Annotated in this window: 58 protein-coding genes, 1 tRNA gene and 1 pseudogene (2 of these 60 running past the window's edge); 28 read left to right on the forward strand and 32 right to left on the reverse strand. The window is 69.1% G+C overall.

Going from position 1 to position 55,203, the window contains the following annotated elements; genetic code table 11:
* Nucleotides 1-196: the 5' portion of a hypothetical protein gene (locus AC5Y31_RS12600; RefSeq protein WP_499980694.1), read on the reverse strand. It extends 98 nt beyond the left edge of the window; only the first 196 of its 294 coding nucleotides appear in the window; its start codon is at nt 194-196; the stop codon falls past the left edge of the window.
* A gap of 137 nt (nt 197-333) precedes the next feature.
* On the reverse strand, nt 334-1,755 hold the full coding sequence (locus AC5Y31_RS12605) for an ADP-ribosylglycohydrolase family protein (protein ID WP_499980695.1): 1,422 nt from the start codon (nt 1,753-1,755) through the stop codon (nt 334-336).
* Nucleotides 1,756-1,902: 147 nt separating this feature from the next.
* Between AC5Y31_RS12605 and AC5Y31_RS12610 the strand changes: the two genes are divergently transcribed.
* The 4 genes from AC5Y31_RS12610 to AC5Y31_RS12625 all read left to right on the forward strand — a co-directional run bounded on the left by AC5Y31_RS12610 (nt 1,903) and on the right by AC5Y31_RS12625 (nt 7,188).
* Complete coding sequence (locus AC5Y31_RS12610; protein ID WP_499980696.1) at nt 1,903-2,580, forward strand: ankyrin repeat domain-containing protein; 678 nt, start codon at nt 1,903-1,905, stop codon at nt 2,578-2,580.
* A 21-nt stretch (nt 2,581-2,601) separates the two neighbouring features.
* Nucleotides 2,602-3,477 (forward strand): oxidoreductase, encoded by an 876-nt coding sequence (locus tag AC5Y31_RS12615; RefSeq protein WP_499980697.1) that lies wholly within the window; start codon nt 2,602-2,604, stop codon nt 3,475-3,477.
* A gap of 182 nt (nt 3,478-3,659) precedes the next feature.
* Nucleotides 3,660-6,026: a lysylphosphatidylglycerol synthase domain-containing protein gene (locus AC5Y31_RS12620; protein WP_499980699.1), complete on the forward strand. Its 2,367-nt coding sequence runs from the start codon at nt 3,660-3,662 to the stop codon at nt 6,024-6,026.
* 4 nt (nt 6,027-6,030) lie between these two features.
* Nucleotides 6,031-7,188 carry an FAD-binding domain gene (locus AC5Y31_RS12625; RefSeq protein ID WP_499980700.1) on the forward strand — a complete coding sequence of 386 codons (1,158 nt, stop codon included), beginning with the start codon at nt 6,031-6,033 and terminating at the stop codon, nt 7,186-7,188.
* Nucleotides 7,189-7,190: 2 nt separating this feature from the next.
* On the opposite strand, the gene AC5Y31_RS12630 is transcribed toward AC5Y31_RS12625, so the two are convergent.
* The 4 genes from AC5Y31_RS12630 to AC5Y31_RS12645 are packed head-to-tail and all read right to left on the reverse strand — an operon-like array spanning nt 7,191 to nt 10,626.
* Complete coding sequence (locus AC5Y31_RS12630; protein ID WP_499980702.1) at nt 7,191-8,264, reverse strand: galactokinase; 1,074 nt, start codon at nt 8,262-8,264, stop codon at nt 7,191-7,193.
* Nucleotides 8,261-9,343, reverse strand: coding sequence for a galactose-1-phosphate uridylyltransferase (gene galT / locus AC5Y31_RS12635; RefSeq protein ID WP_499980703.1), 1,083 nt, complete (start codon nt 9,341-9,343; stop codon nt 8,261-8,263). Before galT ends, AC5Y31_RS12630 begins: the two co-directional genes overlap by 4 nt.
* Nucleotides 9,340-9,816 (reverse strand): DUF309 domain-containing protein, encoded by a 477-nt coding sequence (locus AC5Y31_RS12640; RefSeq protein ID WP_499980705.1) that lies wholly within the window; start codon nt 9,814-9,816, stop codon nt 9,340-9,342. The genes galT and AC5Y31_RS12640 overlap by 4 nt, the downstream gene beginning before the upstream one ends.
* A 21-nt stretch (nt 9,817-9,837) precedes the next feature.
* A complete protein-coding gene (locus tag AC5Y31_RS12645; RefSeq protein WP_499980706.1) occupies nt 9,838-10,626 on the reverse strand; it encodes a class I SAM-dependent methyltransferase in 789 nt (262 codons plus the stop codon).
* A gap of 117 nt (nt 10,627-10,743) precedes the next feature.
* Here AC5Y31_RS12645 and AC5Y31_RS12650 point away from each other — a divergent pair, with 117 nt between their 5' ends.
* Nucleotides 10,744-11,175, forward strand: coding sequence for a pyridoxamine 5'-phosphate oxidase family protein (locus AC5Y31_RS12650; protein ID WP_499980708.1), 432 nt, complete (start codon nt 10,744-10,746; stop codon nt 11,173-11,175).
* A 34-nt stretch (nt 11,176-11,209) separates the two neighbouring features.
* Here the strand turns inward: AC5Y31_RS12650 and AC5Y31_RS12655 are convergent.
* A tRNA-Tyr gene (locus AC5Y31_RS12655) sits at nt 11,210-11,295 on the reverse strand.
* A 79-nt stretch (nt 11,296-11,374) separates the two neighbouring features.
* Here AC5Y31_RS12655 and AC5Y31_RS12660 point away from each other — a divergent pair.
* The 3 genes from AC5Y31_RS12660 to AC5Y31_RS12670 are packed head-to-tail and all read left to right on the forward strand — an operon-like array spanning nt 11,375 to nt 14,431.
* Nucleotides 11,375-11,866 (forward strand): YajQ family cyclic di-GMP-binding protein, encoded by a 492-nt coding sequence (locus AC5Y31_RS12660; protein ID WP_499980709.1) that lies wholly within the window; start codon nt 11,375-11,377, stop codon nt 11,864-11,866.
* A gap of 44 nt (nt 11,867-11,910) precedes the next feature.
* Nucleotides 11,911-13,386: a flavin-containing monooxygenase gene (locus tag AC5Y31_RS12665; protein ID WP_499980710.1), complete on the forward strand. Its 1,476-nt coding sequence runs from the start codon at nt 11,911-11,913 to the stop codon at nt 13,384-13,386.
* Nucleotides 13,387-13,405: 19 nt separating this feature from the next.
* The gene (locus AC5Y31_RS12670; protein ID WP_499980712.1) at nt 13,406-14,431 is read left to right on the forward strand and encodes an NAD(P)H-dependent glycerol-3-phosphate dehydrogenase; all 1,026 of its coding nucleotides are present in this window, start codon (nt 13,406-13,408) and stop codon (nt 14,429-14,431) included.
* 85 nt (nt 14,432-14,516) lie between these two features.
* Here the strand turns inward: AC5Y31_RS12670 and AC5Y31_RS12675 are convergent, their stop codons facing one another.
* From AC5Y31_RS12675 to grcC1, 3 genes are all read right to left on the reverse strand, one after another.
* Nucleotides 14,517-14,855, reverse strand: a complete 339-nt coding sequence (locus tag AC5Y31_RS12675; protein ID WP_499980713.1) for a type II toxin-antitoxin system HicB family antitoxin — start codon at nt 14,853-14,855, stop codon at nt 14,517-14,519.
* 157 nt (nt 14,856-15,012) lie between these two features.
* A complete protein-coding gene (gene htpX / locus AC5Y31_RS12680; protein ID WP_499980714.1) occupies nt 15,013-15,861 on the reverse strand; it encodes a zinc metalloprotease HtpX in 849 nt (282 codons plus the stop codon).
* 72 nt (nt 15,862-15,933) lie between these two features.
* A complete protein-coding gene (gene grcC1, locus AC5Y31_RS12685; protein WP_499980716.1) occupies nt 15,934-16,950 on the reverse strand; it encodes a nonaprenyl/(2E,6E)-farnesyl/geranylgeranyl diphosphat synthase in 1,017 nt (338 codons plus the stop codon).
* A gap of 21 nt (nt 16,951-16,971) precedes the next feature.
* On the opposite strand from grcC1, the gene menJ reads away from it, so the two are divergent.
* From menJ to AC5Y31_RS12700, 3 genes are all read left to right on the forward strand, one after another.
* Nucleotides 16,972-18,192 carry a menaquinone reductase MenJ gene (gene menJ, locus AC5Y31_RS12690; RefSeq protein ID WP_499980717.1) on the forward strand — a complete coding sequence of 407 codons (1,221 nt, stop codon included), beginning with the start codon at nt 16,972-16,974 and terminating at the stop codon, nt 18,190-18,192.
* A 115-nt stretch (nt 18,193-18,307) separates the two neighbouring features.
* On the forward strand, nt 18,308-18,982 hold the full coding sequence (locus AC5Y31_RS12695) for a class I SAM-dependent methyltransferase (protein ID WP_499980718.1): 675 nt from the start codon (nt 18,308-18,310) through the stop codon (nt 18,980-18,982).
* A gap of 14 nt (nt 18,983-18,996) precedes the next feature.
* Complete coding sequence (locus AC5Y31_RS12700; RefSeq protein WP_499980720.1) at nt 18,997-19,440, forward strand: nitroreductase family deazaflavin-dependent oxidoreductase; 444 nt, start codon at nt 18,997-18,999, stop codon at nt 19,438-19,440.
* Nucleotides 19,441-19,516: 76 nt separating this feature from the next.
* Here the strand turns inward: AC5Y31_RS12700 and AC5Y31_RS12705 are convergent, their stop codons facing one another.
* The gene (locus AC5Y31_RS12705) at nt 19,517-20,203 is read right to left on the reverse strand and encodes a demethylmenaquinone methyltransferase (RefSeq protein WP_499980721.1); all 687 of its coding nucleotides are present in this window, start codon (nt 20,201-20,203) and stop codon (nt 19,517-19,519) included.
* Between the two features lie 37 nt (nt 20,204-20,240).
* On the opposite strand from AC5Y31_RS12705, the gene AC5Y31_RS12710 reads away from it, so the two are divergent.
* A complete protein-coding gene (locus AC5Y31_RS12710) occupies nt 20,241-20,879 on the forward strand; it encodes a DsbA family protein (protein ID WP_499980722.1) in 639 nt (212 codons plus the stop codon).
* On the opposite strand, the gene AC5Y31_RS12715 is transcribed toward AC5Y31_RS12710, so the two are convergent.
* Genes AC5Y31_RS12715 through AC5Y31_RS12725 form a run of 3 tightly spaced genes read right to left on the reverse strand, consistent with a single transcriptional unit; the run spans nt 20,876 to nt 23,872 of the window.
* Nucleotides 20,876-21,352: a DUF3592 domain-containing protein gene (locus tag AC5Y31_RS12715; protein ID WP_499980797.1), complete on the reverse strand. Its 477-nt coding sequence runs from the start codon at nt 21,350-21,352 to the stop codon at nt 20,876-20,878. The two genes, AC5Y31_RS12710 and AC5Y31_RS12715, sit on opposite strands and share 4 nt — an antisense overlap.
* A gap of 29 nt (nt 21,353-21,381) precedes the next feature.
* Nucleotides 21,382-23,031, reverse strand: coding sequence for a 2-succinyl-5-enolpyruvyl-6-hydroxy-3-cyclohexene-1-carboxylic-acid synthase (menD, locus tag AC5Y31_RS12720; RefSeq protein WP_499980724.1), 1,650 nt, complete (start codon nt 23,029-23,031; stop codon nt 21,382-21,384).
* Between the two features lie 10 nt (nt 23,032-23,041).
* Complete coding sequence (locus AC5Y31_RS12725) at nt 23,042-23,872, reverse strand: alpha/beta fold hydrolase (protein ID WP_499980725.1); 831 nt, start codon at nt 23,870-23,872, stop codon at nt 23,042-23,044.
* Between the two features lie 70 nt (nt 23,873-23,942).
* On the opposite strand from AC5Y31_RS12725, the gene AC5Y31_RS12730 reads away from it, so the two are divergent.
* Complete coding sequence (locus tag AC5Y31_RS12730) at nt 23,943-24,632, forward strand: sensor domain-containing protein (RefSeq protein WP_499980726.1); 690 nt, start codon at nt 23,943-23,945, stop codon at nt 24,630-24,632.
* A gap of 3 nt (nt 24,633-24,635) precedes the next feature.
* Here the strand turns inward: AC5Y31_RS12730 and AC5Y31_RS12735 are convergent, their stop codons facing one another.
* From AC5Y31_RS12735 to AC5Y31_RS12755, 5 genes are all read right to left on the reverse strand, one after another.
* Nucleotides 24,636-25,781: an LLM class flavin-dependent oxidoreductase gene (locus AC5Y31_RS12735; RefSeq protein WP_499980727.1), complete on the reverse strand. Its 1,146-nt coding sequence runs from the start codon at nt 25,779-25,781 to the stop codon at nt 24,636-24,638.
* A 45-nt stretch (nt 25,782-25,826) separates the two neighbouring features.
* Nucleotides 25,827-26,774, reverse strand: a complete 948-nt coding sequence (locus AC5Y31_RS12740; RefSeq protein ID WP_499980728.1) for an o-succinylbenzoate synthase — start codon at nt 26,772-26,774, stop codon at nt 25,827-25,829.
* A 78-nt stretch (nt 26,775-26,852) separates the two neighbouring features.
* The gene (locus tag AC5Y31_RS12745; RefSeq protein ID WP_499980730.1) at nt 26,853-28,055 is read right to left on the reverse strand and encodes a DUF7159 family protein; all 1,203 of its coding nucleotides are present in this window, start codon (nt 28,053-28,055) and stop codon (nt 26,853-26,855) included.
* Between the two features lie 184 nt (nt 28,056-28,239).
* Nucleotides 28,240-29,079 carry an amidohydrolase family protein gene (locus tag AC5Y31_RS12750; protein WP_499980731.1) on the reverse strand — a complete coding sequence of 280 codons (840 nt, stop codon included), beginning with the start codon at nt 29,077-29,079 and terminating at the stop codon, nt 28,240-28,242.
* 80 nt (nt 29,080-29,159) lie between these two features.
* Nucleotides 29,160-29,714 carry a TetR/AcrR family transcriptional regulator gene (locus AC5Y31_RS12755; protein WP_499980732.1) on the reverse strand — a complete coding sequence of 185 codons (555 nt, stop codon included), beginning with the start codon at nt 29,712-29,714 and terminating at the stop codon, nt 29,160-29,162.
* A gap of 89 nt (nt 29,715-29,803) precedes the next feature.
* Here AC5Y31_RS12755 and AC5Y31_RS12760 point away from each other — a divergent pair, with 89 nt between their 5' ends.
* From AC5Y31_RS12760 to menE, 8 genes are all read left to right on the forward strand, one after another.
* The gene (locus AC5Y31_RS12760; RefSeq protein ID WP_499980733.1) at nt 29,804-30,751 is read left to right on the forward strand and encodes an aldo/keto reductase; all 948 of its coding nucleotides are present in this window, start codon (nt 29,804-29,806) and stop codon (nt 30,749-30,751) included.
* Between the two features lie 27 nt (nt 30,752-30,778).
* Nucleotides 30,779-31,681, forward strand: coding sequence for a 1,4-dihydroxy-2-naphthoyl-CoA synthase (locus AC5Y31_RS12765; RefSeq protein WP_499980735.1), 903 nt, complete (start codon nt 30,779-30,781; stop codon nt 31,679-31,681).
* A 32-nt stretch (nt 31,682-31,713) separates the two neighbouring features.
* Nucleotides 31,714-32,598: an SDR family oxidoreductase gene (locus AC5Y31_RS12770; protein ID WP_301631666.1), complete on the forward strand. Its 885-nt coding sequence runs from the start codon at nt 31,714-31,716 to the stop codon at nt 32,596-32,598.
* Nucleotides 32,598-33,002: a VOC family protein gene (locus tag AC5Y31_RS12775; RefSeq protein WP_499980736.1), complete on the forward strand. Its 405-nt coding sequence runs from the start codon at nt 32,598-32,600 to the stop codon at nt 33,000-33,002. Before AC5Y31_RS12770 ends, AC5Y31_RS12775 begins: the two co-directional genes overlap by 1 nt.
* Before the next feature lie 106 nt (nt 33,003-33,108).
* Nucleotides 33,109-34,392, forward strand: coding sequence for an inorganic phosphate transporter (locus AC5Y31_RS12780; protein ID WP_065024909.1), 1,284 nt, complete (start codon nt 33,109-33,111; stop codon nt 34,390-34,392).
* Nucleotides 34,389-34,676: a hypothetical protein gene (locus AC5Y31_RS12785; protein WP_065024908.1), complete on the forward strand. Its 288-nt coding sequence runs from the start codon at nt 34,389-34,391 to the stop codon at nt 34,674-34,676. Before AC5Y31_RS12780 ends, AC5Y31_RS12785 begins: the two co-directional genes overlap by 4 nt.
* A gap of 92 nt (nt 34,677-34,768) precedes the next feature.
* The gene (locus AC5Y31_RS12790; RefSeq protein ID WP_065024927.1) at nt 34,769-35,071 is read left to right on the forward strand and encodes a DUF3349 domain-containing protein; all 303 of its coding nucleotides are present in this window, start codon (nt 34,769-34,771) and stop codon (nt 35,069-35,071) included.
* A complete protein-coding gene (gene menE / locus AC5Y31_RS12795) occupies nt 35,029-36,210 on the forward strand; it encodes an o-succinylbenzoate--CoA ligase (protein WP_499980738.1) in 1,182 nt (393 codons plus the stop codon). The genes AC5Y31_RS12790 and menE overlap by 43 nt, the downstream gene beginning before the upstream one ends.
* Before the next feature lie 18 nt (nt 36,211-36,228).
* Here the strand turns inward: menE and AC5Y31_RS12800 are convergent, their stop codons facing one another.
* A complete protein-coding gene (locus AC5Y31_RS12800) occupies nt 36,229-38,037 on the reverse strand; it encodes a DUF7159 family protein (protein ID WP_499980740.1) in 1,809 nt (602 codons plus the stop codon).
* Between the two features lie 121 nt (nt 38,038-38,158).
* Between AC5Y31_RS12800 and AC5Y31_RS12805 the strand changes: the two genes are divergently transcribed.
* Together AC5Y31_RS12805 and AC5Y31_RS12810 are read left to right on the forward strand one after the other, a co-directional pair.
* Nucleotides 38,159-39,640, forward strand: a complete 1,482-nt coding sequence (locus tag AC5Y31_RS12805) for a DUF7937 domain-containing protein (RefSeq protein WP_082966590.1) — start codon at nt 38,159-38,161, stop codon at nt 39,638-39,640.
* A gap of 84 nt (nt 39,641-39,724) precedes the next feature.
* A complete protein-coding gene (locus AC5Y31_RS12810; RefSeq protein ID WP_499980742.1) occupies nt 39,725-40,459 on the forward strand; it encodes a cutinase family protein in 735 nt (244 codons plus the stop codon).
* Between the two features lie 5 nt (nt 40,460-40,464).
* Here AC5Y31_RS12810 and AC5Y31_RS12815 read toward each other — a convergent pair whose 3' ends face one another.
* Nucleotides 40,465-41,241, reverse strand: a complete 777-nt coding sequence (locus AC5Y31_RS12815; RefSeq protein ID WP_065026037.1) for an S-methyl-5'-thioadenosine phosphorylase — start codon at nt 41,239-41,241, stop codon at nt 40,465-40,467.
* A 33-nt stretch (nt 41,242-41,274) separates the two neighbouring features.
* On the opposite strand from AC5Y31_RS12815, the gene AC5Y31_RS12820 reads away from it, so the two are divergent.
* Nucleotides 41,275-42,153, forward strand: coding sequence for a 1,4-dihydroxy-2-naphthoate polyprenyltransferase (locus AC5Y31_RS12820; RefSeq protein WP_065026036.1), 879 nt, complete (start codon nt 41,275-41,277; stop codon nt 42,151-42,153).
* 228 nt (nt 42,154-42,381) lie between these two features.
* Here AC5Y31_RS12820 and AC5Y31_RS12825 read toward each other — a convergent pair whose 3' ends face one another.
* Nucleotides 42,382-42,657, reverse strand: coding sequence for a DUF4229 domain-containing protein (locus AC5Y31_RS12825; protein ID WP_301636031.1), 276 nt, complete (start codon nt 42,655-42,657; stop codon nt 42,382-42,384).
* Between the two features lie 97 nt (nt 42,658-42,754).
* Here AC5Y31_RS12825 and AC5Y31_RS12830 point away from each other — a divergent pair, with 97 nt between their 5' ends.
* Nucleotides 42,755-42,904 (forward strand): hypothetical protein, encoded by a 150-nt coding sequence (locus tag AC5Y31_RS12830; RefSeq protein WP_109470852.1) that lies wholly within the window; start codon nt 42,755-42,757, stop codon nt 42,902-42,904.
* A 19-nt stretch (nt 42,905-42,923) separates the two neighbouring features.
* Here the strand turns inward: AC5Y31_RS12830 and AC5Y31_RS12835 are convergent, their stop codons facing one another.
* From AC5Y31_RS12835 to AC5Y31_RS12875, 9 genes are all read right to left on the reverse strand, one after another.
* On the reverse strand, nt 42,924-44,270 hold the full coding sequence (locus tag AC5Y31_RS12835; RefSeq protein WP_499980798.1) for a MinD/ParA family ATP-binding protein: 1,347 nt from the start codon (nt 44,268-44,270) through the stop codon (nt 42,924-42,926).
* A gap of 87 nt (nt 44,271-44,357) precedes the next feature.
* Nucleotides 44,358-45,335, reverse strand: a complete 978-nt coding sequence (ccsB, locus tag AC5Y31_RS12840; protein WP_499980744.1) for a c-type cytochrome biogenesis protein CcsB — start codon at nt 45,333-45,335, stop codon at nt 44,358-44,360.
* Entirely contained in the window at nt 45,336-46,832 is a 1,497-nt protein-coding gene (locus tag AC5Y31_RS12845) for a cytochrome c biogenesis protein ResB (protein ID WP_499980800.1), read from the reverse strand.
* Between the two features lie 122 nt (nt 46,833-46,954).
* Nucleotides 46,955-47,731, reverse strand: coding sequence for a cytochrome c biogenesis CcdA family protein (locus AC5Y31_RS12850; RefSeq protein WP_499980746.1), 777 nt, complete (start codon nt 47,729-47,731; stop codon nt 46,955-46,957).
* A complete protein-coding gene (locus AC5Y31_RS12855) occupies nt 47,728-48,318 on the reverse strand; it encodes a TlpA disulfide reductase family protein (RefSeq protein ID WP_499980747.1) in 591 nt (196 codons plus the stop codon). The genes AC5Y31_RS12850 and AC5Y31_RS12855 overlap by 4 nt, the downstream gene beginning before the upstream one ends.
* Before the next feature lie 2 nt (nt 48,319-48,320).
* Nucleotides 48,321-48,923: a histidine phosphatase family protein gene (locus AC5Y31_RS12860; RefSeq protein WP_499980749.1), complete on the reverse strand. Its 603-nt coding sequence runs from the start codon at nt 48,921-48,923 to the stop codon at nt 48,321-48,323.
* The gene (gene hemL, locus AC5Y31_RS12865; protein ID WP_499980801.1) at nt 48,923-50,245 is read right to left on the reverse strand and encodes a glutamate-1-semialdehyde 2,1-aminomutase; all 1,323 of its coding nucleotides are present in this window, start codon (nt 50,243-50,245) and stop codon (nt 48,923-48,925) included. The genes AC5Y31_RS12860 and hemL overlap by 1 nt, the downstream gene beginning before the upstream one ends.
* Nucleotides 50,246-50,357: 112 nt before the next feature.
* Nucleotides 50,358-50,756 carry a nuclear transport factor 2 family protein gene (locus AC5Y31_RS12870; RefSeq protein WP_499980750.1) on the reverse strand — a complete coding sequence of 133 codons (399 nt, stop codon included), beginning with the start codon at nt 50,754-50,756 and terminating at the stop codon, nt 50,358-50,360.
* 55 nt (nt 50,757-50,811) lie between these two features.
* Nucleotides 50,812-51,042 carry a hypothetical protein gene (locus AC5Y31_RS12875; protein ID WP_499980752.1) on the reverse strand — a complete coding sequence of 77 codons (231 nt, stop codon included), beginning with the start codon at nt 51,040-51,042 and terminating at the stop codon, nt 50,812-50,814.
* A 20-nt stretch (nt 51,043-51,062) separates the two neighbouring features.
* Between AC5Y31_RS12875 and AC5Y31_RS12880 the strand changes: the two genes are divergently transcribed.
* The 3 genes and pseudogenes from AC5Y31_RS12880 to AC5Y31_RS12890 all read left to right on the forward strand — a co-directional run bounded on the left by AC5Y31_RS12880 (nt 51,063) and on the right by AC5Y31_RS12890 (nt 54,881).
* The gene (locus AC5Y31_RS12880) at nt 51,063-54,008 is read left to right on the forward strand and encodes an ATP-binding protein (RefSeq protein ID WP_499980803.1); all 2,946 of its coding nucleotides are present in this window, start codon (nt 51,063-51,065) and stop codon (nt 54,006-54,008) included.
* 104 nt (nt 54,009-54,112) lie between these two features.
* Nucleotides 54,113-54,496, forward strand: a complete 384-nt coding sequence (locus AC5Y31_RS12885; RefSeq protein WP_499980753.1) for a nitroreductase family deazaflavin-dependent oxidoreductase — start codon at nt 54,113-54,115, stop codon at nt 54,494-54,496.
* 3 nt (nt 54,497-54,499) lie between these two features.
* Nucleotides 54,500-54,881: pseudogene (locus tag AC5Y31_RS12890) on the forward strand (nitroreductase family deazaflavin-dependent oxidoreductase).
* Here the strand turns inward: AC5Y31_RS12890 and AC5Y31_RS12895 are convergent.
* Nucleotides 54,878-55,203: the 3' portion of a PGRS repeat-containing protein gene (locus AC5Y31_RS12895; RefSeq protein ID WP_499980755.1), read on the reverse strand. It continues 1,231 nt past the right edge of the window; the window shows 326 of its 1,557 coding nt (coding positions 1,232-1,557); its start codon lies off the right edge, out of view; it ends in the stop codon at nt 54,878-54,880. The pseudogene AC5Y31_RS12890 and the gene AC5Y31_RS12895 overlap by 4 nt on opposite strands.

Consider the following 55,203-nt stretch of genomic DNA (forward strand, 5'->3'; position numbering starts at 1 on the left):
ACATCCAGCAGCTGCACACGTTCGTTCCGGAGTAGACGAATTCCCAGTAGCAACGGCCGATACGGCCGATCGACCAGCCGGGATCGGGCGCTGGCAGATCGCAGTCGAAACCACCGCAGGCATGTACAGCGCAAACGCGGACTTCACCGCGAGCGAGGCGGACGCGGTAGGGGCTGTGGGCATCGGTACCGGACACAACGGTCTCCTCGGGCGGGGTAGCCCCCACCGAGTCCACGGTCGGTCCGCGGGGTGGGGGCTACGGCATGAGCGGGAGACCGCCGGCCGAGAACAGCGCGTGCATGAGAAGGGATCGTACGAAATGGGGGGCGGCGCTCATCGCTGCTCCGAAACCAACCGCCGCAGCGCCTGCCGAAAATCACCATTGGGCGACGACTCCGGCAGCACCGCAACCACATCGGCCAACGCGTCATCGATGCCGATGCCCTGCCTTCGCACGCCGTAGAGCGTCGCGATGGTGGGGGTACGGCTGGCGGCCTGCACGCAGTGCAGAAAGACGCTGCGTCCCTGGGCGCGCAGCGCCTCTATCGCCCGCACGGTGTCGAGCACAACGAAATCCAGGTTCGGGTTCTCGCCCACCGCATCGATCAGCCGCACGTCGAGGTGTTGCGCGCCGTCGGGCAGATCGTCGTCGGCGACGCGGCACAGCGACACCACCGCGTCGACCTCGGCGGGCAGTTTGCGCAGCGCGGCCACACCGCCGATCCACACCCTGGCGTCATGCGGATGCGCCACGACCGGGCGGGTCTCCGGGTAGCCGCGATAGCTGTAGTCGAACGAGTCGGGTGCGCCCTTGGCCAGGATCCGGTCCACCAGCTGGATCAGGCCGCGCGCTCGCAGCCCCGGCCAGCCGCCGAGCAGCAGCCGCCACTGCGACGGCACCGCCGACGCGCCGTAGACCGCGCCCAACAGCCCGCCGGCGATCGCCGCGACCGTATCGGTGTCGCCGCCGCCGCGCACCGCGGCCTCCAACGCCAGCCGCAGGTGATCGGCACGGAACACCCCGGCCGGTGGATCCTCGTCGGGAACCGCGGTGCCGGCGATCGCCGACCACGCGCCCTGCAGCGCAGCCACCACCCAGCCGTTGTTCGGTGAAAACGCGCTCGGGTCAGTGCTTTCGGCATCCGCCAGACGCTCGGTCCACAGCGCACGACGCTCCGCCGCCAGGTGCCCCAACCTGATCCGCACATCGAGCTGCCCGGTCAACACGGCCTGGCGGATCGCGGTGCACCACAACACGCAGGCATCCCCGGCATCGGGGTCGTAGTGGGTCAGTTCGCTGACCCTGCGGGCGGCGGCAACCAGCCCGGCCGCGTCGTCGAGGTAGGCCAGCGCCACCGGCGCGGTACGCATCAGCGAGCCGTTGCCCGCGCTGCGGCCGGTGTGCTCATGCAGCGCCACGGACTCCTGCCACGCGCTTTGCGCACCGATGCCGCACCGCGCCGCCGCCGAGAGCACCGAGCGGGTCTGCACGCCGACGTCTTTGGCGGTCGTCGACCACTCATGCCAGCGCCGGACCACGGCATCCAGCGCCGCCTCGTCGCGCAAGTCGGCGCCGGTGGCGGCGACCTCGGCGATGGCGATGGCCATCGAGGTGTCATCGGTCCACTCGCCGGGCTTAAACGGGCCGAGCCCGCCGCCGATCATGGCGACCGGTTTGTCGGCAGCGCGCGGCGGGTCGAATTCGTAGCCGGCGCCCAAAGCGTCTCCGGCGCGGTGGCCAGCAGTGCACCGCACGCCCGATCACGTTGTGCGGCAGTAAGCCCCATGGCAACTCACCCTTCGTCCAGAACAGCTGACGTCAGGGTATCGGCGACCACCGACAATCTCTTTCCGTCGAACAGCCGACAGCTTTTGTCGGTACCCGCCGCTACCTTCGCCGCTATGGACGAACCACCCCTAGCTTGGCCCGGCGTGCTGGAACCTTCGTTGCTACCGAAGGATGCCATCACGGCCGGGCACCAACTGGCCGATGCGGCCGAATCCGGCGACTGGCCGGCACTGTTCGATCTGCTGGATGCCACGCCGGCGCTCAGCGTCAACCAGTGCCGGCCCGGAGGCCCCGAGTGGCTCACGCCGCTGCACCAGGCCGCCCGCCATAACGCACCGGCGAAAACCATTGCCGCGTTGTTCGACCGCGGCGCACTGCGCTGTCTACGTGACGTGCGGGGCTTCACCGCGTGCGACATCGCCGACGACGCCGGGCACCCGCCGGCGCTGCTGTCCCTGCTGGCCCCGCCGCCCTCGCCGCTGTCGGCCGAGCGAATCCGCGCGCTCGACGCCAACCTGGAGTGGGCGATCGACGGCGTCCTGCGCACCGCAGGGCTCTTCGACGGCCACAGTGATCACGACCTGCGCACGCTGCTGCGCTATCCCCCGGTGGCCCTGCTGCACGAAGCGCCCGGCCGGTCGGTACACTTCGCGATTCCGGGCCTGACCGGCGGCGTGCGCGTCACCCTGCGGTGCGGCTATCTGGAAGCCATCAGCGGGCGCCGACCCACCGGGCAGATGCGGGTGATCACCCACCGGGGTGTGGTCCTGACCGCCGAAGGCCGCACCTGAGGGTCGCGTAACGTGACGGCCATGGCTTTCCGACTCGCCGACACACCTGACCAGCACGGCCGCACCTTCGTGGTGACCGGCGCCAACGGCGGACTGGGCGAGGTCGTCACCCGCACCCTGGCCGCCAAGGGCGCCACCGTGGTGATGGCCTGCCGCAACACCGCCAAGGCCCAGCAGATCGCCGACAGCATCACCGGTGACGTCACGGTGGCGGCGCTGGACCTGGGCAGCCTGGCCTCGGTGCGGGATTTCGCCGCCCAGCAACGCGGCTTCGACGTACTGGTCAACAACGCCGGGATCATGAACATCCCGATGCGGCGAACCGTCGACGGCTTCGAGATGCAGTTCGGCGTCAACCACCTCGGCCACTTCGCGCTGACCGGCCTGCTGCTGGACCGCATCGCCGACCGGGTGGTGACGGTGTCGAGCATCGCGCACAAGCAGACCCCGAAGTTCTGGATCGACGACCTCAACTACGAGAACCGCTTCTATCAGCGCAACCTGGCCTACGCGCAGTCCAAACTGGCCAACCTGATGTTCGCCCGGGACCTGCAGCGCCGGTTGCGCGCGGCCGGCTCGCCGCTGCGCTCCTACGCCGTACACCCGGGCGTGTCGGACACCGAGCTGTTCGACAACGACAAAACCCTGCCCGGTCTGGTCACCAAGTACGGCTTCGCGGTGTTCGGCCAGCCGCCCGAGCGGGCCGCCGAGTCGATCGTGATGGCCGCAACCGTCCCCGACGTCGACCCGGACACCTACTGGGGGCCAACGAAGCTGAACCAGGCCCGCGGCCCGGTCGGCCCATGCCCGTCGAGCAAGCTGTCGCGCGACCAGCGGCTGTGGCGCCGGCTGTGGGACGAATCGGAGAAGATGACCGGAGTGCACTACCCGCTCTGAGGAGTTGTCGCGCAGAGCCGGGCACACCTCCTACCCCCGCCCCGCCGTGACGCCTGGGGCAGATGAGACTCACCCGCGCCGACGCGCCCCCGATGTCGCCGACAAACTGACATGACGCCCCAGCTCACCGGTTAAGTTGTGGCGAGCCGCAATCTGCGGCACCAGATGGACCGAAAGTGATCATGCGAGTTGAGGGACGCGAGGTTGCCGTCACCGGCAACCTGCTGCAACCGCTGACCCGACGCATCAACGACATTCTGCGTCTGGTGCTGGCGGCAATGTTCCTGGCAACCGTCATCACCAGCTCGCTGGTCACCCGCTATGAATGGGTCTCGCTGGAACGCTCGGTCTCCCAGATCGTCGGGGTGCTCTCCCCCACCCACGCCAACCAGGTCTACCTGGCTTATGGCATCGCCATCGTGGGGCTGCCGTTCGCGATTCTGATCGGCCTGGTGGTCTCCCGGCAATGGAAACTGCTGGGCGCCTACGCGGTGGCCGGGCTGCTCGCGGTGGCGTCGCTGTCCATCCGCAGCAACGGCTTGGCTGCGCCGCGCTGGCACTTCGACCTGTCCGAACGGCTGGCCACCACGTTGGCCCAGTTCCTCGACGACCCGCGGTGGATCGCGATGCTCGCCGCGATGCTCACCGTCTCCGGCCCGTGGCTCCCGGCTCGCTGGCGACGCTGGTGGTGGGCGCTGCTGCTGGCGTTCGTGCCGATCCACCTGGTGGTCAGCGCTATCGTGCCGGCCCGCTCGCTGCTCGGGCTGGCCGTCGGCTGGTTTGTCGGGGCGCTGGTGATCCTGATCGTGGGCACTCCTGCATTGGAAGTGCCGCTGGATGGGACTGTGCGCACCCTGGCCCGCCGCGGCTGCAAGGTCACCGAGCTCACCGTGGTCCGCCCAGCCGGGCGCGGGCCGCTGGTGCTGTCCACCGTCGGCAAGCACCCGGCGATCATCGAGCTGTACGGCCCCAACCAGCGCAGCGGCGGGGCGTTGCGTCAGCTCTGGCGCAAGCTGCGGTTGCGCACCGCCGAGACCGCGCCGCTGCATGCCTCGTTGCACCGGGCCGTCGAGCATCGCGCGCTGATGGCGATCGCCATCGCCGACACCGGGGTGGCCAACACCGACACCGTCGCGGTGGCCTCCCTGGATCGGGGCTGGACGCTGTACGCCCACACCCCGCCGCGCGGTGTGCCGATCGCCGATTGCACCGCCAGCACCCCGGTGGGCACCGCCTGGGCGGCGCTGCGGCGGCTGCATGATCAGCAGATCTCCCACGGGGATCTGCGTGCCAAGGAGATGACGGTCCACGGCGACCGGGTGCTGTTCGGCGGATTCGGCAACGCCGAGTATGGCGCCACCGACAGCCAGCTGCAGTCCGATATCGCCCAGTTGCTGGTGACGACGTCGTCGTTGTACGACGCGTCGTCGGCGGTGGCCGCGGCGATCGAATGCTTCGGCCGGACCGCGGTGCTGGCCGCCTCCCGTCGTCTCACCAAATCGGCTGTGCCATCGCGGCTTCGCAAGGCGGTGCCCGAGGTCGGTGCGGTGATCTCCGCCGCTCGCGAAGAGGTCAAGCGCCAGACCAACACCGACGAGATCCACACCAAGACCATCACCCGGTTCACCCGCAGTCAGCTGATCCAGTTGGTGTTGCTGGTCGGTCTCGTCTATGTCGCCTATCCGTTCATCAGCCAGGTGCCGACGTTCTTTTCCCAACTGCGGCATGCGAACTGGTCGTGGGCGCTGGTGGGGCTGCTGGTGTCGTCGCTGACCTATGTTGGCGCGGCCGGGGCGCTGTGGGCCTGCACCAACGGTGCGGTCAAGTTCCGCAATTTGGCGATCATGCAGGTGGCCAACACCTTTGCCGCCACCACCACCCCGGCCGGTGTGGGCGGGCTGGCGTTGAGCACCCGGTTTTTGGTCAAGGGCGGCCTGAGCACACTGCGGGCCACCGCCGCGGTCGCCTTGCAGCAGTCGGTGCAGGTGATCGTGCACGTGATCCTGCTGATCATCTTCACCACCGCCGCGGGCGCCCGGGCCGACCTGTCGCATTTCGTGCCCAGCGCCACCCTGCTGTATCTGATCGCCGGTGTGGCACTGGGGTTGGCCGGCATCTTTCTGCTGGTGCCCAACCTGCGCCGGTGGTTGACGACGGCACTGCGTCCCCGGCTCACCGAGGTCACCGGCGACCTGATCGAGCTGGCCCGCGAACCCAAACGCCTGGCGTTGATCGTGCTGGGCGCGGCCGGCACCACTCTTGGTGCGGCACTTGCGCTGTGGGCCAGCGTAGAGGCGTTCGGCGGCAACACCTCGTTCGTCACCGTCACGGTGGTCACCATGGTCGGCGGCACCCTGGCCTCGGCCGCCCCGACACCCGGCGGGGTCGGCGCGGTGGAAGCCGCCCTGATCGGTGGGCTGGCCGCCTTCGGTGTCCCGGCCGCGCTGGCGGTTCCGTCAGTATTGCTCTACCGGGTATTGACCTGTTGGCTGCCGGTGTTCGTCGGCTGGCCGGTGATGCGCTGGCTGACAGAGAACGAGATGATCTGAGCCGATGCGGATCGCGATCAGCGGTGCCGGAGTGGCCGGTACGGCACTCGCCTACTGGCTGCACCGCACCGGCCACACCCCGACCGTGATCGAGCAGGCCCCGGCCTTCCGCACCGGGGGCTACATGATCGACTTCTGGGGCGTCGGCTACACCGTGGCGAAGCGGATGGGCCTCGAGTCCCAAATCCTCGACAAGGGCTACCAGATCGAGTCGGTCCGCTCGGTCGGCGCCGACGGGCGGGTGCGTGCGGCGTTGGACGCAGGCGTCTTTGGGCAACTGGTCGGCGACGACTTCACCAGCCTGCCGCGCGGCGACCTGGCCGCCACCATCCACACCGGCATCGCCGAACACGTCGAGATGATCTACGGCGACAGCATCACCGCCGTCGAGCAGCGCGACGACGGGGTCCGGGTGTCTTTCACCCACGCTCGGCCACGCGAGTTCGACCTGGTGATCGGCGCCGACGGACTGCACTCCAACGTGCGCCGGCTGGTATTCGGCCCGGACACCGATTTCGAACACTATCTGGGCTGCAAAGTGGCCGCGGCCGTCGTCGAGGGCTACCGGCCCCGCGACGAACTGGCGTATGTGAGCTACGCGGTGCCCGGTCGGCAGGTGTCCCGGGTCGCGTTGCGTGACGATCGCACCCTGGTGCTGTTCGTGTTCCGCGACGACTCCCCCGACGTGGCGGACCCGAAAGCACAGTTGCACCGCCGATTCGGCGACGCCGGATGGGAATGCCCGCAGCTGCTGGCCGCCGTCACCGAGGACTTGTACTTCGATGTGGTCAGCCAGGTTCGGATGGAACGCTGGTCGCGGGGACGGGTGCTGTTGATCGGCGACGCGGCCGGGTGCATCTCACTGCTCGGCGGCGAGGGCACCGGCCTGGCGATCACCGAGGCCTACGTACTTGCCGGCGAGTTGCAGCGGGCCGGAGGCGACCATCGGCGGGCATTCGCCGCCTACGAGGCCCGGCTGCGTCCGTTCATCGAAACCAAACAAGCCAGCGCCAAACAGTTCCTCGGGTTCTTCGCCACCCGAACACGTTTCGGGCTGTGGTTTCGCAATCTGGCGATCCGGGCGATGGGCCTGCGGCTGTTGACCCGTCTGTTCGCCGGTACCGTGCGCGACGACTTCGACCTGCCCGACTATCGCATGTGACGCTACCCGGCCCCGGCTGCCGCATACACCCGGCTCACCTCCGGCTCGGCGTAATCCGCCTCGGTCACCGCGGTGCGCACCGCATCACCAACCTTGAGGGTGAGCTCGGTGGGCACCAGGGCGATCACGCAGCCCCCGAAGCCGCCGCCGGTCATCCGGGCACCCAGTGCGCCCGCGGCATTCGCGGCATCGACGATCAGGTCGAGATGCTCGGTGGTGATCTCGAAGTCGTCGCGCATCGAGGCATGCGAGGCGGTGAGCAACCGCCCCGCCGCGGCGAAGTCCGACTCGGACAGCGCCGCAACGAAATCCAGCACCCGCTCGTTCTCGGTCAGCACATGGCGTGCCCGGCGCACATCGACCGGATCGCTGATCGCGTCGAGCACCTCGACGCCGCGGTGCTGCACCTCCCGCAGCGATGTCACCCCCAGCTCAGCGGCGGCCCGCTCGCAGGACGTCCGCCGCGCGGCGTACTCGCCGTCGACATGGCCGTGGCGTTGTCCGGAGTCGAACAACAACAGCGTCACCCCGGAGGCGTCCGGGTCGAAGGGCACCGAGTGCACCGCGACATCGCGGAAGTCGATCAACAGCGCCGTCGACACCTCTCCGAACAGTGACGACAGCTGGTCAAGCAATCCCGTTGGGGCGCCGACATAGTCGTTCTCGGCGCGCTGCCCGATGCGGGCCTGCTCGATCCGGTCGAGCCGGACCCCGGAAGTCAGTGCGCCCAGTACCGCACATTCCAGGGCTGCCGAGGACGACAGGCCCGAGCCGATCGGCACGTCGCTGCTAATCGTCATGGTTCCGCCGGGCACCGCAACGCCGCCCTCGCGCAATGCCCAGATCACTCCGGCGATGTAAGCGGCCCAGCCGGTAATTCCGCCGGGGGTGGTGTCCAGCGGGATGCGTACCGAGGCCTCGGCGTGATCGGAACTCACGGTGAGCGTGTCGGTTTCGGCAGGAGTGAAGGTGACGCTGGTGCGCTGCGGCAGCGCGATCGGCAGCGCGAAACCGCCGTTGTAATCAGTGTGCTCACCGATCAGGTTGACCCGGCCCGGCGCGGAGTAGCTGATCACAGCTCACGCAGCCTGGCCGCGACCGACTCCGGGGTGACGTCGGCGATGAAAGCGTCCATCGCCGACTCCGAGGCCGCTAGATATTTCAGCTTCGTGGCGCTGCGCCGGATCGACATTAACTCGGCGTGGAAGTAGCCGTCGGCCTGCACCCCGTCGGCGCGGTATTGGTGCAGGGCGGCCATATACGGCAGCGGGGCGTCATAGATGCGGTCGAAGCGGCCCAACAGATCTCGGTAGATCACCGCGAAGTCGTCGAGCTCCGGTTCGGTCAGCTCGGTCAGATTGTGCACCTGCCGATTCGGATACAGGTGCACCTCGACCGGCCAGCGCGCCGCGAACGGCACGAACGCGGTAAAGCAGTCGCTCTGCGCCACGATCCGGGCGCCGTCGGCCAGCTCGGCGGCCAGCAGGTCGGCCAACAGGTTGGTGCCGTGGGCATTTCGGTAATCACGCGCCTGGGTCAGCATCGTGGCGGTGCGCGGGGTCAGATACGGGTAGCCGTAGATCTGGCCGTGCGGGTGGGCCAGCGTCACCCCGATCTCCTCACCGCGGTTCTCGAAGCAGAACACCTGCTCGATGCCGGGCCGCGCCAGCAGGTCGGCGGTGCGGTGCCGCCAGGCCTGCACCACCAGGGCGGCGTGCGCCGCCGGCAGGTCGGCGAACGAGCCGGTGTGATCGGCCGAGAAGCAGATCACCTCGCAGCGGCCATTTCCCGGTGCGGCAACGAATTCGGCGCCGTCGGGCGGGGCAGTGACCGTCGCCCCGGCGCCAGCCAGGCTGGGGAACCGGTTCTCGAAGACCACCACGTCGTAGTCGGGCGCGGGCACCTCGCTGGTCAGCCCGCTCGGTCCCGGGCACAGTGGACACGCCTCGGCGGGCGGGTGATAGGTGCGGTCCTGGCGTTGCGCGGCGATGATCACCCACTGGCCGGTGGTGCGGTCCAAGCGCAGTTGCGACGGCTCGGGGTCGCGGGGCGGCAGCGGCCGGCGGTCCGGGACCGGCGCCGGGGCGTGGCCGGGCAGGCAGAAGAACAACAGGTCGCGGCCGTCGGCAAGCGTCCAGCGCGTCGGAAGGCTCACGCGACCAACCGGGGATACAACCGCTGCGGGGTGATCGCGACGCCGGCCGCCAGGTCGTCGGCCAGAGCCGCGGCGAAGCGCAACAAGCCGGGAAGGTCGATCCCGTAGGGCGCCGGGGCGGGCACCGCCGCCAGGTGGTCGGCGCCGCGGCGCAGCAGGCTCACCGCGCCGATGACGTTGCCGCGCTGGACGTGAGTGACCCCGACCGCCAGCTGCGCCAGGCCCTGCCACAAACCACGTTCGGCGGCGGGCCGGTGTTTCCACGCGGCTTCCAGCACCTCATGGGCGTTGAACGCCAGACCGTCGTCAAGCAACAGCTGTGCGTAGGCCAGCGTCTGCGCCGGTGGCAGGTCCAGATCGTCAGGAACGCCTTCGACGCCGCCCTTGCTGCCACGGGGCAGCGGCCGGCCCAGCCGATCCCGCGGGCGGGCGTTGCGGGGGCGGCCGGCTTCGTCGCGGTCGCGGGTTGTCACCCGTCCATCATCGCAAGTGGGTCACGCGGCCGGTTTGGCGGCGATCACCTCGATGGCGCCCATGTGGTTGCGGTGCCGGCGGAACGTCGCGCGCATGTTGAGCACCCGCGCCCGCGCATCGGAGTCGCGTAGCACGTTGAACACGAACCGTGCCGCCCCGAACAGGCCCTCGTCGGCAATCAGCCGGTGCGGCTCGAGCAGCGCCATCGGCGCATACGAGATCTTTTCCACGGTAAAGCCGGCCTCGGTGAGCAGCTCAGCCCATTCCGCGGCCGTCAGCGGGCGGGCGTTGACCTTGATCGAGCGGGCCAGCGCGGTGCGCACCTCCTCCTTGACGGCTTCGGGCACGTCGACGGGCTGCAGCACCATCTCGTGGATGGCGTAGCGGCCGCCGGGCCGCAGCACCCGGAAGGCCTCGCGCATGATCTCGAACTTGTGCGCGTTGGTCTGCATGGTCAGCATCGCCTCACCGACGACGACGTCGGCGCTCTCGGCGGCCAGCCCGGTCTCCGACGCCTCGCCGGTGACCACCGTGCCCTTGTCGCCGACCACCGAGCGGACCACGCCGGCGGCGTTGGCGTCGGCCTCGACGCCGGTGTAGGTGCCGGGAGTGTGCGCCAGGATCTCCTTTGCGGTGCGGCCCATGCCGGGCGCCAGTTCGACGACGTCGGCGCCGGACAGCTGCGCATCGGCGAGCATCCGGTGGGTCAGCCCGAGGCCGCCGGGCCGCAGGACACGTTTGCCGAGGCGGGCGAACAGCCAGTGGCCGGGGAGATCAGCGGTCTTGCGGTCGGGCATCGGCAGCGTCATGCAACGAAGGCTAGCCTTACCAAGCCTGCATCCGCTAGGGGACTTTAGACCCCTATTTCTCCTCTAAAATAGGCCCGCCGCTGGAATAGCCCTAGGACCTGCGCTGTTCGTGTCGGCATGCCGAAACCTTTCACCGAAGCCGAACGTCAGCAATTCCTGGCCGACAAGCACGTCGCCGTCCTGTCGGTGGCCGCCGACGACGGCAGGCCTCCAGCGAGTGTGCCGATCTGGTACGACTACACCCCCGGCGGCGACATCCTGGTCAACACCGGCGCCGGCAAGCGCAAGGCCAAGCTCATCGAGCGGGCCGGTGCGGTGACCCTGGTGGTGCAGCGCGAAGAACTGCCCTATCAGTACGTCATCGTCGAGGGCACCGTCATGGGCGCGGCCACCCCGGCGCCGCTGGAGCAACGGGAGGCCATCGCCATCCGCTACCTCGGTGAGGAGGGCGGGCGGGCGTTCGCCGCGAACATGGACGGCAATACCTCGGTGCTGTTCACCATCCGGCCCGACCGCTGGCTGACCGCCGACTTCTCCGGGGAGCTGTAAACGCAATCAGGCCCCTGGTAAAGGGGCCTGACCTTGGTGGCAGGTGCAGGATTCGAACCTGCGTAGGCTTGCGCCGACGGATTTACAGTCCGCTCCCATTGGCCGCTCGGGCAACCTGCCGTATCGCGCCTAGCAGACTACAACGAGGATGTACCCCGAACACAAACGGGCAGCACATCATCAAGAGAGGACAGATCGCGTGGCCGACTCATCGTTCGACATCGTCAGCAAGGTCGACCGTCAGGAGGTCGACAACGCCTTGAACCAGGCCGCCAAGGAGCTGGCCACCCGGTTCGACTTCCGCGGCACCGACACCACCATCGCCTGGAAGGGCGAGGAGAGCATCGAGCTGGTCAGCTCCACCGAGGAGCGCGTCAAGGCCGCCGTCGACGTGTTCAAGGAGAAGCTGATCCGCCGCGACATCTCGATGAAGGCGTTCGACGCCGGCGAACCGCAGGCCTCCGGCAAGACCTACAAGGTCACTGGCGGCCTCAAGCAGGGCATCGACAGCGAGCACGCCAAGAAGATCAACAAGCTGATTCGCGACGAGGGCCCCAAAGACGTCAAGACCCAGGTCCAGGGCGACGAGATCCGGGTGTCGTCGAAGAAGCGCGACGACCTGCAGGCGGTCATCTCGCTGCTGAAGGGCGCCGACCTCGACCTGGCGCTGCAGTTCGTCAACTACCGGTAGACCAAACCTTGGCCCGCCGCCTACCCGATGCCTACGCTGGGGTCGTGAGCACCGAAGATGTCGTCGACGTCGTAATCATCGGAGCGGGCATCTCCGGTATCGGCGCGGCCTACCGCATCACCGAACGCAACCCCGGCGCCCGCTACGTCATCCTCGAGCGCCGCGAGCGCATCGGCGGGACGTGGGACCTGTTCCGCTACCCGGGTGTGCGCTCCGACAGCAGCATCTTCACGCTGTGCCTGCCCTACGAGCCGTGGACGGGCCGCGAGCGGGTGGCCGACGGTGACGAGATCCGCGACTACCTGACCGATGCCGCACGCAGGCGCGGCATCGACTCCCACATCCGGTTTAACAACCACGTCATCGACGCCGACTGGGATTCGGCGACCGACACGTGGACGGTGACGGCCGACGAGGGCGGCACGCAACGGGTGTACCGCGGCCGGTTCGTGTTCTTCGGGTCGGGTTACTACAACTATGACGACGGCTACACCCCCGACTTCCCCGGCGTCGAGACGTTCACCGGCACGGTGGTGCACCCGCAGCACTGGCCCGAGGACCTCGACTATGCGGGCAAGAAGATGGTGGTGATCGGCAGCGGTGCCACGGCGATGTCGCTGGTGCCGGCGCTGGCCGAGCGGGCGGGCCACGTGACCCTGCTGCAGCGCACCCCCACCTACCTGATCTCGGCGTCCAAATACAGTCGTTTCACCGACGCCGTCGCAAAACTGTTGCCGCGCACACTGGCTCACCCGATTATTCGGTTCACCATGGCCCTGTTCGAGGGCCTGGTGTGGTTCCTGGCCCGCAAAACCCCGCCGGTTTTGAAGTGGATGCTGCGCCGCACGGCCGTGCAGAACCTGCCGCCGGGCTACGACGTCGATACTCACTTCAAGCCGCCGTATCAGCCGTGGGACCAGCGACTGTGCCTGATTCCCGACGCCGACCTCTACGGGGAGATCAGCGCCGGGCGCGTGGAGATGGTCACCGACCGGATCGATCACTTCGACGCCACCGGGATCACGCTGCAGTCCGGGACACATTTGGATGCCGACATCGTCGTGACCGCCACCGGGCTGCAGCTGCAAGCACTGGGCGGGGTGCGGATCAGCCTGGACGGCACCGAGGTCAAGCCCACCGATCGCTTCGTCTACAAGGCGCACATGCTCGAGGGCATACCCAACCTGTTCTGGTGCGTCGGCTACACCAACGCGTCCTGGACGCTGCGTGCCGACATGACGGCCCGGGCCACCGCAAAGCTGATGTCGCACATGGCCGCTCGCGGGTACACCCACGCTTACCCGCATCGCGGCGACGAGCCGCTCACCGAGAAGCCGGCCTGGGATATTCAGGCCGGCTACGTGCTGCGGGCACTGCACGCGCTGCCCAAGTCCGGCACGAAGCGGCCCTGGAACGTACGGCAGAACTACTTCGCCGACGCGCTGGACTACCGCTTCGACCGGATCGAGGAGTCGATGGTGTTCGGCCGGGCCGGCGAAAGCGTGCCACTGGCCGGCTAGCCCGGGGTAACTTCGCTGCATGGCAGCTGCTACTCGCACACCCAGAGTTGTCGTGCTCGGTGGCGGATCGTTCGGCACCACGGTGGCGTCGATCTGCTCGCGGCGCGCCCCGACGCTGCAGTGGGTGCGATCGGAATCGACCGCGGCCGACATCAACGACAACCAGCGCAACAGCCGCTATCTGGGCGAGGAGGTGGTGCTGTCCGAGACCCTGCGGGCCACCACCGATTTCGCCGAAGCCGCCCGGGCCGCCGACGTCGTCGTGATGGCCGTGCCCTCACACGGGTTCCGTGGTGTGCTCACCGAGCTCGCCAACGAGCTGCGTCCGTGGGTACCGGTGGTGTCACTGGTCAAGGGCCTGGAGCAGGGCACCAATATGCGGATGTCGCAGATCGTCGACGAGGTGCTGCCCGGGCATCCGGCCGGCATCCTGGCCGGGCCGAACATCGCCCGCGAGGTCGCCGAGGGTTATGCGGCTGCCGCCGTGCTGGCGATGCCCGACCAGCATCTGGCGGCCCAGTTGGCATTGCTTTTTCGCACCAAGCGATTCCGGGTCTACACCAGCGACGACGTGACCGGGGTCGAGATGGCCGGGGCGCTGAAGAACGTCTATGCGATCGCGGTGGGGATGGGCTACTCGCTGGGGATCGGCGAGAACACCCGGGCCATGGTGATGTCGCGCTCGGTGCGGGAGATGTCCAAGCTGGGCGAAGCGATGGGCGGCGCCCGCGACACTTTCGCCGGCCTGGCCGGCATGGGCGATCTGATCGTCACCTGCACCAGCCAGCGCAGCCGCAACCGGTTCGTCGGCGAACAGTTGGGGACGGGCAAGTCGATCGACGAGATCATCGCGTCGATGAACCAGGTCGCCGAGGGCGTGCGGGCCGCCAGCGTGATCATGAAGTTCGCCGCGCAGTACGGGCTGAACATGCCGATCGCCCGCGAGGTCGACGGTGTCATCAATCACGGTTCGACCGTCGAGCAGGCCTACCGCGGGCTGATCGCCGAGGCACCCGGGCATGAGGTGGAGGGCAGCGGGTTCTGAATCTGGGGCGCTGCCGTCACAAGCGTCACTTTGGCACCATCGGAGGAGGGGTGTGATGAGTTCGAATCGGATAGCGCCGGCGATATCACCAGTCCAGCAGGCCGCTCGCCGGGCGGTCGGCGAGCTTCTGGACGATCCAGTGGTTCATCGACACGTTCTGGTCAGCGGCCTCGACGGCAAGCCGGGCATGCAACGACGGTGAGGTCCGGACCAGGAAGGTGCCGCTGAACTTCCGGTCGGTGATCGGAGCGGGTACGTCGTCGCCTTCCCGCTCGGCCAGGTGTTCGTCGACAGCCTCCTCGACCCCGGCGATGGCATCGCGCAGGGTCGGTGCCCAATGCTTCAGGAACGGCAGTTCGAGGCAGCGCCCGACGTACTCGTCGTGCTCGCGCGACCATTCGGCCCGGTAGGTGTAATGGTTCATGGCCGGTAGTAGCGCATGCGCTATCTGATTCGACGCAACATCTATCCCCAGGAGCGGGGACGAAAGTGACGGGTGCGACGGCAGGGGTGATAGGGGCGCGCGAAGCAGGAGGCTGGGGACAACGGACGGGATCGGCGGACCGGCGGTCAGGCCCGATCTATCCCCGGGCCATCTCCTCGAGCCGGCGGATCCGCTCGGCCATCGGCGGATGGGTCGAGAACAGCTGCCCGACCTTCTCCCCGACCCGGAACGGGTTGGCGATCATCAGATGCGACTGGCTGGCCAGCTCCGGCTCGGGCGGCAGCGGGGCGGCCTGCACCCCCTCGGAGATCTTGCGCAGCGCCGACGCCAGCGCCAGCGGGTCACCCGTCAGCACCGCACCGGACTGGTCGGCCTGATACTCCCTCGACCGCGACACCGCCAGTCGCACCACCGACGCCGCCAGCGGCCCCACCAACGCGACCAGCAGCATCGCCAGCGGGTTGCCGTCGCGGCGGTTGCCCATGAACATCGCCATGTTGGCTAACCCGGTGATCACCGACGCCAGCGCACCGGCCACACAGGAGATCAGGATGTCGCGGTTGTAGACGTGCGACAGCTCGTGTCCCAGCACTGCGCGCAGCTCGCGCTCGTTGAGCAGCCGCAGGATTCCGCTGGTGCAGCACACCGCGGCGTGGCGCGGGCTGCGGCCGGTCGCAAACGCGTTGGGGGCGTTGGTATCGCTCACGTACAACCGGGGCATCGGCTGGTGGGCCGAGGTGGCCAGCTCGCGCACGATCCGGTAGATCTCCGGCGCCTGGACCTCGGTGACCGGCTGGGCCCGCATCGCCCGCAGCGCCAGCTTGTCGCTGTTGAAGTAGGTGTAGGCGTTCATCGCCACCGCGAACAGCACCGCGACCCACATCATCCCGGGCCCGAACGCTCGACCGACCAGGACGATCAGCCCCGACATGGCGAGCAACAAGAAAAATGTCTTCGCCGTGTTGCGATGCGGGTGCCAGATCATCGACTTCCTCCTTGGAGAACCGCGGTCTTGCTCATTCAACGCCGCGGGCACAATGGGGGTTCCGCATGGCGATCAGCCGTGGCGGTGGACGGTGTAGTCGACCAGCCCGGCTAGTGCCGCACGGCCGACGCAGTCGGGCAGCGCGGCCAGCTCGGCGCGGGCCTGCGCGGCATAGTCGGCCACCGTCTCCTTCGCCCGCGCCATGCCCGGCGATGCGCGCAGCAGCCCCAACGCCTCGGCCACCGCCGCGTCATCGGTGACCGGGCCGGCTAGGAGCACCCGCAGCCGCTCGGCGTCCGGGCCGCTGTCCTGCAGCGCGTAGAGCACCGGCAAGGTGTGCACCCCTTCGCGCAGATCGGTGCCGGGCAGTTTGCCGGACTCGTCGGGGTCGGAATCGATGTCGATGATGTCGTCGGAGATCTGGAACGCGGTGCCCACGATGCCGCCGAGGCGGGCCAGCCGCTCGATCTGAGCGTCGTCGGCGCCGGAGAACGTCGCACCGAACCGACCGGAGGCCGAGATCAGACAGGCCGTCTTCTCGTAGACCACCTTCAGGTAGTGCTCCACAGAGTCCACCCCGTCGGCGGCGCCGCGGGTCTCGCGCATCTGGCCGGTCACCAGCTGGGCGAAGGTCTCGGCGATGATCCGCACCGCCTCCGGGCCCAGCCGCGACACCAGCCGCGACGCCGTCGCGAAGAGGTAGTCACCGGCCAGGATCGCGATGTTGTTGCCCCACCGCGCGTTGGCGCTGGGCGCTCCGCGGCGGATCTGCGCCTCGTCCATCACGTCGTCGTGATAGAGCGTGGCCAGGTGCACCAGCTCGATCACCGCGCCGGCCACCGTCACCTGCCAGGCGTCGGGCTCCGGGCCGAGCTGTGCCGACAGCACCGTGAACAACGGACGGAAGCGCTTGCCCCCGGCGTCGAACAGGTGGGTGACGGCTTCGGTCATCAGCGCGTCGCCGCCCCGCAACTCGGTGTCCATCAGCTCTTCGATGCGCGCCACCCCGTCGCGGACATTGCCCGCGAACGCCGGGTCGCCCAAGCCCCCGAAATCCAGCCCCGCCACCACACTCGCCGGTGTCCTCACGGCTCCAACATACTGGTCAGTGTGAGTTCGCAGGGTGATGTGGTGGTGGTCGGGGCTGGACCGGCGGGGTCGGCGGCGGCCGCCTGGGCCGCCCGGGCGGGCCGCGACGTGCTGGTGATCGACAGGGCCGCCTTCCCGCGGGACAAACCCTGCGGCGACGGGCTGACCCCGCGCGCCGTCGAGCAGCTCGAGTTGTTGGGGCTCGGCGAGTGGCTCGACAGCCACATCCGGCACCGGGGCCTGCGGATGGCCGGCTTCGGCGGGGAGGTGCAAGTGGACTGGCCCGGCCCGTCGTTCCCGTCGACCGGCAGCGCCGCCCCGCGCACCAAACTCGACGAACGGATCCGCAAGGTCGCCGAGGAGTCCGGGGCCCGGATGCGGTTGGGCGTCAAGGCCGTCGGCGTGCATCACGACTCGTCGGGACGGGTGCGTGCGGTGGTGCTGGCCGACGGCACCGAGATCGCCTGCCGGCACCTGATCGTCGCCGACGGCGCGCGCTCCACGCTGGGCCGGACGCTGGGCCGCCAATGGCATCAGGAGACGGTGTACGGGGTGGCCGCCCGCGGATATCTGGCCTCACCGCGCAGCGACGAACCGTGGCTGACCTCGCACCTGGAGCTGCGCTCGCCCGACGGTGCGGTGCTGCCGGGCTACGGGTGGATCTTCCCGCTGGGCAATGGCGAGGTGAACATCGGCGTCGGCGCGCTGGCCACCGTCAAACGGCCCGCCGACGTGGCGCTGCGGCCCTTGATGTCCTACTACGCCGACCTGCGCCGCGACGAATGGGGCTTCGAGGGCCCGGTGCGGGCTCCGGCCAGCGCGCTGCTGCCGATGGGCGGCGCCGTCTCGGGGGTGGCCGGGCCGAACTGGATGCTGATCGGCGACGCCGCGGCCTGCGTCAACCCGCTCAACGGCGAAGGCATCGACTATGGCCTGGAGACCGGGCTGCTGGCCGCCGAAATGTTGGACTGCGGCGACCTCACCCACGCCTGGCCGGAGCTGCTGGCCGCCCGCTACGCCCGCGGGTTCTCGGTGGCGCGGCGACTGGCGCTGCTGTTGACGTTTCCGAAGTTCCTGCCGGCCACCGGCCCGGTGGCGATGCGCTCGACGATGCTGATGCGAGTGGCGGTGCGGGTGATGGCCAATCTGGTCACCGACGAGGACACCGACCTGGTGGCGCGGGCCTGGCGCGGCGGTGGCCGGCTGTCCCGGCTGATCGACCGTCGCCGCCCGTTTAGCTAGGTCGCCGAGCAGACACCTAAGCCCCCTATTCACCTCCGTTTAGGGGGCGTACGCGTCTGCTCACTGCGGTATCAGGACCGTTGACATGTATCAGCTCGATTGATATACCGGAGTGATGAGTGAATCATTGGATTTCCAGTTCGACGCCGCCTACCGCGGTGAATCCGAGCAAATGGGCGTGGGCTCCAAACCGCCGTGGAGCATCGGGGAGCCCCAGCCCGAGCTGGCCACCCTGATCGCCGAAGGCAAGTTCCACGGCGACGTCCTTGACGTCGGCTGTGGCGAGGCCGCCATCTCGCTGTATCTGGCCGAACGGGGCCACACCACGGTGGGTCTCGACAGCTCACCCACCGCCATCGACTTGGCCCGTGCCGAAGCCGCCAAACGCGGCCTGACCAACGCCACCTTCGAGGTCGCCGACATCAGCGCGTTCACCGGTTATGACGGCCGGTTCGGCACCATCGTCGACAGCACGCTGTTCCACTCCATCCCGGTGGACGCCCGCGAGGGCTACCAGCAGTCGATCGTGCGCGCCGCCGCGCCGGGAGCGTCGTACTTCGTGCTGGTCTTCGACAAGGCCGCGATCCCGGAGGGGCCGCCGTTCGCGGTGACCGAGGATGAACTGCGCGACGTGGTCTCGAAGTACTGGGTGATCGACGAGATCAAGCCGGCCCGGTTGCACGCGGTGTTCCCCGCAGACTTCCCCGGCTTCGGTGGCGTCGGACTGCGCGACGAGGCGAACGGCCGCAAATCGGCTGCGGGCTGGCTGCTCTCGGCGCACCTGGGCTGACCGGGAACACGGCCATGACCACGACGAAGCCGCCGCGCTGGCTCAAACCGGTCAACAAGGTGATGATCGGCCTGCAGAAGCTGGGCATTCCGACCGGTCCGCCGATGGTGCTGACGGTGCCGGGCCGCAAGTCCGGTCAGCCGCGCAGCACCCCGATGACTCCGTTCACCCACGACGGGCAGCTCTACACCGTGGCGGGGTTCCCGAACGCCGACTGGGCGCTCAATGCCCGGGCGGCCGGTTCGGGCACCCTGAGCCACGGCCGCAAGAGGCGGCCGGTGCGCATCGTCGAGCTGTCAGCCGAGGCGGCCCGCCCGGTGCTGCGGGTGTTTCCGGTGCAGGTGCCCGTCGGCGTCCGCTTCCTCAAACAGGCCGGCCTGGTCCGCGAAGGTACGCCCGACGAGGTCGAGGCGCTGGCCGGACGTATCTCGGTCTTCCGGTTCGACCCGGCGACTTAACCCCGCCCAGTGTGTACCTTGTGACTGCCAGATCGGCCGGATCACGCACACAACCGACACAGTCGGTGCAGCGGGGTCAGGCCTTGATCGCCGAATGCAGGGCGACGATCCCGCCGGTGAGGTTGCGCCAGCTCACCTGCGACCAGCCCGCCGCGCCGATCCGCTCGGCCAGCTCGGCCTGATCCGGCCAGGCACGAATCGACTCGGCCAGATAGACGTAGGCCTCCGGATTGGATGACACCGCGCGCGCCACCGCCGGCAGCGCCCGCATCAGGTACTCCTTGTAGGCGGTGGCGAACACCGGAACGGTCGGGGTGGAGAACTCGCAAACCACCAGCCGCCCACCGGGTTTGGTCACCCGGGCCATCTCGCGCAGGCCTGCGGTGTGGTCGACGACGTTGCGCAGCCCGAAGCTGATCGTCACCGCGTCGAACACGCCGTCGCCGAAGGGCAGCTTGGTGGCGTCCCCGGCGACCTTGGGCACGTCGCGTTTGTGACCGGCGGCCAGCATGCCGACCGAGAAGTCCGCCGCCACACACCACGCGCCGGATTTCGCGAGCTCGACGGTGGACACCGCGGTACCGGCGGCCAGGTCCAGCACCTTCTCCCCCGGCCGCAACCCGAGCGCCCTGCGAGTGGCCCGCCGCCAGGCGCGATCGCGGCCCAGCGACATCACTGTGTTGGTGAGGTCATAGCGGCGCGCGACGCCGTCGAACATCGATGCCACCGCGTGGGGGTCTTTGTCCAGGCTCGCGCGGCTCACGGTGTCGACGCTACCCGCCTCCGATAGGGTGGGTGGAATGCGGTCTTGGCTGGGCATATTGGCGGCACTGGTGACGTTCGGCGCGGCGTTGGCGGCTCCGGCAGCAGCCGAACCGCCCGGCACGACGCTGGCACCCGACCACTTCGGGGTGCTGGCCGGCTCGGCCGACGCGCCGGTACAGCTGGAGATCTTCTGCGACCCGCAGTGCTCGGAGTGCGCGAAGTTCGAGGCGGCCTCCGGCTACGCCCTGGGCCGGCACCTGGCCGCCGGGGACGTCGCGGTGACCTACCGCTGGATGACGTTTCTAGATGCCCGCCGCGGCAACGACACCTCTGCCCGCGTCGGCAACGCGTTGATGGCGGCCGCCGATCCGGCCACCCCGGCGTCGACCTACCAGACGTTCGTCAACGAGCTGTACCACAAGGGCGGGACGCCGAATCTCGAGGACATCGCGACCACCGCGCGGGAGACGGGCCTACCCGCCCACGTGGTGGACCGGATCGCCGAGGGACAGCCGGCCGTCGAGCCGACGTCGATGAACGCCTTCAACCGGGTGCAGCTGCTGGCGGCCAACCCGGAGAGTCCCGGCACCCCAACGGTTTACGATCTCGCCACCAGAACTATCGTCGACACCGATGACGCCGGGTGGCTGGACCGGCTGGTGCAGGAGCGCTAGGACCGCCGAGCCCAGCGCCGTTCGACGACGGCCAATCCGGCCAGCGTCGCGGCGCCGACTAGCATGGCGATCACCACGATCGAGCCGGCCGGGATGATCGCCAGTACCGCAGTGCGGTGTTGCACCCGCACCAGGTCCGGGTCGGCCTTGTCGTATTCGACGTAAATGCGCATCCCGGTTGCCAATTCGGAGGGGTAGAGCACCCCGAGCTCGGGGCGGTAGGTGATCCGCTCTGGGGTGACAAACTCGATGGTGGAGCGCCGGAAGCCCGCGTTGAGGACTTCGGCCTCGGCCACGCCCATGTCCCCTTCGATGGCGATGTCGTTGCGCCAGGCCCCGGCCACCAACAGCAACGACTGCAGCGTCACCACGACGACCATGATCAGCACACCGGTTCGGGCCCAGCGCAGCACCCGTCCGGCAGTGCTATCCGGCGCGACGGCACCCGCGCCGTGAATCAGTCTGCGCAACATCGACTTCAACGACGTGCAGCGCGGCAATCTCACAGTGCGGCCTTGATCGCGGCGTGCAGTGCCCGTAGCGAGGACCGGTCTGCCTTGACCTCGAGCACCCGCATGCCGCCGGCGGGTTCGGCGAGCGCGGCCGGTAGCGCGTCAACCTCGATCTGCCGGGACTCGACATGATAAGCGCGGCACAGCGCGCCGACGTCGACGTCGTGCGGGGTGCCGAAGACCCGCGACGACACGTCGGCGAACCGTGGGTCGCCCTGCTCGAGCAGCTCGAAGATGCCGCCGCCGTTGTCGTTGGACACCACGATGGTCAGCTGCCGCGGCGTCGGCTCGGTGGGCCCGATCAGCAGCCCGGAGCTGTCGTGCACAAACGTCAGATCCCCGATCAGGGCGATGGTGCGGCCGGCATCGGACCCGCCCTGCGCTCGTTCGAAGGCCAGCGCGGCACCGATCGCGGTGGAGACCGTGCCGTCGATACCGGCGACCCCGCGGTTGGACCGCACGGAGACGCCCTGCGGGTTCAGTCCCACCAGCGCGGCGTCCCGCACCGGGTTGGAGGCGCCCAGCACCAGCTGATCGCCGGGGCGCAGCGCGTCGGCGACGGCCGCGGCCACGTGCAGGCCGGTGGTGAGCGGGTGCGCCGCCAGCTGCTCGCGCACCGCGGCGTTGGCATGGGCGTTCAGCTGCGCGCAGCGGCGCAGCCAGGCCTGGTTGGGCGTGCCGCTGGTGACGGCCCGGGTACCGGTGGCCTGTGAGTTTCCCGACACGTCGGGCCAGCGCGGCCCGGTGGTCAGCGCGAACACCGGCACCGTCGGGTCGGCCAGCAGCGCCGATACCGGGCGGTGCAGGGTCGGCCGGCCGGCCATGATGACCTGCTGCGGGCGCAGCAGCGGCAGCGCCAGCGGGTGCAGGGGGTTTTGCGGCGGCGGTGCCGTGGGTTCGGCAACCGTGGGCAGCTCCGCCAGGTTCGGGTGCACACCGGCGCCGTGCCCGGCGATCACCACGGTGTCCGGGATCAAGTCGATGTCGAGGGGCTGATCGAAGGTGACCGGCGGAGTGTAGGTCCAGGGCCGGCCGTTCGGACGGCCCTGCGGCAACGCACCGGAGTCGTCAGCCTCGGGCACCAGCGGCTCACGCAGCGGAATGTCGAACTGCACGGGTCCGGCGTTGGCGGAGCGAGACCCGTTGGCGGCCACCAACACTCGGCACACTGCTGAGCGCCAGGTGGCATTGAGGGCGTCCATCCGTTCAGGGGTGTCCTCGGCGAGGCCCAGGCTGATGGTGGCGCGCACCTGGGTGCCGAAGTAGCCGAGCTGCTCCATGGTCTGGTTGGCGCCGGTGCCCAGCAGCTCATAGGGCCGGTTGGCGGACAGCACGATCAGCGGCACCCGCGCGTAGTTTGCCTCCACCACCGCGGGCCCCAGGTTGGCCACCGCGGTGCCGGAGGTCATCGCCACGCACACCGGCGCGCCGGCACTCACTGCCAACCCGATCGCCAGATACCCGGCGGTGCGTTCGTCGATGCGCACATGCAGGCGCAGCCGGCCGGCCCGGTCGGCGTCATGCAGCGCGAACGCCAGCGGCGCGTTGCGTGACCCCGGGCACAGCACCACGTCGCGGACGCCGCCGCGGATCAGCTCGTCGACGACGATGCGGGCCTGTGCCGTCGAGGGGTTGGTCATTGGTATCAGGTTAGTCGTGTGCCGGCGGCGGCGGCGTCCAGCGGAACGGCTTGCCGTCGACCTCGGCGAGGAACTCCAGCGCGGCCTTGTTGACCTGATCGGGTTTCTCGATGAACCCCAGGTGGCCGGCATCGGGGATTTCCAGGTACCGCGCTCCCGGAATCGCGTCGGCGACCTCGCGGCTCAGGTGCGCCGGGATGACGACGTCGTCGCCGAACCCGATCACCAGCACCGGCTGGGTGATGTTGGCGTAGGCGGGAAGCCGGTTGGTCAACGGCGCCACATCGAGCTGACGGCGCAGCCCCGGGGTGTTCTTGACCGGCCACATGGTGAACATGGCGATCCAGTCCTTGATCGCGGCGTCGTCGCTGAGGGTTTTCGGCGAAAAGCTTTCCAGCAACCGCACTTTGGCTTCGTATTCGGCAGGAAGGTTGCGTCCGGACTCGGCCAGCTTCACCTCGGCCTGGTAGAAGAAATCCCGCGCGCGATCATGGCGCCCGCGGGTGGCCATCAGCACCGCCGAACGCACCAGCTCCGGCCGCGCCAACATCAGTTCCTGGGCGATGAAGGCACCCATCGACACCGCGACGATCCGCACCGGGCCGACCCCCAGCGTTTCGATCAGGTGCGCGGTGTCGGCCACCATGGTTTCGGTGGTGAACCCCGAGGCGTTCTCGGTGGCGCCGATACCGCGGTTGTCGAAGGTGATCGGGCGGTAGCGGGCGAGCTGGAAGTCGCGTACCTGGTGCAGATGCCAGCCGCGGCCCGCACCGCCACGCCCTGCAATGAACAGAACCGGATCACCATCCTGATTACGGTCGTCGTAAGCAAGGTTGGTCACGGGTTTGAAGGTACGCGACCCGCCGACGCCCTATGGTGTCAGCATCGCAACTGCGCAGCTGGGGACGGTGATGCGGAGACGGACCGCGGGGGTGGCTTGCACGCTGGTGCTGGCCTGTGCCGTGCTGGCCGGATGTTCGAGGGTGACCGGCGGCCTGGCGGTGCCGGCCGACCACAATGGACCCCGGCCGGTGGCGGCGTCGATGCTGGCGGATCTGCTGTTGGAGGCCTCCACCGTCAGCGACATCATGGGCACCTCCGGAATGCGGGTCGAGGATTCCCGCTCGCGAATGTTCGACTCTGGCCGGCAATTTCCCGACCACGAGTGCATGGCCGCCTGGATGCCCGTCGAGCAGTCGGTCTACGCCGGCACCAATTGGACCGCCACGGTCGTCCAGACCTTGTCCGAAGCCGCTCTGGACCACTTCGTCATCCAGGCCGCGACGACGTTCGTCAACCGCGGCGATGCCCAGAGCTTCTTCGACGCAACCGCCCGGCGCTGGGCGCCGTGCGGTGAGCGGTCTTTCACGACCACCCAGGACAGCTACCGCGATACGCCGTGGACGTTCGACACCGTCGCCGACATCGACTCCACGGTGTGGATGACCCAGCACCAGGACAACACCGCGGGCTGGTCGTGTCAGCGGGCACTGCGGGTGGCCAACAACGTCGCCATCGATGTGCTGGCGTGCAAGCTCTACGTCACCGACGAGGCGGTCACGATCGCGAACGGGATCGACGCGCGACTGCCCAGCGTGTGAGGGTCAGAGCTTCTTGAGCTCCCGGACGATCTTGAAGAACGGTCGCTGACTGGCCAGGCCGTTGCGCAGGCTGCGTTGGAACGCACTGAAGTTCGCGAGCACGATGTAGCGGACTCCGCAGTCCCGCCACTCCGCCACCCGATCGACGATCTCAGCGGGCGTGCCGGCGAGCAGCGTTTCGCGCAAGACTTCCCGCGGAATGTCCTTGATGTAGGACAGCGCCGTATTCTCGTCCCAGTCGTGCGGCAACAGGTCCTGGCCGCCGCCGAAGCCGATCCCCAGCGGGTGCTGCGCGCCGTGCTGGGCGAAGAACTCGTCGGTTGCGTTCAGTGCCCATGCTTTGATCATCTTGGATTCCAGAGCCTGGTCGACCTCCGCGGCGCTGCGGCCGGTGACGACGCCCATCCACAGGGCCGGAACGATCGACCTGGGGTCGCGTCCCGCGTCGGAGGCCGCCGCGCGAACAACGTCGAGGCGTCGCGCGTACTCCTGCGGTTGATGCGGCGCGGCGGGATAGAACCCGTCGGCGTAGCGACCGACGGCGCGCAGCATGCGGGGCCCGTGGGCGGCGATCCAGATCGGCGGCCAGGTGCCGCGGTAGGACGGCAGGTCGAAGAGCGCGTTGCGCAACGGGAAGTACGGTGAATCCCGGTTGACCAGTTGGCCATGGGAATTCCACAGCGCGCGGATCGTCGCCATCGCCTCCTCGAACCGGGCGACCGGCTTGGACCACTCCACCCCGTAGGGCTCGTTGCCTTCCCGCTCACCGGTGCCGATGCCCAGGATGGCCCGGCCGCGGGTGAGCAGATGCAGTGTCGCGGCGGCCTGCGCGGTGACCGCCGGATTGCGCCGACCGGTGTCGGTCACCGAGGTGCCGAGCCGCAGGCGGCCGATCCGATTGCGGGCGGCGATATGCCCGAGCATGGTCCACGGTTCCAGGAAGGCATCCACCGACGGCATGAGCTTGGCGGCGCCGGCGTACTTGGGCTGCCACAGCGCTCGCGGGAACAGCGCATTGAGGTGGTCGGGCACCCAGAATGAGTCGACCCGACTCGCCACCGCGCCGAGATAGTTGGCCCTGGTGAAAGCGTCGGCCGTCGGGCGAGCGGCGACGATCCCGTCCTGAATGCCCACGCGGAATCCAGACATGGGCGCAGTGTGCGCCGACAACTTCGGCCCGCCTAGGGTAGGCGCCTACCCTAAAAGCCGGTAGCAGGCCTTGATTCGCTCGATCCACCAGTCGCGCCGGGCAGGTTCGGCGGCTAGGGCGTGCAGCCGCGCCGGGTCCGGGGTGATGGTCTGCACCGGCAGGTAACCGTCTGCTTGTGGTGACGTTTCAGCGACGTCTTCGATGAAAAGCGATCCGGTGCCCAGCCCGCAGGCGTGCGGCAGGTCCGGCAGTACGGCCGCGGCGTGCAGGCCGACGCTGATGCCGACCGCGGAGTCGATCGCGCTGGAGATCACCACCGGGATACCGATCTGGCCGGCGATCTCTATTAGCTTTGAAATACCTCCCAGCGGCGCGACTTTCAGTACCGCGATATCGGCGGCGCCCGCTTTGGTGACCGCCAGCGGGTCCTCGGCTTTCCTGATGCTCTCGTCGGCGGCCACCGGAGTGTCGATGCGGCTGCGCAGCTCGGCGAGTTCGGCGATGGTGGCGCAAGGCTGTTCCAGATATTCCAGTGGCCCCAGCGCCTTTGCGGCCTGCAGTGCTTGCTCCACGGTCCAGCCGCCGTTGGCGTCGACCCGCACGGTGGGTACCAGCGCGCGGACGGCGTCGACGCGGGCGACATCGTCGGCCAGGGTCTGGCCGGCCTCGGCGACTTTGACTTTGGCGGTTTTCGCGCCGGGGAATCGCGCGAGAACCTCGGGCACCCGGTCGGCGTCGACGGCGGGAACGGTCGCGTTAATCGGAATCCGGTCGCGGAGGGGTTGGGGCGGTCGTTGGTAGGCGCTCTCCAGCGCCGAGGCCAGCCAATGCGCTGCCTCCGGTGGCTCGTATTCGGGGAAGGCGCCGAACTCGCCCCAGCCGGCCGGGCCGTCGATCAGGGCCAGTTCGCGGACGGTGATGCCGCGGAATTCGATGCGCATCGGCAACGCCACCACGTGCAGGCGGTCGAGGATGTCGTCAAGGGGCGGCATCGGTCTATGGTGCCGGTCCGGTCGTGCGTGCGCCAGGTGGAAGTGGGCCGGGCCGGCAAACTGGTTATGTCATGGCCGCTATGGAGCGCGCTCGGGATCCGGCGCCGGTGTTGCTGGGCGGCCACTGATCAGGCCGTCATTGTCGACATCGATGCCGAAGGTCTGTTCCACAAATGTGATCGCATCCTGGATCGGCGACGGTGCCGGTTCCTCGACGGGTGCCGGCGGCGACGGAGCCGCATCAGGCGGCGCAACCGGCACGGGGCCCGATTCGGCGATCGGCTCGGTCATCTTTCGGAGCTGCGCCTCACCGGCTTCGGCGATTCGAGGTTCGGCCTGCGCCGGAGCCGAAACCGGTGGCACCACAACGGAGTCCTCCTCTGCCGAAATCGGCGGCGCCCCAGCGGAAGAGGGCGGCAGCGGAGCCTGGCGGCTCTGCTGGGTCTCGTTGCCGGCAGCACCGACACTCGCCTGCGCCGGCGGTTCGGCCCCGAACAGAGCCCCGCGCACCAGCACGATCGTCATCGCTGCCAGCAACAACGTCACCGCCACGGCGGCTACCAACAGCGCATCGGCGCGGTGGAGCCGTTGTCGCATAGGAACGGTCGGCTCGTCGACGACTATGTCACCGCCGAGGGCTGCGTTTCCGGCCGCGAGCGCCGCCCCGCGGGCCAACCCCAGCTCGGCATCGATCAGCGCAATCATTCGCGGCGCGAGAGCGCGCTCAAGCCGCTCCGGGAAGCCTTCGGCCACGAGGCCATGCGGGACCATCACGAACACAGCACCCGGTACCCAGTCGGCGACGAGTTGGTCCAGCGATACCAACGCCGCGTCGTCGTCGTGGTGCTCGGAGACAGCGGTATGGTGCGCGCCGTCTCGGTCATCGGCCAGCACCGCGATGGTTTGGTCCTCGGCGATCAGGCTGACGGTCGCGCGCTGAGATCGTCTGCTCGAGGCGACCACCTCGGCCAGCGCCGCCACAGCGTCGGCCGGCTCGAACATCACGATCTCTGCAATGTCCGAATCTGCTAACAGCCCTGCCAAGTCCAACGCATACTGCTCGGCGTCCGTCGTGCTGGTCAGCCCAGCCGCCTGCATCGCGTAGCCGCGGCTCGCTGCGGTGCGCACGGCCTGCGCGACAGCGGCCACAACAACATCCAGTCCTCCCGCAGACACGGCGACCGCGTCGCGGATCACCGTCCGCGCATCAGCCCCGACCCCTTCGAGAACGACCACGCCCGCGCGCGTCGCAGACAGCGATATCCCCAGTACAGCGCCCACCGACATCCCCCTGGCACTACCGCCTAAACCCCCCGGATTAGGCTACCCTCGCCTAACTGTAGCGGGACCGCCTTGCTCTTGGCCGCCGGGCAGTCGCTGATCGGAAGACACAGCCCCGAGTCGGGGACCGACCACGTCGGCCGCAGTTGCTTGCCCGTTGGTCCGAACCGCACTCGACGGACAACTACCTCATCGGCGCCGACGGCACGCCACCCAGCTTGAAAACCCGCGCGGCATTGCCGTGCAGATAATCCGCCCGCGCCTCGTCAGCGAGCCCGAGATCATCCAGACCATCCAGCGCGTGACCGTGCATGATCATCGGATAGTTGGTGCCGAACAACACTTTTCGTTGCCCGGTCCGGGTTTTCATGAACCTGATCAGCTCATCGGGCAGCCGCTTGGTGGTGTAGGCCGAGGTATCGATGTAGACGTTCTCGTGCTTGCGGGCCACAGCGACCATCTCCTCGGTCCAGGGATAGCCGACATGCCCGCCCACGATGACCAGTTCGGGAAAGTCCAGTGCCACTTGGTCGATGTAGGGAATCGGGCGCCCGGTCTCCGACGGTCGCAGCGGGCCGGTGTGGCCGACCTGGGTGCAGAACGGGACGCCGAGTTCGACACATTCGGCGAACAGCGGATAGTAGCGCCGGTCGGTGGGCGGCGCATTCCACAGCCAGGGCACCACCCGCAGGCCGACGAACCCGTCATTAATCCGGCGGCGCAGCTCGCGCACGGCCTCCATCGGGCGATCCAGGTCGACGGTCGCCAGTCCGGCGAAGCGGCTCGGGTGCGCCCGGACCCATTCGGCGACTTCGTCATTGGAGACCAGATCCATGCCGTTGGGTCCGCGCCATGCGCTCAGCAGACCGAAATCCACACCCGCGCTGTCCATCGCGGACACGGTGGCCTCGATGGGAATCTCCTCGTCGGGCATTGCCCCACCGGTCCAGCGTCGCAGCGACGCCAACATGTCGTCAGCCAGGAAGCGGCGGGTCGGGTGCTGCATCCACACGTCGATCGTCATCGTCTTTACCGTAGTCACCCTGGCCAAGCGGCGGTCCCAGCTTCGCCTCTCCTCCGTCGAGCCTCGCTGAACCACCGTGGTCAGTCGGTGGCGGCCACTCCCGCAACCAAGAGGTCGAGTAGGCGGCCGGTCTGCTCGGGTGAAGCGCTGGTCAAAAAGATGCCGACCAGGCTGGAGACCACATCGTCGGCCCGCACGTCGGCGCGCAGGCTGCCGTCGTCGGCGCCGGCGCGCAGCAGCAGGTCGACCGCGCCGACGATGCTCTCGCGGGTGTCGTTGGGCGTCATGGCACCGGATTCGACGATGGCGCGCAAAGATTCGGCCATGCCGCGCTTGGCCGCGACGAAGACGGCGTAGCGATCCATCCAGCGTCGCAGCGCAACCTTGGGCGGGTGGCGGGTGAGCAATTGTCCGGCGACGGCCGCGACGTCACCCAACTCGGCGCGGTAGACGGCCTCGACGAGCGCCTCGCGGTTGGGAAAGTGGCGGTAGAGGGTGCCGATCCCCACCCCGGCCTCGCGGGCGATCGACTCCAGCGGCACCGGGCTCCCGCCGGAGCCGCCGAATGCCGCGGCGGCGGCGGCCAGCAGCCGCTCCCGGTTGCGGCGCGCATCGGCGCGACATTTCCCAACCAAAGCGGAGGAACCTCCGTTTCTGCTACGCTGACGAAGCGGAGGGCCCTCCGCATATAGCCAGTGTCTCACTTCCCGCCAACAGGAGCACCATGACAGAGCAACTCCCGCCCGGTGGCCCCGGCCGAATCGGCACGCGCCAGGTGGCCCGCGTCGGCTACGGCGCCATGCAGCTCGATGAGAGGATCACCGCCGACGACGCTGTGGCGGTCCTGCGCCGGGCGCTGGAACTCGGCGTCAATCACATCGACACCGCGTCGTTCTACGCCGGCGGCGAGGTCAACCACCGCATCCGCAAGGCGCTTGCGCCCTACCGCGACGAGCTCGTCATCGTCAGCAAGGTCGGCGCTGCCTATACCGGCGTCGGCCCGGTCCCGCTGACCGCCGCTCAGAAACCGGCCGAGTTGCGCGCCGCCGTCGAAAACGACCTGCGCCAACTGGGTTTGGACACCGTGCCGGTGGTCAACCTGCGGCGCTACGATCTCGGCCCCGCCCCCATCCCGGAGGGCGACCAGAACGTCGGCCTGGACGATCAGCTGGCCGAGATGATCGCGCTGCGCGACGAGGGCAAGATCGCCGCGATCGGCATCAGCAGCGTGGGCCTGGACGTGGTGCAGCGGGCCCTGCCGGCCGGGATCGTCTGCGTGCAGAACGCCTACAGCCTGCTGGACCGCTCGCAGGAAGAGGCGCTCGACTTCTGCGCCGACGAAGGCATCGCCTGGGTGCCCTACTTCCCGCTGGGCTCGGCGTTCCCCGGCCTCCCGAAAGTCACCGACAACGCCGTCGTCCGTGAGATCGCCGGCGAACTCGGCGCCACACCGGCCCAGATCGGTCTGGCCTGGCTGCTGACCACCTCGGCGAACACCTTGCTGATTCCCGGTACCGGATCGATCGCGCACCTGGAGGAGAACATGCAGGTGGCCGACATCGTGTTGAGCGACGACGCCATCGCCCGCCTGGATGCGATCACCGCACCGGGGCAGGGACCGGACTACGCCGCGAGCGTGCGCGAAGCGTTCCGGGAAGCCACCGCGACCTGACCGCGGAGCCCCGGTACGGTCGCAGACGTGAGCAGCAACCCGTTCGATGAGAGCATCTGGCGACCGGTGGACGGCTTCGCCGACCTGACCGACATCACCTACCACCGCCACGTCACCGACGCCACGGTGCGGGTCGCGTTCAACCGCCCCGAGGTGCGCAACGCATTTCGTCCGCACACCGTCGACGAGCTCTATCAGGCGCTCGATCACGCCCGGATGTCCTCGGACGTCGGCGTGGTGCTGCTGACCGGCAACGGGCCCTCCCCCAAAGACGGCGGCTGGGCGTTCTGCTCCGGCGGGGACCAGCGCATCCGCGGCCGCAGCGGCTACCAGTATGCGAGCGGCGAGACGGCGGACACCGTGGATGCCGCCCGGGCCGGCCGGTTGCACATCCTGGAGGTTCAGCGGCTGATCCGGTTCATGCCCAAGCCGGTGATCTGCCTGGTCAACGGCTGGGCGGCCGGCGGCGGGCACAGCCTGCACGTGGTGTGCGACCTGACCTTGGCCAGTCGTGAGCACGCGCGCTTCAAGCAGACCGACGCCGACGTCGGCAGCTTCGACGGCGGCTACGGCTCGGCGTATCTGGCGCGGCAGGTGGGGCAGAAGTTCGCCCGCGAGGTCTTCTTCCTGGGGCGGCCCTATACCGCCGAGCAGATGCACCACATGGGTGCGGTCAACGAGGTCGTCGACCACGCCGAGCTGGAGGCCACCGGCGTGCAGTGGGCCAAGGAGATCAACGGCAAATCGCCTCAGGCCCAACGCATGTTGAAGTTCGCCTTCAACCTGCTCGACGACGGGCTGGTGGGCCAGCAGCTGTTCGCCGGCGAGGCGACCCGACTGGCCTACATGACCGATGAGGCCGTCGAGGGCCGCGATGCGTTCCTGGAGAAGCGCGACCCGGACTGGAGCGCCTTCCCGCGCTACTTCTGAGCGGACGCTTCGCCCGCATAGAGTGGCTATCCATGAGCAAGAGCCCGTTACGCCGCCTGACCGATCAGCTCACGCTCGCGACCATGCGTCCCCCGGTCGCCGCACAACTGATGCACCGGCCCGGCGCCAAGCTGATCGACCTCGCCGGCAAGCGGGTGCTGGTGACCGGCGCGTCGTCGGGCATCGGCGAGGCCGGCGCCGAACAGTTCGGTAAAGCGGGGGCCACTGTGATCGCGGTGGCCCGGCGCCAAGAGAACCTGGAGGCGCTCGTCCAGCGGATCACCGACGCCGGCGGCACGGCCCACGCCATCGCATGCGACCTGTCGGACCTGGACGCCGTCGACGGCCTGGTCAAGGACGTCGACGAACGGTTCGGCGGAGTGGACATCCTGGTCAACAACGCCGGACGCTCCATCCGCCGTCCGCTGGCCGAATCCCTGGACCGCTGGCACGACGTCGAACGGACCATGCAGCTCAACTACTACTCGCCGCTGCGGCTGATCCGCGGGTTCGCCCCGGGGATGCGCGAGCGCGGCGACGGCCACATCATCAACGTCGCCACCTGGGGCGTCTTCACCGACTCCTCCCCACTGTTCGGGGTGTACAACGCCTCCAAGTCGGCGCTGAGCGCGGTGAGCAGGGTTATCGACAGCGAGTGGGCCCGCTACGGCGTGCAGTCCACCACGCTGTACTACCCGCTGGTGAAGACCCCGATGATCGCGCCCACCGCGGCATTCCAGGGCAAGCCCGGACTCACCGCTGAGGAGGCCGGCGCCTGGATGATCGACGCGGCCAGATATCGCCCGATCCGCATCGCGCCGCGGCTCGCGCTGGCGTTTCGCGCACTGGACAACCTCAACGCCGGTTGGGCCACCGCCATCGTCAAGCGGAACCGGATCGAGCCAGTCGAGGGCTGATGGAGATTCTGGCCAGCCGGGTGTTGCTCCGGCCCACCGACTACCAGCGCTCGCTGCGCTTCTACCGCGACGAGATCGGGCTGGCGATCGCCCGCGACTACGGCGCCGGGATGGTGTTCTACGCCGGGCAGTCGCTGATCGAACTGGCCGGCCACGGCAACCCCGAGCGCCCAGAAGCGCCGTTTCCGGGAGCACTGTGGCTGCAGGTCCGCGACGTCGCCGCCACCCAGTCCGAACTGGAGAGCCGCGGCGTCCCGATCGCCCGAACCGCCCGCCGCGAACCGTGGGGACTGCACGAGATGCATGTCACTGATCCCGACGGCACCACCCTGATCTTCGTGGAGGTTCCCGCCGATCACCCGCTGCGCCGAGACACCCGCCAGGACAAACGCGCGGAAGGTTAACAGCAGGCGAACACTTCGGAACGTCTCGAAGTACACCGGCATTTCGGGCGGGTGATCGTTAGACAACAGCACCGTCGGTCGCCAGAATTGGCGCTGTGATGCTCTCGTGAGCCTTGATCTGTTCCTTTTGATCATCGTGGTGGTCACGGCGCTCGCCTTCGACTTCACCAACGGCTTCCATGACACCGGCAATGCGATGGCGACGTCGATCGCCAGCGGTGCACTCAAGCCCAAGGCGGCGGTCACCATGTCGGCGTGCCTGAACCTGCTCGGCGCCTTTCTGTCGACCGCCGTCGCGGCGACGATCGCCAAGGGTCTGGTGGACGCCCACCTGGTGAGCTTGGAACTGGTCTTCGCCGGACTGGTCGGCGGCATCGTCTGGAACCTGTTGACCTGGCTGCTCGGCATTCCGTCCAGTTCCTCGCACGCGCTGATCGGCGGGATCGTGGGGGCGATGATCGCCGCCGTCGGCGGGCACGGCGTGATCTGGAGCGGCGTTGTCTCCAAGGTGCTGGTTCCGGCGGTGGTGGCCACCGTGATCGCCACCTTGATCGCCTCCGTCGGCACCTGGCTGGTCTACCGCATCACCCGCAACGTCGACGAGAAGCATTCCGAAAAGGTGTTCCAGCGCGGCCAGATCGGCTCGGCCGCGCTGGTGTCTCTGGCGCACGGCACCAACGACGCGCAGAAGACCATGGGCGTGATCTTCCTGGCGTTGATGTCCTACGGCGCGGTGAGTACGTCGGCGACGCTGCCACCGCTGTGGGTGATCGTCAGTTGCGCGCTCGCGATGGCGGCCGGCACCTACACCGGCGGCTGGCGCATCATCCGCACCCTGGGCAAGGGCCTGGTCGAGATCAAACCGCCTCAAGGCATGGCCGCCGAGTCGGCCGCCGCCGCGGTCATCTTGCTGTCCAGCCACTTCGGCTACTCGCTGTCCACCACCCAGGTGGCCACCGGGTCGGTGCTGGGCAGCGGTGTCGGCAAGCCGGGTGCCCAGGTGCGCTGGAGCGTCGCCGGCCGGATGGCGTCAGCCTGGCTGGTCACGCTGCCGATGGCCGGCGCGGTCGGCTCCGGCGCGTACGGGCTGGTCCACGGGATCGGGGGCTTCCCCGGAATCATCATCGGCGTAGCGCTGCTGATCACCGCCATCTTGGCGATCTGGCTGCGGTCGCGCCGGTCGCGCATCGACCACAACAACGTCAACGCCGAGTGGGACGGCAGCCTGACCGGCGGCCTCGCCGACCTGGACAGCCACGTGCCGGTACCGGCGCAGAGCCCGCTGGTCGAGCAGGCCCTCCGGACGGCGTTCGACGCCGCCCCCCAGGTGCCGCAGTTGACCGTCGTCACCGACGACGAACCCACGGCGCGCGAAGTCGTCCGGTCATGAGCGAGTGGTTCAACTACAGCGCGACCCTGAAAATCTTGGTGTTCGGCCTGCTGGTCGGCGGGGCACTACCGGCGCTGTTCGCGGTCGGGGTGCGGGTCAACGCCGTCGGCAGCAGTCACACCGCTGAGGGCACCGCGAGCGCAAAGCGGCCGGCGCTGATCGCACTCAGCTGGGCGATCTTCCTGCTGGTGCTGGCCGTGGTGGTCATCGGTGTGCTGTTCATCGCCCGCGACTTCCTGGGGCATCACTTCGGCTGGTACCTGCTCGGGGCCAAACCGGCATAGCCCAGGTCGTGCGGCTGGGACGAACGTCTTCGGACTCGATTCGACGTAATATCGGTCCGGACATGCCGGGTGTCAGCGCGGGGAAGTCGGGTATGAACAAATTTCTCACCTCGATCGTTGCCTGGCTGCGCGCCGGATATCCCGACGGTGTCCCGCAGACCGACTACATCCCGCTGTTGGCGCTGTTGTCGCGGCGGCTGACCAACGACGAGGTCAAGGCCGTCGCCGGAGAACTGATCGGCCGCGGCGAATTCGACCACGTCGACATCGGCGTGCTGATCGCCCGCCTCACCAACGAACTGCCCTCCCCCGAGGACATCGACCGGGTGCGAGAACGGTTGGCCGCCAAGGGATGGCTGCTCGACGACGCCCCCACCGGCGGAGCAACGCCATAGCCGGGTTGCGTGCACTGGTCGTCCCCTCCGACGGTGCGGTGTCGACGCTGCTGCCCGCGCTGCAGGCCGTCCTGGACGGCCGCGACGCCGCGCTGACGCCGGTTGCCCCCGAGAGCGATCCCTCGGTCCTGGCGGCACTGCGGGTGGGGGAACCGGTCGATGACGATGTCGCGCTGGTGGTGACGACGTCGGGAACCACCGGAACGCCCAAGGGGGCACTGCTGACCGGTGCGGCGCTGCTGGCCAGTGCGGCCGCCACCCAGGACCGGCTGGGCGGTCCGGGCCGCTGGCTGCTGGCGTTGCCGCCGCACCACATCGCCGGAATCCAGGTCATGGTGCGCAGCCTGCTGGCCGGCACCACCCCGGTACAGCTGGACGTGGCAACGGGTTTCGATATCGAGCAACTCCCGGCGGCCGTCGCGGCACTCGGGTCCGGGCGGCGCTATACCTCGCTGGTGGCCACTCAACTTGCCAAGGCGCTTCAGGCTCCCGCTGCAACGGCGGCGTTGGCCGAACTGGATGCGGTCCTGCTGGGCGGGGGGCCGGCGCCGCAACCGGTGCTGGACGCCGCCGCTGGTGCGGGCGTGCGCGTGGTGCGCACCTATGGCATGAGCGAGACCGCCGGCGGGTGCATCTACGACGGTGTGCCACTGCCGGGGGTTCGGGTGCGGATCGGCTCAGACGGGCGGATCGCGATCGGCGGCTCGACGCTGGCCCGCGGTTACCGCAATCGCGTCGACCCCGACCCGTTCGCCGAACCGGGCTGGTTCCACACTAATGACGTTGGGGCCCTTGATGAATCGGGACGTCTGCGCGTGCTGGGGCGGGCCGATGACGCGATCAGCACCGGGGGGTTGACCGTGCTACCCGGACCGGTGGAAGCGGTGTTGTCGACCCATCCGGCGGTGGCGGACTGCGCGGTGTTCGGGATCGCCGACGATCGGCTGGGCCAGCGGGTGGTGGCCGCGGTGGTGGTGGCCGGTGTCACGCCGCCGACCCTGGAGGAGTTGCGTGCTTACGTCGCGGCATCACTGGACGCCACGGCCGCCCCGCGCGAGTTGCACGTCGTGGTCGAGTTGCCGCGGTTGGGGATCGGAAAGCTGGACCGGAAAGCGTTGGAGCGTCAGTTTTCTCGCTGATGTGACTCCCGCGTGACGTCAGTCGCCGCCACTGGAACCACCACTGGAACCACCACTCGAACCGCCACTGGAGCCACTGCTCGAGCCACCGCTGGAACCGCCGCTGGAGCCACCGCTCGAGCCACCGCTGGAACCGCTGCTATCCGAACCCCCGGAGCTACTGCCGGAACCGCTGCTGCTCGACCCGCCCGAGTCACTGCCCGCCCCGCTACTGCCGGAACCGCCACCGCCGGAGCTACTTGAATCACTACCGGAGCTACCAGTGCTGGATCCGCTGCTCCCGGACCCGCCGGACTCACTACCCGACCCCGAGCTACCCGACCCGCTGGATGTACCACCGGACCCGCCGGAATGTCCACCCGTGTCGCTGTCGTCCGACCCGCCTGGGTTACTGCCCGACCCGCCCGGGCTATTACCGGAGCTGCCGGTGCTCCCCTCATCATCACCGGAGCCGGTACTGCCGGAATGGCTTCCGCCCGAACCACTGCTCCCGGAACCGCTGCTACCCGAATCGCTGCCGCCTGAACCACTGCCGCCCGCACCACTGCCGCCCGAATCGCTGCCACCGGAATGGCTTTCATCCGTACCTGTGCCACCCGAGCCGCTACCGCTGGATCCGCTACCACCCGAGCTGCTACCACCAGAACCACTGCCACCGGAGCCGGCGTCGCCACCGGAGCTGTTATCTCCGCCGGGATGGCTACTGCCGGTATGACCGCCACTGGACCCGGCGTCTCCCCCGCCATCGCTGCCGCCCCAGCCGCCCAGGCCACCGCCACCGCCACCGCTGCCGCCGGAGCCACCCAGCCCCCCACCGCCGCCGCCGATGGGTCCGGTGATGATCGGGATCGGAATCGGGAACGGGATCACCGCCGGCGCCGAGGGTGCGACAGGCGGCAGCACCGGGGCAACGACCGGCGGTGGCGAAACCGCAGCCGGGGGCGTCGGAACCACCGGCGCCACAACGGGGTTCGGAATCGGAACTTGAGGAGCAGGCACCGACACCGGTTTCGGAGCCGGCAGCGCGGGCATGAAGTTGCCCGGCACCGGTTGGGGCTGCAGCGGTTCCGCCAGCACCGGTGGCTGCACCTGGGTGGCCGCGGCGGTCGGGCGGATACCGATCGTGACCGCCACCGCCAGGGCGGCGCACCCGGCCACGAGGATCCCACCGACCGTGCTGCCCACCAGAAGTGCGCGACCCACCGGTGGCGGCGCGACGTCGAACTCGTCGACTGAGGTTGTCTCGGCGTCGTCGTCGTAGTCGTAGTCGCCTTCGGCGTACTCCACCGGCAGCAACTCGGAGTCGTCGTCGGTGAGGGAGTACGCCAGCTGCTGTTCGGGCTCTGCGCTGTCCACCGGCGCTACCGCGGCGGTGGCCGCTGCATCCGCGGCGTCGAGGTCGGGCAGCGCGGCCGCCGCCATGGTCGGCTCAGCGACCGCCGCCGGTGCGGCCATCGTCGCCTCCCCGCCGGGGGCCGGCAGCATGGACGTCTCGCCGTCCTCGCCCGAAACGTTGCGCGCCAACGCCACTGCCGAACGCGCATGGGTCTGCTCGGAGACGTTCTCGACTCCGGCTTGGTCGAGGGCCCGGCGAAGATCGGCCAGCAATTCCGGGTCCGGCCAGCACAGCCGCGTGGCGGCCAGCCGATGGCCTTCGTCGGCCAACATCCGGTGCGTTCCGGTCACCGTCTCGGCCAGCGTTCCGACCGGATCCTGGGTCAGATCGAGCATCGACTCGTCAAGCACGGCGTCGCCGTAGGCATCCGATTCCACCAGCGCCAGGCGGGCCAGCGCGCCGGTGACCGAGACGCCCAGCGCGACATCCATCTGCGCGACTCCTTCCGCCCGACACTTCGATCAGCCAGTTTAGCCGCGCGAACCGACAGCGCAGCGGCGCCGATCTTCGCTGATCAGCGGTGCCCGGCCGGCGCGCGGTTATGGTGAGCAGGTGATCGCCGAGTCGACCAGGCGCTGGAACATCGGCCGTGACGTGACCGCCGTGGTGCTGCTCTGCGTCGCGCCGGCGTTGCCCTGGAGCCTGTACTTCGGGGCCGGAATCCCCGGCAGCGACACCAGGTTGCTGGCGGTGCTGGCCGCCGCAACGGTGCTCGCGCTGGGGTCGGTCGCCGTGACCTATGTCGGCCCCTGGGCGCTGCTCGGCGCGCACCCCAACCCGGCTTTGGCCGGACAGCTGCGCCGGTTGCTCAGTGCGCCGTACCTGTTGCTGGTACTGGGTGTCGTGATCGCCGACGTGGTGCAGACCATCCGATACGGCGGCAGCGCGAAGCCGCCCGGCGGTGTGGGTCCCGGCGCGTGGCTGGGGGTCACCGGCGCATTGCTCGCCGGGCAACCGGTGCTGGCCGGGCCGGTCCGATTCTGGAGACGCGGGGCCCGTGTTCTGGGCTCCGCCGCGATCGCCGGCGCCGCCTTGAGTGTGCTGTTCAACCTGTACTGGCGGGTGCGCTACGCCCTGCCCGGCTCGCACTCGGCGGGCGACTTCGGTACGCAGCACGTCGGAATCATCGTGACCGCTCTGGTGTACGGGCTGGTGGCGTGGATCGCAGTGCTTACCGCATCGCGCTGGATTCTGCGGCGCGACAAGGCATCCCAGCTCGGTGTGGTGATGCTCGGCGGCGCCACCCTGCTTGCCGGCGTCCTGGTGTGGGCGCTGCCCGTGGGCCGGATCATCGACGGCTTTCACGGTATCGCGCAGAACACCTCCACCGCCGGCGTCGGGTTCGAGGGCTATCTGGTGTGGGTGGCCGCGGCGGCGATCTTCGCGGTGGCCGCGGTGCGCGACGTATCGGCGACAACCTGGCTGGGCGCGACCCGGAATACGTTGCTGCTCATCATCGTCTGGTGCCTGGGGTCGGCGTTGATGCGCGTCAACGACCTCGCGGTCGCGGCCGCTCTGGATCTGCCGCGTTCGCCCTACGACAGCGCGGCGATGGCATCTTTCGACGTGGTGACCGCGGTGGTGGCGATCTGGCTGCGGATCAACCTGGGCAATCGGTCGCTTCCGGCGGCCGCGCTGTGGTCGGTGGCCGCGGTCCTGTTCGGGTTCACGATCGCCCGCCTCGTGGTGGGCATCGGGCTGGCGCCGCGGCTGGCGGACTGGCAACGGGCCGAGGCCTTGGCGAACCCCGTCTACGGGAACGGGCTCGCCCAGCAGATCACCAGCACCTTCGACGTGGTGCTGTGCGTGCTGGCGCTGTGCGCCCTGGGCGTCGCGATTATCGCCGGCCGCCTGGCCCTGCCCGCCGACGACCGCCCCAAACCCGGTGGTCGCGGCGCACCGCACATCTTCCGGTCGGAGAACTCGACGGCGCCCTCAGCCGCCGGCGGTCCGAAGATCTACCGGGGAGCCGACGATCCGGTCGGCGCCGGCACGTCAGCACCAGGGCGTTTATCGAACACCGAGCCCGGGTAGCCGTCACTGCGCTTTAGCTCCTGCATGTGCAGGGCACCGGGGGATCAGCCCCGGTCGGGCGGACGATACGAATGAGGGTCCACGATGTACGTCACTGCATTGATCGCGATGAAGGCCCGTCCCCTCGCCCGGTATCTGGGCGCCGTGCTGGTGATCAGCGGCGCCGCACTGGTGGCCCCGGGTGTCGCGCCGGTCTCAGCGGAGCCGTGTCCGGACGTGGAAGTGGTGTTCGCCCGCGGCACCGGCGAACCACCCGGCGTCGGGGGCTTCGGCCAAGCCTTCGTCGACGCGCTACGCGGCCGGGTCGGTGAACGATCGCTGGAGGTGTATCCGGTCAACTACGCCGCCAGCAGCGACTTCGGCGGCGGCGTCGACTTCGCCCGCACCGTCGTCGACGGGATCCGGGATGCCGCCACCCACATCGAGGGCACCGCCGCGAGCTGCCCCAAGACCCGGATCGTGCTCGGTGGTTTCTCGCAGGGCGCGGCGCTGGCCGGCTACACCACCTCGGCCGAGATCCCCAAGGAAGTGCCCGCCGACTACCGCTCCTACATCCCGCAGCCGATGCCGGCGTCGGTGGCCAACCACGTCGCCGCGGTGGTCTTGTTCGGCACGCCATCGGCGGAGTTCTTGGCACCCAACGGTGCACCGCCGATCCGGATCGGCCCGCTGTATCAGCCCAAGACCTTGCAGCTGTGCGCCGACGGCGACACCATCTGCAACGGCGCAACGGCCGGCGGGCCACCGTTCGCGCACGCGACGTACGGCGCCAACGGGATGACGGAGCAGGGCGCCGAGTTCGCGGCCGCGCACCTCTGAGCGCGCTAAGGCAGCTCGAACGGCAATTCGACGCCCTCGTGCGCCAGACAGTGCGTGCAGCTGCGCTCGTCGTCGAGCCGCTCGATACCTTGGTGCACCAGCTTTTTGAACGGTTCGATGTTCTTCTGGAATTCAGCGAACACGTCGACGGTCTTCACGCCACTGCCGACATCGACACCGGCGTCCAGGTCGGTCACCAACGCTAGTGCGGCGTAACACATTTCCAGCTCGCGAGCCAGCACCGCCTCGGGATAACCGGTCATGTTGATCAGGCGGAAACCCGCGGCGGCAAACCACTGGCTTTCGGCGCGGGTGGAGAACCGCGGCCCCTGGATCACCACCATGGTGGCGCCGTCGACGACGTCGGGCAGGCCGACCATCGCCCTCCGCAGCGTCGGGCAGTACGGGTCGGCGAATTCGACGTGCACGCCGCCGTCGTCGAAGTAGGTGTCGGCACGGCCCCAGGTACGGTCCACCAGTTGATCGGGCACCACCACCGAGCCGGGTGGCAGCTCGGGTGTCAAACTGCCGACCGCGCACGGGGCCAGGATGCGCCGTACCCCCAGCGCCCGCAGGGCCCACAGGTTCGCCCGGTAGGGCACGGTGTGCGCGGAGTACTCGTGTCGTTCGCCGTGGCGCGGCAGGAACGCGACCTCGTGGCCGCCGACGGTGCCGACGGTGATCTCCGCACTGGGCGTGCCGTAGGGGGTGTCGCAGGGCACGCGGCGCGCGTCGTCCCCGAAGAACGAATAGAAGCCGCTACCGCCGATCACGCCCAGCAACTCGTGCTCCTCCCGCGTGCAAAGATCGTGCCCATGTCGCAAAAGGCCAGCTTTGCACAGTGGATCGAAGGTGCGCGTCCCCGGACCCTGCCCAACGCGATCGCCCCGGTGATCGCCGGAACCGGCGCGGCGGCCTGGCTGGGTGCTGCGGTGTGGTGGAAGGCGCTGCTGGCGCTGACCGTCGCGGTCGCATTGATCATCGGGGTGAACTTCGCCAACGACTACTCCGATGGCATCCGCGGCACCGACGACGACCGGACCGGCCCGTTGCGGCTGGTGGGCTCACGGCTGGCCGCCCCGCGCGCGGTGCTGGCCGCGGCGATCACCGCGCTGTCGGTGGGGGCGCTGGCCGGTTTGGCGCTGGCCCTGGTCAGCTCCCCCTGGCTGCTGGCGGTGGGCGCGGCCTGTATCGCCGGGGCGTGGCTGTACACCGGCGGGTCGCGCCCGTACGGCTACGCCGGCCTCGGCGAGGTGGCGGTGTTCGTGTTCTTCGGCCTGGTCGCGGTGCTGGGCACCCAGTACACCCAGGCGCTGCGGGTGGACTGGGTCGGGGCGGCGCTGGCCGTCGGTGTCGGGTCGCTGTCCTCGGCGGTGCTGGTGGCCAACAATCTGCGCGACATCGCCACCGACAAGCCGGCCGGCAAGATCACCCTGGCGGTGCGGCTCGGCGACGCCCGTACCCGGGTGCTGTTTCAGCTGCTGCTGGCGCTGGCCGCGGTTCTGACGCTGGCGCTGATGCGGGCCACCCCGTGGTGCGCGGCCGGGTTCATCGCCACCCCGCTGGCACTGCGGGCGATGGCACCGGTGCGCTCGGGTCAGGGCGGCGTGGCGTTGATTCCGGTGCTGCGCGACACCGGGCTGGCGATGCTGGTGTGGGCGATCGCGGAGGCGGTGGCGCTGGGGCTGGCGTGACTTGGCCAGATCCCACGGGCCCCAGGAGCCCCAGCTCCGGAGGATGCACATCTTCTCGAATTGGATATCGCGGGCGCTATCAACGCTGAGTGAACCGCTCGGTGATAGCGCAAACGCAATCGTTTTGAGAAACATCCCATCCCCGCGCTCACGGTGCGCAAGTGACCGGCGTGACGCATGACGAAAAAAGGGGCAGCGTGGGCGGGCGGCTCCGGCCGGGCGGCTCAGTCACTCCCCGCGCAGCCGGGCCTGCAACTGCTCGCGGTCGAGCCGGCGCTGCTCGCCGGCCTCGGCCAGGCTGGCGGTGGCCCGCCGGCGCAGCGGAGTGAAGATCCAGATGCCCAACGGCAGCGCGATGATCAACGCCAAGAGCACCGCGACCACCGGCGGGAAGTCGCTGAGCCCGATCAGCCGCCCCAGCCCGTAGATCACCACGCTCAGCACCGCTACCAGCGCCAGGCGCGCCGCCGTGTACACCATCACATCGACTACCGCACGGCCCATCCGGCCTCGACCCGCTGTCACGCTCACCAAGCCTACTGTCGGGTCCCAGGGACTCCGGCGGCGCTAACGGTATATTCGGCGCCAGGAGGTGTCGCGAGTGCTCTACCTGCTCCTCGTCCTGACCCTAGGGACACTGATCTACCTCGGTCTGCGCGCCAGCCGCGCGCGGCCGAAGACGCGCGTCATCGGGCCGGACGACGACCCGGACTTCTTGTGGCAGCTCAGCCACGGCGACAACCAGCCGTAAGACGACAGACGCCCCGGCTCTAGACGAAGTGCTGGTTGAACCGGTCGTCGCCCGGGAAGGCTTCGGCGACGATGGCCGCCAGCTCGACGAGCGCCTCTTTGGTCTCCCGCTTCAGACGCATCAGATCGATCTCGGCGCCCTCCTCCAGGTGCGGGTCGAACGGCACCAGTCGCACCGCGCGGCACCGCCGGGAGAAGTGGTCGACCACCTTCTGCATGTCGACCTTGCCGCCGCGGGGCCGCACCGCGTTGATGACCGCGATCGAATTGCGCACCAGCTCCTCGTGGCCGTGCGCGTCCAGCCAGTCCAGCGTCGCCGAGGCGCTGCGGGCGCCGTCGACCGAACCGGAGCTCACCACGATCATGGTGTCGGCCTTGGCCAGCACCGCCGACATGGCCGAGTGCATCAGGCCGGTGCCGCAGTCGGTCAGGACCAGGCTGTAGAACCGCTCCAGCACCTGCAGCGTGCGGGCGTAGTCCTCGGCGCTGAACGCCTCCGACACCGCCGGGTCGCTCTCCGAGGCCAGCACCTCAAGCCGGCTGGGCCCCTGGTTGGTGTAGCTGCGGACGTCGCTGTAGCGCTGAATGCCGTCGGCGTCGCGCAGCAGGTGACGCACCGTCGCCGGGGTCTCCATCGGCACCTTCTGGCTCAGCGTGCCCCGGTCGGGGTTGGCGTCCACGGCCACCACCCGGTCGCCGCGGATGGACGCGAAGGTGGCCCCCAGCGTCGCGGTGATGGTGGTCTTGCCGACGCCGCCCTTCAGGGACAGCACCGCGATCCGGTGACAGCCCTGCAGCGGCCGGTTGACCTGCACCACCAGGTCGTTGTAGCGGGCGGTGCGCGGGCTCTCCCCGACGTTGATCAGCTGGCCGGAGGCCACGTAGAGCAGCCGGCGCCAGCCGGACGTGGGCGGCGGCTTGACCTGCCGCAGCAGTGACGTGGTGGACAGGTCTGAGAAGGGTGCGATGGGTTCTGCGGGGCGATACGGGGCGCTGCCGCCGCTCGGGGCGTTACCCGGACCGCCGTAGTAGACCGGCGCCGGGTTCTCCATCGGCTGCGGCACCCAGGTCGCCGGGCCGGGGTTCCACTGCTGCTGGTGGGCCTGGGTCTCGGCGGGCGCCGGCCACGGGTCCAGCGGTTCGGAGAACCGGCGTTCGGTGCGGAACCCGCCGAAAGACCGGGTCTCCGACCCTTCAGCGCCCTGTGTGCCCTCCGCCTGCCGGCTGAACTCCCCGGTGTCCGGGTTGCCCGCAGCAGCGTCGTCGGCCCCGGCGACCTGCTGATACGGCCGGAACTGGGTGGTCGGATGATCGGTCACGTCGTGGCCCTGGGTGGCATCACCCGGTGCATGGTCAGACACTGATATCTCCCCCATCACGGTGGTTGGGTCGAGTCGGTGGACGTCTGTAAGCGCAGGGTAGCGCAGGCGCTTTAAGCGTATCTGTCAGCAGCGTTAGCCGACTCCGGCATAGGAGTGCAGGCCCACGGTCACCAGATTGACGAAAAACAGGTTGAAGATCATCGCCACGAACCCCGCGACGTTGATCCAGGCCGCCTTGTAGTCGCGCCACCCGGCCGTCGACCTGGCATGTAGGTAGGCGGCGTAGATGACCCAGGCGACGAACGACACCGTCTCCTTGGGGTCCCAGCCCCAGTAGCGGCCCCACGCACCTTCGGCCCAGATTGCGCCGAAGATCACTCCGAAGCCGAACACCGGGAAGGCGAAAATCGTCGTCCGGTAGGCGATGCGGTCCAGGGTTTGCGCGTCCGGCAACCGGCGGGCCATCCGGGCCAGCGCGCCCGGGGTCTCGGGGTCGCTCAGCCGCGAGCACCGCACCAAAAACAGGATGCTGGCCACACCTGCCACCAGGAACACCCCCGAGCCGATGCTGACCACCGAGACATGGATCGGCAGCCAGTAGGACTGCAGCGCCGGCATCACCGGGGCGGCGGTGGCATAAAGCCAGCGCTCCGAGACCGTCAGCAGGATCAGCACCGGCAGCAGCACGAACACCCACAGGCTGCGGTGTTGCGGACGGCGCAGCGCGACAGCGGCGGCGACCAGCCCGGAGAAGCAGGTCAGATTGATGAACTCGTACATGTTGCCCCACGGCGGGCGCAGGGTGGCCGCGCCGCGGAACACGATGCAGGCCAGCAGCATGGCGATGCCCAGGTAGACCAGGGCCAGCCCGGCGCGGCCCACCCGCTCCCCGAACGGCCGCCGCGCCGCGGGCGCCACCACCCCGGGAGTGGCGCTGTCGGCGGTCACATTCCCGGCGGCCACCAGCTCGGCCTCGGCGGGGGTGCGGGCGCGGCTGTAGGCCAGTTCGACGGCCAGCAGCAGCAGTGCGATGACCAGGACGATCAGCGCCGAGGTGAAGGCCCAGTCGGAGTAGCGGGCCAGCCCGACGTCGATGTGGGTGGTGTTCATCTAGCTCTCCTTGCCGAACAGCCGCGTGCTCAATCGCTCGAATTCGTCACCCCAGCCGGAGTTGTCGGTTCGGGCCAGCCCGCCCAGCTCGACGTTCACCGTACCGGCCTGTCCCGCCGGGGAGATCCGGATCCAGATCCGGCGCCGGCGCACCGCCAGCGACACCACCAGCCCGGCCATCATCGTCATCGCGAACACCAGCACCCACACCGCGGCCGGGTCATGGGAGACCTGGATGTTGATGAACGGCACGGCGCCGTCGAAGCGCACGCGGGTGCCGTCGTCGAGGCGGATCTCCTCGCCGGGCTTGAGGTTGGACCGGGCCACCTTGGTCATCCGGCCCTGATGGATCAGCCGGGAATCCAGCGTGAACAGCCCCTGCGGGCGGCCGGTGTCCAGGCCGGTGTCACCGCGGTAGACATCGACCGCCACCGCCGGGTCGCGCAGTGCCGGGAACGCCGACGACAGCAGCCCGTCGTCGAGCTCCGCGGTAGGGGCGAACAGGCCCTGGATCCCGATCTGGTGCTTGCGGCGTTCGCGGGCGTCGGGATAAGTGCCAGCCGGCGGGTCGATGCGCACTGCACCCGACGACAACAGGGTCAGCGGGTCGTCGGGGCGGAACTGCACGGTCTGGGTGCGGGTCTGCCCGTCCGGGAAGATCACCGTGAAGGTGGGGGCGTAGCCGTGCCCCTGCAGGTAGGCCCGGACGCCGCCCACCCGCAGCGGATGGTTGACCTCCAGCAGGTACGGGCGCCACCGGTCGGCGCGCAGGTCCTCGCCGACCTGGTAGTCGATGTGCGCGGTGAACGAGGTGGCCAGCCCGGAGACCAGATAGTTGGCCTCGAAGTCGTTGACCCGGATGCACATCGGGTGCAGCCGGGTGCCGTCGACGGTGGTGCCGGCGCGGAACGAGTCGAACGCGGCCGGGGATGCCGAGCAGAACCCGGGCCCGCCGTCGGCGATGACCATCACGTTGCCCTCGTAGCCGAACAGCCGGCCGACCGCGACGGAGGCCAGCAGGCCCAGCAGCGCGAAATGGAAGACCAGGTTGCCGAATTCGCGCAGATAGCCCTTCTCTGCGGAGATTTCGACGGTGCCGTCCTGCGTGCGGCTGATCCGCCGCCAGCCGCGCAGCCGCCCGGCCAGCTGGGCGCCGAGCTCGTCGGCATCGCCGGCCAGTTGCGTCTCGGCGTGTTTGGGCAGCCGGGCCAGATTGCGCGGCGCGGCGACCGGGCTGGCGCGCAGATTGCGCAGGTGCTCGAGGGTCCGCGGGGTCAGGCAGCCGATCAGCGAGATGCACAGCAGCACGTAGATGGCGGTGAACCAGAAACTGGAGAAGACGTCGAACGCCTCCAGCCGGTTCAGCCACGGCCCGAGCACCGGGTGCAGCGCCAGGTACTCGTCGACCTTGGCGGCGTTGAGGTTGCGTTGCGGCAGCAGTGCCCCGGGGATCGCCGCCAGCGCGAGCAGGAACAGCAGCACCAGCGCGGTGCCCATCGACGTCAACGCCCGCCAGGTGTTGCGGCCCCGGGCAGCCACCCCGCCGAGCAGACGCGAAAGCCCCCCAGAGCGGCCCGTTTTGGGGGCTTTCACGTCTGCTCGCGGTTTGGAAGTGACCATCAGATCGGCAGCCTGACGTCGGAGACCAGCCCGTCGCGCACCGCGGCCACGAAGTGGCTCCACACGCCCGTGATCAACGCCAATCCGACCGCGATCAGCAGCACCCCGCCGGCGATCTGAATGGCCCGGGTGTGCCGGCGCAGCCAGCCCAACCCGGCTACCGCACTGGCCGAACCGAACGCCAGCGCCACGAACGGAATGCCCAGTCCCAGGCAGTAGGCGATCACCAGCACCACCCCGCGGGCCACGCCGGCGCCGTCGGTGGCCGAGGCGACCGCGATCACCCCGGTCAGCGTCGGCCCCAGGCACGGGGTCCAGCCCAGCGCGAACACCGCGCCCAGCAGTGGCGCCCCCAGCACCGTCGACAGTTGTTGCGGGGTGAATCGCAGTGAGCGCTGCAGCGCCGGGACGAAGCCGATGAACACCAGTCCCATCAGAATCGTCACCGCGCCGCCGACCCGCTCCAGCAGCACCTGATTGCGGATCAAGGTGGTGGTCATGCCCAGCACGGCGACCGAGCCGAGCAGGAACACCGCGGTGAATCCGGCCACGAACAGGGCCGCCGACCCCGCCACCCGCCACCTCGCCGACGGCGGCGGCCGGAGTGCGCCCTCCGGTCGTTCATCGATGCCGACCACCGCCGCCAGATACGACAGGTAGCCCGGCACCAGCGGCACCACGCACGGCGAGGCGAACGACACCAGCCCGGCCAGCGCCGACACCGCGACGGCCAGCAGCAGCGGGCCGGTGGTGGCGGTGGCGGTGAGGCTGCTCACTGCGGCGCCTCGGCAGTCAGCCGCTGGATCACCGGCTGCAGGTCTTCGGCGAGCACCTCACGCAGGAACACCGCGGCCACCCGGTGCTGCCGGTCGAGCACCATGGTCGCCGGGATGACCGACGACGGATACCGGCCGCCGAAGGCGATCATGGTGCGCATCGCCGGGTCATAGATCGACGGGTAGGTCACCCCGCGATCTTTGATGAAGTCACGGGACGCCTGCGGCTCGGGGTCCCGGACGTCGATGCCCAGAAACGCCACCCCGTCGGCGCGGGTGTCTTCGTAAACCTGTTGCAGCTGGCTGATTTCGGTGCGGCACGGCCCGCACCACTGCCCCCAGACGTTGATGACGACGACTTGTCCGCCGAAGTCGTCGACGCCGATGGTGCGCTGCGCGTCCATCAGGTCGGGCCCGGAGATCGGGCCGGGCCGGCCGCGCGCCTCCGGCGGGTCGTAGAAGATGTCGGTCTTGCCGCCGGGTGAGACGAACTCGAAGGTGCCGCCGTGGGTCACCGCGTCGTCGCCGACCGAGCAGCCCGAGAGCAGGGCGGCCGCCACCGCCCCGGCGATCAGCACCGCCCGCATCGTCAGCCGCCGGACGGAACGCGGTAGTCGACGTCGACCAGCCGATCACCGTCAAAGATCAGCGTGGTCACCGAACCCACGTCGCACTGCCGCCGGCGCGGGTCGTGCCAGAGCCTCTTGCCGCTCAGGTGCTGCCGCACCGTCCACACCGGCAACTGGTGGCTGACACACACCACCTCGTGGCCGGCCGCACGCGACCGCGCCTTGTCCACCGCGGTGGCCATCCGGGCGGCGATCTCGGCATAGGGTTCGCCCCAGGTCGGGGTGAGCGGATTGCGCAGGTGCCACCAGTACCGCGGGTTGCGCCACGCGCCGTCGCCGGGCGAAACCGGTTTGCCCTCAAAAATATTGGTCGACTCGATCAGGTCTTCGTCGGTGTCGACCGGCAGCCCGTGACGGGCGGCGATCGGCGCGGCGGTCTCCTGGGCGCGCTGCAGCGGCGAGGCGATCACCGCGACGATGTCGGCATCGGCCAGCAGGTCGGCGGCGGCAATGGCCTGGGCTCGGCCGGTCTCGGAGAGCCGGAAGCCCGGGATCCGGCCGTAGAGAATGCGGTCCGGGTTGTGGACCTCGCCGTGGCGGATCAGGTGTACGCGGGTCTGCATCAGGGTTTCGGCTCCGGGGTTGCGTCGCGGGCCGCTTCGGCTGCCCTGGGCAGCGCGGCCGCGATCCGTTCGAAGGCGTCATCGGACAGTGCCGCCGAGACGAACCAGGCCTCGAAGGCGCTGCACGGCAGGTAGACGCCGGCGTCCAGCAGGGCGTGGAAGAACGGCGGGAAGCGCCAGGTGTCACTTGCGCGTGCGGCAGCGAAGTCGCTGACCGGTTCCTCGGCGAAGAACACGCTGAACATGTTGCCGGCCCGCGGAATCTGGTGCGCCACACCGGCACCGGTCAACGCCTCGGTCAGCAGTGCGGTCAGACGGTCGGCGTTCTTGTCGAGCGCGGCATAAACCTCGGCGTCGGCGGCGCGCAACGTGGCCAGCCCGGCGGCGACCGCCACCGGGTTCCCCGACAGGGTGCCGGCCTGATACACCGGCCCCAGCGGCGCCAGCCGATCCATCACCTCGGCCCGGCCACCGAAGGCCGCGGCGGGCAACCCACCGCTGATCACCTTGCCGAAGGTGAACAGGTCGGCCTCGACGGGATCGACGCCGTACCAACCGCTTTCGGTGACCCGGAAGCCGGTCATCACCTCATCGATGATCAACAACGCCCCCTGCTCGGCGGTGATCTCCCGTAGTGCGGCATTGAAGCCGGGCCCCGGCGGCACCACGCCCATGTTGCCGGGGCTGGCCTCGGTGATGACGGCGGCGATCTGGTCACCGAATTCCGCGAACGCCGCGCGGACGGCGTCGATGTCGTTGTAGGGCAACACGATCGTGTCGGCGGCGGTGGCGCCGGTGACCCCGGGCGAAGACGGCAGCGCCAGGGTCGCAACCCCGGAGCCGGCGTCGGCGAGCAGCGCGTCGACGTGACCGTGGTAGCAGCCGGAGAACTTGACCACCTTGGCCCGGCCGGTGAAGCCGCGGGCCAGCCGCAGCGCACTCATGGTGGCCTCGGTGCCGGAGTTGACCAACCGGACCTTCGCCACCGCGGGCACCCGGCGAATGATCTCAGCCGCCAGCTCGGTCTCGGTGCGCGTCGGCGCCCCGAACGACAGGCCGGCACCTGCGGCGGCGCGAACCGCCTCGACCACCGCCGGGTGGGCGTGGCCCAGGATCATCGGGCCCCAGGAGCAGACCAGGTCCGCATACCGGTGGCCGTCGGCGTCGGTGAGCCAGCAGCCCTGGGCCTCGGTGATGAACGGCGGAGTGCCGCCGACCGAGGCGAACGCGCGGGCGGGCGAGTTGACCCCGCCGGGAATCACCGCGCAGGCCTCGGCGAACAGCCGCTCCGATGCCGCAAGGAGACGATCCACGACGACCAGTGTCCCAGCTCGCGCGGGGCGACCAACTACAGGGTGTAGTTACCTCCACCGATGCGTGCGCGCCCTCCGTCACCCTCGCCGCGCCGGGCGGCGCACCATACCCGGGGGACGTCTAGTGCGCCGCGAGTTTCTTGCTGCCGTAGACCCGCTCCATCAGCGCCGTATCGGTATGCACGTCCACGCGCACGGTCTTGCCATTGCGGACGGTGAACACGTCGGCGTCTCGGCCGAGTTCATCACCAACCGCCACGTCGGTGAGAGCGACGACGATCTCGCCATCGACGAGGAAGCGACGAGGCGTGGCGGTGATCGACTTCTCCATGAACCGCGCCAGCAATTGACCTACTTCGGCTTTGCCGTGGTAGGTGCCGCTAACGGCGCTGTTGCCGGGTTGTACCCACTCGATGTCGTCGTCGAACATGTTCATCGCCTCTTCGATGTCGCCGGCGGCAAAGGCTTGGTAGCCGTTCTGGATAACGGCGAGGCTGTTCTGCTCTCTCTCCCCTGACATCTCGAAACTCCTTCCGTGGGGGTTTTCCGGGTCGTTGGACGGGTGTCGGCGGCAGTCACAGGTGGTTCATCTCACGTGCCATCCGTGCCACCTCGAAATACGTGGGTTCGAGATGCGGAAAGGCGGGCCGTGGCTCCGGCACCCGAAGGTGGATGTGGCCGACTGCCGCTGCCATCGTCGTGCCGACCCGGTGGTGGCGGCGAGCTGCGGGCACGGCATCCGTCGCTGTGTTCCCCGGCGCAACGTCTGGTTGGATAACCGCAACTCTCGGCAGCAAGCTGGTCATGGCAGATCCTCCGTTCGTTGGTGGCCAACACCTGGGACGTCGTAACAAGTCGGCAATATCCGAGGCGTTTACTTTGGCTGCATAGAAGCCAACTTCGGTCATCGCGGGCCGGAAGACATCGTGGTAGCGACCGCAATGTTTTGCCAGCGGAACTGGGGATCACTATGGCGCTGCTGGAACGAGAGCGCGAACTGGAACTGGTGCGCGGATATCTGGCCGAAGTCCGCAGCGGCAGCGGATGCGTGGTCGTCGTGGAAGGGGTCGCCGGAATCGGCAAAACGGCCCTGCTGACCGCGGTTCGCGACCTGGCCGGGGACAACCGATTTGCAACGCTGGGCGCATTGAGCGGTGAACTCGAGCAGGAGTTGCCGTTCTCGGTAGTTCGGCAACTTTTCGAGCGGACGGTGCTGTCCTCAACGCTGACCGGCGCGGCACGGCTGGCGGCGCCGGTGTTCGGTGCGGCGGCTGTCGCTGACGCGGCGACCGTCGGCGCCATCGTGCACGGCCTGTACTGGGTGTGCGCCGACCTCGCAGCTGAAGGCCCGTTGCTGCTCACGATTGACGACGTGCACTGGGCGGACCCGGCATCGCTACGATTCATCTCCTACCTGGCCCGGCGCATCACCGATCTTCCGGTCATGCTCGTCCTGGCGGGACGGCCCGCCACGCCAGGCAGCGGCCTGGACCTCGCGCTGACCGGGCTCACACCGCAGCGACTCGCTTTGCAGCCGTTGAGCGAAACGGCCGTCGGCTCGCTGGTGCGCGAAATCCTCGACGACAACCCAGACGATGCGTTCTGCCGGGCATGTGCGACGGCCAGCGGCGGCAATCCCTTCTTGCTGACCGAGGGCCTGCGAACCCTGCGCGCGGCCGGGGTACGTCCGGTTGCCGCCGAGGCCGCACGCGTCGCCGACCTGCGACCGCACCCGGTGGCACGGGCGGTGTTGACAAGGCTGGCCCATCTCGGGCCGGAGCCGACACGGCTGGCTCGCGCGCTGACGATCCTCGGACCCGTCGACGACCTGCACATCGCTTCGGTCCTAGCGGACCTGACGCCCAAACAGGCGGTGGCGGCCACTGAGGCACTCGCCGGCGAGGACATCATCACCCGCACCCGGCCGATCTCCATCCAGCACCCGCTGGTGCGCGCGGTGATCTATTCCGACAGCACCGATTTGCGCCGAAGTATCGATCACAAACGCGCCGCGGCACTGCTGGCAGGTACAGGCGTCTCAGCTGAAGTCCTCGTGCCGCATCTGCTGATGACCGCGCCGGACGCCGATCCACAGATCGTCAAACAACTGCGCGCGGCGGCCGCGAGTGCCCTCGGCCGCGGCGCGCCAAAGATCGCCGCGGCCTGCCTGCAACGAGCGTTGGCCGAACCACCGGATGCAGATGACCGACTCGCCGTCATGGTCGAATGCGCGCAAGCACTGGAAATGGGCAACAAATCCGCCGAGGCGGCCGGCATGCTGAGCGCGGCGGCCAACCTGGTGGACGACGCGGATCTACGAGCAGAACTGCTCCTGCAGCAGGCCTTGATGCTGTTTCGGATGGGCCGAGCCGCCGAACTGGCCGAATGCTGCAACGAATCGCGTCGCATACTCGGCGACCGGGAAGCTGAATTTCTCCAGCGCCCGGAACGCCTCGGGTTGGTCGTCGCCGGGCTGGCCGCAATGGAGTCACCAATCGAGTGGATCGACAGGCTCGAACGTATCCCGAAGCCCGATGATGCCGCGCATGGCGCGGGGAGGCTGATCGACGCCTCGCTCGCCTTCTGCTTCGCCGCATCGGGAACCCGATCGGCAGACCAAACCATCGCCATCGCACGCCGAGCCGCGGCGGGTGAGCTGCCAGCCCGCCCCGACACCTGGATTCTGGTCAATTTCGCGAGCGCCGGGATGTCGATCGCCGACCACCACGCCGACGCACTGGAACTTCTCGACCGCGCCATCGGCATCACCCAGCAGCACGGGGACATCGGCGGGTACCGGTACCTGTCCACCCTGCGTTCGCATTCGGCGTTCTATGCCGGCCGGTTGCAGGATGCTGAAGAGGCCGGACGGGCCGCGCTCGACCTACACGATCTGTCCACGGTGCCCGAAATACAATTGGCATCGGCCGTTCTCATCGATGCACTTGTCGCACGTGGAAAGTTGACCGAGGCGCAGGCCATCTTGTCCGAGCGCGGTATGGAGCGACCCGCCGCGATGGAGATGGTCATCGAGCACTTCGTCGTCATGGCGCGGGCCAGGCTGCGGTGGCGGCAGAACCGGCTCCCGGAGGCTCTCGCCGACTTCCAAAGCTGCGGAACGACACTCTCGGAGCACGGGTTCACCAACCCGGGATTCGCGCACTGGCGCGCCGAAGCCACGCAGGTCCTTTTTGCTTTGGGCAAGGTGTCCGAGGCGCGTGAACTCGCGGCCGAGAATCTCGAACTCGCGCGTCGGTTCCAAGCCCCCGGGGCCGTCGGCATCGGACTGCGGGTCCTGGGACTGGTCGGGGACCGAGACAGCCTCGACAGGCTCGGCGAATCGGTGGAGATCTTGCGGTCCGCCGGCAACGTGCTGGAACTGGCCCGCTCGCTCACCGCTTACGGCGCTGCGCTGCGTCGCGCCGGGAGCCGTTCCGCTTCGCTACCGGTGCTTCGCGAAGGGCTCGATCTGGCGGACCGAAGCGGCGCCAGGTCACTGGCCGTCGAGGTCCGCGGGGAACTGGTTGCCGCCGGGGCACGGCCACGCCGCACCGCGCTCACCGGCCCGGCCGCACTCACCGCATGTGAACTGCGAGTTGCCCGGCTCGCCGCTGCCAACGAGACCAATCGCGAGATCGCACAACGACTCTTCCTGAGCCTGCGTACCGTCGAGGTCCACCTCACCCATACCTATCGCAAGCTCGGTGTAGAGTCGCGCGACCAGCTCGCCGCGGCACTTGCAAACGCCGGGACGGCAGCCCGCGACATCTGAAACTCGAGTCGAATCCCTGCCGATCGGCGACGGGAGCCACCGCCGCGCCTCCAGAAACAAACTCGGGGTAGTTTCGGGCGGCCCGAACCGGTTGGATAGCACTCATGCAACTACCGCAACGGCTGGCCCGGTTCAACCGACACGTGACCAACCCGATCCAGCGGATGTGGGCCGGCTGGGCGCCGTCCTTCGGAATCCTCGAACACGTCGGCAGACGTTCCGGCAAGCCCTACCGGACCCCGTTGACCGTGTTCAGCACCGACGACGGGGTGGCCATCCTGCTCACCTACGGCCCGGACCGGGACTGGCTGAAGAACATCACCGCCGCAGGTGGCGCCAAGATGCGCCGCCACGGCAAGACGTTCGCGGTGAGCGAGCCGCGTGTGGTCACCAAGGCTGAGGCGATGCCGCACGTGCGCGGCCGGGCACAGGCGGTCTTCGCCCGGCTGCCGTTCGAGCAGGCGGTGCTGCTCACCCGGGCGGGCTGAGTGGTGCAGTTCTCCGAGCGCCGCGCCCGGTTCAACCGGGTGGTGACCAACCCGCTGTTCCGCACCGATCTCCGGCTGGGTCCCGATGTGGTCGATCGTCGAGCACACCGGCCGGCGTTCCGGAAAGCCCTACCGCACTCCGGTCTCGATGTTCCACACCCCCGACGGCATCGCGGTGCTGCTGCCCTACGGAACCGGCCGGGATTGGGTGAAGAACCTGCAGGCCGCCGGGGGCGGACGCGCCACGATGAGCAGCAAGACGTTCGCCGTCACCAACCCGCGGGTGGTGCCGACCGCCGAGGCGGTCGGGCTGCTGAAGCCGCCCTGGCGCCAGCTGCTCGGGCGCGCCGGAGTGGCGCACACCCTGCTGCTCGACCGCGGCTAACCGGTTTCGGAACCGGGGGCGCCGGGCTGCCCCGGAGTCCCGGCCGGATCTCCGGCCCCACCGGCACCGGCAGCGCCGGCCTTGCCGGCCTCGACGCCGTTGCCGCCGTCACCGCCGTCGCCACCAGGCCCGCCCGGACCGAGCGACCCACCGGGCGCCGCCGCACCACCGGCACCACCGGTGCCACCGGCACCCCCGGCGACCGCCGCGGCGCCGTCCCCGGCGTCGCCCCCGTTTCCGCCGACACCGCCGGCGCCGCCGTCGGGATGACCGACCGTGCCGACACCGCCGGCACCCCCGGTGCCGCCCTTGCCGCCGCCGC

This window comes from Mycobacterium sp. NGS18 (assembly GCF_059813185.1).

What these genes read in the sequence shown, in the direction of transcription:
- AC5Y31_RS12740 (WP_499980728.1), bottom strand. Translation starts at nt 26,774, where the DNA reads ATGCCGCCCCTTGACGACATCCTCGACCGCCTGCACGTGGTGGCGTTG.
- AC5Y31_RS12855 (WP_499980747.1), bottom strand. Translation starts at nt 48,318, where the DNA reads ATGCGGGCGGTGCTGATCGCCGGGGCGGTGGCGGCCGCCCTGCTCTCG.
- AC5Y31_RS12775 (WP_499980736.1), top strand. Translation starts at nt 32,598, where the DNA reads ATGGAGATTCTGGCCAGCCGGGTGTTGCTCCGGCCCACCGACTACCAG.
- AC5Y31_RS12645 (WP_499980706.1), bottom strand. Translation starts at nt 10,626, where the DNA reads ATGACGCTGCCGATGCCCGACCGCAAGACCGCTGATCTCCCCGGCCAC.
- AC5Y31_RS12760 (WP_499980733.1), top strand. Translation starts at nt 29,804, where the DNA reads ATGACAGAGCAACTCCCGCCCGGTGGCCCCGGCCGAATCGGCACGCGC.
- AC5Y31_RS12825 (WP_301636031.1), bottom strand. Translation starts at nt 42,657, where the DNA reads ATGGGCCGTGCGGTAGTCGATGTGATGGTGTACACGGCGGCGCGCCTG.
- AC5Y31_RS12670 (WP_499980712.1), top strand. Translation starts at nt 13,406, where the DNA reads ATGGCAGCTGCTACTCGCACACCCAGAGTTGTCGTGCTCGGTGGCGGA.
- AC5Y31_RS12750 (WP_499980731.1), bottom strand. Translation starts at nt 29,079, where the DNA reads ATGACGATCGACGTGTGGATGCAGCACCCGACCCGCCGCTTCCTGGCT.
- AC5Y31_RS12800 (WP_499980740.1), bottom strand. Translation starts at nt 38,037, where the DNA reads ATGGATGTCGCGCTGGGCGTCTCGGTCACCGGCGCGCTGGCCCGCCTG.
- AC5Y31_RS12785 (WP_065024908.1), top strand. Translation starts at nt 34,389, where the DNA reads ATGAGCGAGTGGTTCAACTACAGCGCGACCCTGAAAATCTTGGTGTTC.
- menD (WP_499980724.1), bottom strand. Translation starts at nt 23,031, where the DNA reads ATGACCAACCCCTCGACGGCACAGGCCCGCATCGTCGTCGACGAGCTG.
- AC5Y31_RS12845 (WP_499980800.1), bottom strand. Translation starts at nt 46,832, where the DNA reads ATGGGCACCGCGCTGGTGCTGCTGTTCCTGCTCGCGCTGGCGGCGATC.
- AC5Y31_RS12695 (WP_499980718.1), top strand. Translation starts at nt 18,308, where the DNA reads ATGAGTGAATCATTGGATTTCCAGTTCGACGCCGCCTACCGCGGTGAA.
- AC5Y31_RS12770 (WP_301631666.1), top strand. Translation starts at nt 31,714, where the DNA reads ATGAGCAAGAGCCCGTTACGCCGCCTGACCGATCAGCTCACGCTCGCG.
- ccsB (WP_499980744.1), bottom strand. Translation starts at nt 45,335, where the DNA reads ATGAACACCACCCACATCGACGTCGGGCTGGCCCGCTACTCCGACTGG.
- htpX (WP_499980714.1), bottom strand. Translation starts at nt 15,861, where the DNA reads ATGATCTGGCACCCGCATCGCAACACGGCGAAGACATTTTTCTTGTTG.
- AC5Y31_RS12610 (WP_499980696.1), top strand. Translation starts at nt 1,903, where the DNA reads ATGGACGAACCACCCCTAGCTTGGCCCGGCGTGCTGGAACCTTCGTTG.
- AC5Y31_RS12735 (WP_499980727.1), bottom strand. Translation starts at nt 25,781, where the DNA reads ATGTCTGGATTCCGCGTGGGCATTCAGGACGGGATCGTCGCCGCTCGC.
- AC5Y31_RS12860 (WP_499980749.1), bottom strand. Translation starts at nt 48,923, where the DNA reads ATGCAGACCCGCGTACACCTGATCCGCCACGGCGAGGTCCACAACCCG.
- AC5Y31_RS12620 (WP_499980699.1), top strand. Translation starts at nt 3,660, where the DNA reads ATGCGAGTTGAGGGACGCGAGGTTGCCGTCACCGGCAACCTGCTGCAA.
- AC5Y31_RS12810 (WP_499980742.1), top strand. Translation starts at nt 39,725, where the DNA reads ATGTACGTCACTGCATTGATCGCGATGAAGGCCCGTCCCCTCGCCCGG.
- AC5Y31_RS12885 (WP_499980753.1), top strand. Translation starts at nt 54,113, where the DNA reads ATGCAACTACCGCAACGGCTGGCCCGGTTCAACCGACACGTGACCAAC.
- AC5Y31_RS12650 (WP_499980708.1), top strand. Translation starts at nt 10,744, where the DNA reads ATGCCGAAACCTTTCACCGAAGCCGAACGTCAGCAATTCCTGGCCGAC.
- AC5Y31_RS12715 (WP_499980797.1), bottom strand. Translation starts at nt 21,352, where the DNA reads ATGTTGCGCAGACTGATTCACGGCGCGGGTGCCGTCGCGCCGGATAGC.
- AC5Y31_RS12615 (WP_499980697.1), top strand. Translation starts at nt 2,602, where the DNA reads ATGGCTTTCCGACTCGCCGACACACCTGACCAGCACGGCCGCACCTTC.
- menE (WP_499980738.1), top strand. Translation starts at nt 35,029, where the DNA reads ATGGCTGCTCGACGACGCCCCCACCGGCGGAGCAACGCCATAGCCGGG.
- AC5Y31_RS12790 (WP_065024927.1), top strand. Translation starts at nt 34,769, where the DNA reads ATGAACAAATTTCTCACCTCGATCGTTGCCTGGCTGCGCGCCGGATAT.
- AC5Y31_RS12875 (WP_499980752.1), bottom strand. Translation starts at nt 51,042, where the DNA reads ATGACCAGCTTGCTGCCGAGAGTTGCGGTTATCCAACCAGACGTTGCG.
- AC5Y31_RS12820 (WP_065026036.1), top strand. Translation starts at nt 41,275, where the DNA reads ATGTCGCAAAAGGCCAGCTTTGCACAGTGGATCGAAGGTGCGCGTCCC.
- AC5Y31_RS12730 (WP_499980726.1), top strand. Translation starts at nt 23,943, where the DNA reads ATGCGGAGACGGACCGCGGGGGTGGCTTGCACGCTGGTGCTGGCCTGT.
- AC5Y31_RS12710 (WP_499980722.1), top strand. Translation starts at nt 20,241, where the DNA reads ATGCGGTCTTGGCTGGGCATATTGGCGGCACTGGTGACGTTCGGCGCG.
- AC5Y31_RS12870 (WP_499980750.1), bottom strand. Translation starts at nt 50,756, where the DNA reads ATGTCAGGGGAGAGAGAGCAGAACAGCCTCGCCGTTATCCAGAACGGC.
- AC5Y31_RS12675 (WP_499980713.1), bottom strand. Translation starts at nt 14,855, where the DNA reads ATGAACCATTACACCTACCGGGCCGAATGGTCGCGCGAGCACGACGAG.
- AC5Y31_RS12625 (WP_499980700.1), top strand. Translation starts at nt 6,031, where the DNA reads ATGCGGATCGCGATCAGCGGTGCCGGAGTGGCCGGTACGGCACTCGCC.
- AC5Y31_RS12700 (WP_499980720.1), top strand. Translation starts at nt 18,997, where the DNA reads ATGACCACGACGAAGCCGCCGCGCTGGCTCAAACCGGTCAACAAGGTG.